This window comes from Mesorhizobium shangrilense (genome assembly GCF_028826155.1).
GTDB classification, from domain to species: Bacteria; Pseudomonadota; Alphaproteobacteria; order Rhizobiales; family Rhizobiaceae; genus Arvimicrobium; species Arvimicrobium flavum.
On the sequence record NZ_JAQGPN010000001.1, the window covers coordinates 336,235 to 391,890 of the forward strand.

53 protein-coding genes, 1 tRNA gene and 2 pseudogenes (1 of these 56 only partly in view) are annotated in these 55,656 nt (G+C 66.0%); 27 read left to right on the top strand and 29 right to left on the bottom strand.

Translation table 11 applies throughout. The annotated features are described in order from the left end of the window. Window positions 1-265 precede the first annotated feature (265 nt). A complete protein-coding gene (locus tag PD284_RS01680; RefSeq protein ID WP_274626499.1) occupies window positions 266-2,143 on the top strand; it encodes a cadherin-like domain-containing protein in 1,878 nt (625 codons plus the stop codon). A 283-nt stretch (window positions 2,144-2,426) separates the two neighbouring features. Here the strand turns inward: PD284_RS01680 and PD284_RS01685 are convergent, their stop codons facing one another. The 10 genes from PD284_RS01685 to PD284_RS01730 all read right to left on the bottom strand — a co-directional run bounded on the left by PD284_RS01685 (window position 2,427) and on the right by PD284_RS01730 (window position 13,004). Next, window positions 2,427-2,954 (bottom strand): hypothetical protein, encoded by a 528-nt coding sequence (locus tag PD284_RS01685; RefSeq protein WP_274626500.1) that lies wholly within the window; start codon window positions 2,952-2,954, stop codon window positions 2,427-2,429. Window positions 2,955-3,035: 81 nt separating this feature from the next. After that, window positions 3,036-3,719 (bottom strand): response regulator, encoded by a 684-nt coding sequence (locus PD284_RS01690; protein WP_274626501.1) that lies wholly within the window; start codon window positions 3,717-3,719, stop codon window positions 3,036-3,038. Next, complete coding sequence (locus tag PD284_RS01695; protein WP_274626502.1) at window positions 3,716-6,406, bottom strand: sensor histidine kinase; 2,691 nt, start codon at window positions 6,404-6,406, stop codon at window positions 3,716-3,718. The genes PD284_RS01690 and PD284_RS01695 overlap by 4 nt, the downstream gene beginning before the upstream one ends. Window positions 6,407-6,408: 2 nt before the next feature. Next, window positions 6,409-6,996: a potassium-transporting ATPase subunit KdpC gene (gene kdpC, locus PD284_RS01700; protein WP_274626503.1), complete on the bottom strand. Its 588-nt coding sequence runs from the start codon at window positions 6,994-6,996 to the stop codon at window positions 6,409-6,411. 9 nt (window positions 6,997-7,005) lie between these two features. Further along, complete coding sequence (gene kdpB / locus PD284_RS01705; RefSeq protein ID WP_274626504.1) at window positions 7,006-9,042, bottom strand: potassium-transporting ATPase subunit KdpB; 2,037 nt, start codon at window positions 9,040-9,042, stop codon at window positions 7,006-7,008. Between the two features lie 8 nt (window positions 9,043-9,050). After that, window positions 9,051-10,757, bottom strand: coding sequence for a potassium-transporting ATPase subunit KdpA (gene kdpA, locus PD284_RS01710; protein ID WP_274626505.1), 1,707 nt, complete (start codon window positions 10,755-10,757; stop codon window positions 9,051-9,053). Window positions 10,758-10,778: 21 nt separating this feature from the next. After that, complete coding sequence (gene kdpF, locus PD284_RS01715; RefSeq protein ID WP_274626506.1) at window positions 10,779-10,868, bottom strand: K(+)-transporting ATPase subunit F; 90 nt, start codon at window positions 10,866-10,868, stop codon at window positions 10,779-10,781. Window positions 10,869-11,278: 410 nt separating this feature from the next. After that, window positions 11,279-11,479, bottom strand: a complete 201-nt coding sequence (locus PD284_RS01720; protein ID WP_274626507.1) for a hypothetical protein — start codon at window positions 11,477-11,479, stop codon at window positions 11,279-11,281. 168 nt (window positions 11,480-11,647) lie between these two features. Further along, a tRNA-Arg gene (locus PD284_RS01725) sits at window positions 11,648-11,724 on the bottom strand. A 116-nt stretch (window positions 11,725-11,840) separates the two neighbouring features. Then, complete coding sequence (locus PD284_RS01730; protein WP_274626508.1) at window positions 11,841-13,004, bottom strand: M20 aminoacylase family protein; 1,164 nt, start codon at window positions 13,002-13,004, stop codon at window positions 11,841-11,843. 189 nt (window positions 13,005-13,193) lie between these two features. Here PD284_RS01730 and PD284_RS01735 point away from each other — a divergent pair, with 189 nt between their 5' ends. Both PD284_RS01735 and PD284_RS01740 read left to right on the top strand, forming a co-directional pair. Then, window positions 13,194-14,342, top strand: coding sequence for a D-alanyl-D-alanine carboxypeptidase family protein (locus tag PD284_RS01735; RefSeq protein WP_274630513.1), 1,149 nt, complete (start codon window positions 13,194-13,196; stop codon window positions 14,340-14,342). 13 nt (window positions 14,343-14,355) lie between these two features. Continuing rightward, window positions 14,356-15,489: a CobW family GTP-binding protein gene (locus PD284_RS01740; RefSeq protein ID WP_274626509.1), complete on the top strand. Its 1,134-nt coding sequence runs from the start codon at window positions 14,356-14,358 to the stop codon at window positions 15,487-15,489. A gap of 9 nt (window positions 15,490-15,498) precedes the next feature. On the opposite strand, the gene PD284_RS01745 is transcribed toward PD284_RS01740, so the two are convergent. The 5 genes from PD284_RS01745 to PD284_RS01765 form a co-directional block, all read right to left on the bottom strand. Further along, window positions 15,499-15,723 (bottom strand): sulfurtransferase TusA family protein, encoded by a 225-nt coding sequence (locus tag PD284_RS01745; RefSeq protein WP_274630514.1) that lies wholly within the window; start codon window positions 15,721-15,723, stop codon window positions 15,499-15,501. 11 nt (window positions 15,724-15,734) lie between these two features. Next, window positions 15,735-17,033: a L,D-transpeptidase family protein gene (locus tag PD284_RS01750; protein ID WP_274626510.1), complete on the bottom strand. Its 1,299-nt coding sequence runs from the start codon at window positions 17,031-17,033 to the stop codon at window positions 15,735-15,737. A 185-nt stretch (window positions 17,034-17,218) separates the two neighbouring features. Beyond that, complete coding sequence (locus tag PD284_RS01755) at window positions 17,219-18,169, bottom strand: acetyl-CoA carboxylase carboxyltransferase subunit alpha (protein ID WP_274626511.1); 951 nt, start codon at window positions 18,167-18,169, stop codon at window positions 17,219-17,221. Window positions 18,170-18,255: 86 nt separating this feature from the next. Further along, complete coding sequence (locus PD284_RS01760) at window positions 18,256-19,176, bottom strand: site-specific tyrosine recombinase XerD (RefSeq protein WP_274626512.1); 921 nt, start codon at window positions 19,174-19,176, stop codon at window positions 18,256-18,258. Next, window positions 19,173-19,325, bottom strand: coding sequence for a hypothetical protein (locus PD284_RS01765; RefSeq protein WP_274626513.1), 153 nt, complete (start codon window positions 19,323-19,325; stop codon window positions 19,173-19,175). The genes PD284_RS01760 and PD284_RS01765 overlap by 4 nt, the downstream gene beginning before the upstream one ends. A 133-nt stretch (window positions 19,326-19,458) precedes the next feature. Here PD284_RS01765 and PD284_RS01770 point away from each other — a divergent pair, with 133 nt between their 5' ends. From PD284_RS01770 to PD284_RS01780, 3 genes are read left to right on the top strand one after another with little or no spacing between them, the layout of a single operon-like run. Beyond that, window positions 19,459-20,064, top strand: a complete 606-nt coding sequence (locus tag PD284_RS01770) for a shikimate kinase (protein WP_274626514.1) — start codon at window positions 19,459-19,461, stop codon at window positions 20,062-20,064. Continuing rightward, the gene (gene aroB / locus PD284_RS01775) at window positions 20,061-21,185 is read left to right on the top strand and encodes a 3-dehydroquinate synthase (protein ID WP_274626515.1); all 1,125 of its coding nucleotides are present in this window, start codon (window positions 20,061-20,063) and stop codon (window positions 21,183-21,185) included. The genes PD284_RS01770 and aroB overlap by 4 nt, the downstream gene beginning before the upstream one ends. Then, window positions 21,182-22,138, top strand: coding sequence for an HlyC/CorC family transporter (locus PD284_RS01780; protein ID WP_274626516.1), 957 nt, complete (start codon window positions 21,182-21,184; stop codon window positions 22,136-22,138). Before aroB ends, PD284_RS01780 begins: the two co-directional genes overlap by 4 nt. Here PD284_RS01780 and PD284_RS01785 read toward each other — a convergent pair. After that, window positions 22,124-22,315, bottom strand: coding sequence for a DUF1192 domain-containing protein (locus tag PD284_RS01785; RefSeq protein WP_274630515.1), 192 nt, complete (start codon window positions 22,313-22,315; stop codon window positions 22,124-22,126). The two genes, PD284_RS01780 and PD284_RS01785, sit on opposite strands and share 15 nt — an antisense overlap. Window positions 22,316-22,416: 101 nt before the next feature. On the opposite strand from PD284_RS01785, the gene PD284_RS01790 reads away from it, so the two are divergent. After that, complete coding sequence (locus PD284_RS01790) at window positions 22,417-23,421, top strand: NAD(P)H-quinone oxidoreductase (RefSeq protein WP_274626517.1); 1,005 nt, start codon at window positions 22,417-22,419, stop codon at window positions 23,419-23,421. Between the two features lie 100 nt (window positions 23,422-23,521). On the opposite strand, the gene PD284_RS01795 is transcribed toward PD284_RS01790, so the two are convergent. The 4 genes from PD284_RS01795 to PD284_RS01810 all read right to left on the bottom strand — a co-directional run bounded on the left by PD284_RS01795 (window position 23,522) and on the right by PD284_RS01810 (window position 27,192). Further along, window positions 23,522-23,833, bottom strand: a complete 312-nt coding sequence (locus tag PD284_RS01795) for a hypothetical protein (RefSeq protein WP_274626518.1) — start codon at window positions 23,831-23,833, stop codon at window positions 23,522-23,524. Window positions 23,834-24,318: 485 nt separating this feature from the next. Then, window positions 24,319-25,317, bottom strand: a complete 999-nt coding sequence (locus PD284_RS01800; protein WP_274626519.1) for a peptidoglycan-binding protein — start codon at window positions 25,315-25,317, stop codon at window positions 24,319-24,321. Between the two features lie 582 nt (window positions 25,318-25,899). Continuing rightward, the gene (locus PD284_RS01805; RefSeq protein ID WP_274626520.1) at window positions 25,900-26,301 is read right to left on the bottom strand and encodes a hypothetical protein; all 402 of its coding nucleotides are present in this window, start codon (window positions 26,299-26,301) and stop codon (window positions 25,900-25,902) included. A gap of 27 nt (window positions 26,302-26,328) precedes the next feature. Continuing rightward, window positions 26,329-27,192: a hypothetical protein gene (locus PD284_RS01810; protein ID WP_274626521.1), complete on the bottom strand. Its 864-nt coding sequence runs from the start codon at window positions 27,190-27,192 to the stop codon at window positions 26,329-26,331. Window positions 27,193-28,287: 1,095 nt separating this feature from the next. On the opposite strand from PD284_RS01810, the gene PD284_RS01815 reads away from it, so the two are divergent. Beyond that, on the top strand, window positions 28,288-28,983 hold the full coding sequence (locus PD284_RS01815; protein ID WP_274626522.1) for a VOC family protein: 696 nt from the start codon (window positions 28,288-28,290) through the stop codon (window positions 28,981-28,983). Between the two features lie 114 nt (window positions 28,984-29,097). Here the strand turns inward: PD284_RS01815 and PD284_RS01820 are convergent, their stop codons facing one another. Continuing rightward, the gene (locus PD284_RS01820) at window positions 29,098-30,537 is read right to left on the bottom strand and encodes an FAD-binding oxidoreductase (protein ID WP_274626523.1); all 1,440 of its coding nucleotides are present in this window, start codon (window positions 30,535-30,537) and stop codon (window positions 29,098-29,100) included. 262 nt (window positions 30,538-30,799) lie between these two features. Here PD284_RS01820 and PD284_RS01825 point away from each other — a divergent pair, with 262 nt between their 5' ends. From PD284_RS01825 to PD284_RS01835, 3 genes are all read left to right on the top strand, one after another. Continuing rightward, window positions 30,800-31,492 (top strand): DUF1013 domain-containing protein, encoded by a 693-nt coding sequence (locus PD284_RS01825; RefSeq protein WP_274626524.1) that lies wholly within the window; start codon window positions 30,800-30,802, stop codon window positions 31,490-31,492. A gap of 100 nt (window positions 31,493-31,592) precedes the next feature. Further along, on the top strand, window positions 31,593-31,919 hold the full coding sequence (locus PD284_RS01830) for a hypothetical protein (RefSeq protein WP_274626525.1): 327 nt from the start codon (window positions 31,593-31,595) through the stop codon (window positions 31,917-31,919). Further along, window positions 31,843-33,345, top strand: a complete 1,503-nt coding sequence (locus PD284_RS01835; RefSeq protein ID WP_274626526.1) for a winged helix-turn-helix domain-containing tetratricopeptide repeat protein — start codon at window positions 31,843-31,845, stop codon at window positions 33,343-33,345. Before PD284_RS01830 ends, PD284_RS01835 begins: the two co-directional genes overlap by 77 nt. Window positions 33,346-33,348: 3 nt before the next feature. Here the strand turns inward: PD284_RS01835 and PD284_RS01840 are convergent. From PD284_RS01840 to PD284_RS01850, 3 genes and pseudogenes are all read right to left on the bottom strand, one after another. Continuing rightward, window positions 33,349-34,162: pseudogene (locus tag PD284_RS01840) on the bottom strand (MBL fold metallo-hydrolase). Window positions 34,163-34,284: 122 nt separating this feature from the next. Then, entirely contained in the window at window positions 34,285-34,656 is a 372-nt protein-coding gene (locus tag PD284_RS01845) for a type II toxin-antitoxin system VapC family toxin (RefSeq protein WP_274626527.1), read from the bottom strand. Next, the gene (locus PD284_RS01850; RefSeq protein WP_274626528.1) at window positions 34,650-34,904 is read right to left on the bottom strand and encodes a ribbon-helix-helix protein, CopG family; all 255 of its coding nucleotides are present in this window, start codon (window positions 34,902-34,904) and stop codon (window positions 34,650-34,652) included. The genes PD284_RS01845 and PD284_RS01850 overlap by 7 nt, the downstream gene beginning before the upstream one ends. 119 nt (window positions 34,905-35,023) lie before the next feature. Between PD284_RS01850 and PD284_RS01855 the strand changes: the two genes are divergently transcribed. Further along, the gene (locus tag PD284_RS01855; protein WP_274630516.1) at window positions 35,024-35,773 is read left to right on the top strand and encodes a YebC/PmpR family DNA-binding transcriptional regulator; all 750 of its coding nucleotides are present in this window, start codon (window positions 35,024-35,026) and stop codon (window positions 35,771-35,773) included. Beyond that, window positions 35,770-36,066 carry an Rdx family protein gene (locus tag PD284_RS01860; protein WP_274626529.1) on the top strand — a complete coding sequence of 99 codons (297 nt, stop codon included), beginning with the start codon at window positions 35,770-35,772 and terminating at the stop codon, window positions 36,064-36,066. The genes PD284_RS01855 and PD284_RS01860 overlap by 4 nt, the downstream gene beginning before the upstream one ends. Before the next feature lie 241 nt (window positions 36,067-36,307). On the opposite strand, the gene PD284_RS01865 is transcribed toward PD284_RS01860, so the two are convergent. Then, entirely contained in the window at window positions 36,308-37,564 is a 1,257-nt protein-coding gene (locus tag PD284_RS01865) for an MFS transporter (protein ID WP_274626530.1), read from the bottom strand. 374 nt (window positions 37,565-37,938) lie between these two features. Here PD284_RS01865 and PD284_RS01870 point away from each other — a divergent pair, with 374 nt between their 5' ends. Beyond that, the gene (locus PD284_RS01870; RefSeq protein ID WP_274626531.1) at window positions 37,939-39,597 is read left to right on the top strand and encodes an arylsulfatase; all 1,659 of its coding nucleotides are present in this window, start codon (window positions 37,939-37,941) and stop codon (window positions 39,595-39,597) included. Between the two features lie 114 nt (window positions 39,598-39,711). On the opposite strand, the gene PD284_RS01875 is transcribed toward PD284_RS01870, so the two are convergent. Then, window positions 39,712-40,422: a FadR/GntR family transcriptional regulator gene (locus tag PD284_RS01875; protein ID WP_274626532.1), complete on the bottom strand. Its 711-nt coding sequence runs from the start codon at window positions 40,420-40,422 to the stop codon at window positions 39,712-39,714. A 163-nt stretch (window positions 40,423-40,585) separates the two neighbouring features. Here PD284_RS01875 and PD284_RS01880 point away from each other — a divergent pair, with 163 nt between their 5' ends. The 4 genes from PD284_RS01880 to dgoD all read left to right on the top strand — a co-directional run bounded on the left by PD284_RS01880 (window position 40,586) and on the right by dgoD (window position 44,710). Then, entirely contained in the window at window positions 40,586-41,128 is a 543-nt protein-coding gene (locus tag PD284_RS01880) for a TRAP transporter small permease (protein ID WP_274626533.1), read from the top strand. Further along, on the top strand, window positions 41,125-42,411 hold the full coding sequence (locus PD284_RS01885) for a TRAP transporter large permease subunit (protein ID WP_274626534.1): 1,287 nt from the start codon (window positions 41,125-41,127) through the stop codon (window positions 42,409-42,411). The genes PD284_RS01880 and PD284_RS01885 overlap by 4 nt, the downstream gene beginning before the upstream one ends. Before the next feature lie 35 nt (window positions 42,412-42,446). Then, a complete protein-coding gene (locus PD284_RS01890; RefSeq protein ID WP_274626535.1) occupies window positions 42,447-43,454 on the top strand; it encodes a DctP family TRAP transporter solute-binding subunit in 1,008 nt (335 codons plus the stop codon). Window positions 43,455-43,537: 83 nt separating this feature from the next. Next, on the top strand, window positions 43,538-44,710 hold the full coding sequence (gene dgoD, locus PD284_RS01895; protein WP_274626536.1) for a galactonate dehydratase: 1,173 nt from the start codon (window positions 43,538-43,540) through the stop codon (window positions 44,708-44,710). A 114-nt stretch (window positions 44,711-44,824) separates the two neighbouring features. Here the strand turns inward: dgoD and PD284_RS01900 are convergent, their stop codons facing one another. After that, window positions 44,825-45,688: a MurR/RpiR family transcriptional regulator gene (locus tag PD284_RS01900; RefSeq protein WP_274626537.1), complete on the bottom strand. Its 864-nt coding sequence runs from the start codon at window positions 45,686-45,688 to the stop codon at window positions 44,825-44,827. Between the two features lie 313 nt (window positions 45,689-46,001). Here PD284_RS01900 and PD284_RS01905 point away from each other — a divergent pair, with 313 nt between their 5' ends. From PD284_RS01905 to PD284_RS01920, 4 genes are read left to right on the top strand one after another with little or no spacing between them, the layout of a single operon-like run. After that, window positions 46,002-47,519 (top strand): ABC transporter substrate-binding protein, encoded by a 1,518-nt coding sequence (locus PD284_RS01905; RefSeq protein ID WP_274626538.1) that lies wholly within the window; start codon window positions 46,002-46,004, stop codon window positions 47,517-47,519. Between the two features lie 11 nt (window positions 47,520-47,530). Next, entirely contained in the window at window positions 47,531-48,481 is a 951-nt protein-coding gene (locus tag PD284_RS01910; protein WP_274626539.1) for an ABC transporter permease, read from the top strand. 17 nt (window positions 48,482-48,498) lie between these two features. After that, window positions 48,499-49,338 carry an ABC transporter permease gene (locus tag PD284_RS01915; RefSeq protein ID WP_411956248.1) on the top strand — a complete coding sequence of 280 codons (840 nt, stop codon included), beginning with the start codon at window positions 48,499-48,501 and terminating at the stop codon, window positions 49,336-49,338. 4 nt (window positions 49,339-49,342) lie between these two features. Beyond that, window positions 49,343-51,154 carry an ABC transporter ATP-binding protein gene (locus tag PD284_RS01920; protein WP_274626541.1) on the top strand — a complete coding sequence of 604 codons (1,812 nt, stop codon included), beginning with the start codon at window positions 49,343-49,345 and terminating at the stop codon, window positions 51,152-51,154. Window positions 51,155-51,319: 165 nt separating this feature from the next. Here PD284_RS01920 and PD284_RS01925 read toward each other — a convergent pair. Continuing rightward, window positions 51,320-52,629, bottom strand: a pseudogene (locus PD284_RS01925) (YifB family Mg chelatase-like AAA ATPase); the annotation flags it as partial. A 172-nt stretch (window positions 52,630-52,801) separates the two neighbouring features. Between PD284_RS01925 and PD284_RS01930 the strand changes: the two are divergent. Continuing rightward, complete coding sequence (locus PD284_RS01930; protein ID WP_274626542.1) at window positions 52,802-54,082, top strand: tyrosine-type recombinase/integrase; 1,281 nt, start codon at window positions 52,802-52,804, stop codon at window positions 54,080-54,082. 2 nt (window positions 54,083-54,084) lie between these two features. Here PD284_RS01930 and PD284_RS01935 read toward each other — a convergent pair whose 3' ends face one another. After that, the gene (locus PD284_RS01935) at window positions 54,085-54,528 is read right to left on the bottom strand and encodes an Arc family DNA-binding protein (protein ID WP_274626543.1); all 444 of its coding nucleotides are present in this window, start codon (window positions 54,526-54,528) and stop codon (window positions 54,085-54,087) included. Between the two features lie 127 nt (window positions 54,529-54,655). Between PD284_RS01935 and PD284_RS01940 the strand changes: the two genes are divergently transcribed. The 4 genes from PD284_RS01940 to PD284_RS01955 form a co-directional block, all read left to right on the top strand. Continuing rightward, window positions 54,656-54,892 (top strand): hypothetical protein, encoded by a 237-nt coding sequence (locus PD284_RS01940; RefSeq protein ID WP_274626544.1) that lies wholly within the window; start codon window positions 54,656-54,658, stop codon window positions 54,890-54,892. Between the two features lie 86 nt (window positions 54,893-54,978). After that, a complete protein-coding gene (locus PD284_RS01945; RefSeq protein ID WP_274626545.1) occupies window positions 54,979-55,245 on the top strand; it encodes a twin-arginine translocation signal domain-containing protein in 267 nt (88 codons plus the stop codon). Window positions 55,246-55,250: 5 nt separating this feature from the next. Then, complete coding sequence (locus PD284_RS01950; RefSeq protein WP_274626546.1) at window positions 55,251-55,463, top strand: hypothetical protein; 213 nt, start codon at window positions 55,251-55,253, stop codon at window positions 55,461-55,463. Beyond that, window positions 55,460-55,656, top strand: the 5' portion of a protein-coding gene (locus PD284_RS01955) for a hypothetical protein (protein ID WP_274626547.1). The gene runs 85 nt beyond the window's last position; only the first 197 of its 282 coding nucleotides appear in the window; it begins with the start codon at window positions 55,460-55,462; its stop codon lies beyond the right edge, outside the window. Before PD284_RS01950 ends, PD284_RS01955 begins: the two co-directional genes overlap by 4 nt.

Sequence of the window (55,656 nt, forward strand, 5' to 3'; positions counted from 1 at the left end):
CTTTAATTCGATAATAGATTTAGATGGAGGAATATCCACATTAAGCGGCGTGACTATCGAGCTAGAATATTTTGGCGATTTCGATGTTGGTTTTTCTACCGAGTATCTCTCATTAAATATTGAAGGACACGAATTTGGACCTTATTCAGGCCCACAGTACGATGGAGCGTTTGGGCCGGCCGCTCCAACTACAGTTCATTTTTCAATAAGTGAAAATGAGTGGGCTGAGATTATCCGCGACGGGTATATAAATATCTCTTATAATTTGGGATCGGGAAATAACAATTTATCTGATGCTCCCGGCCTGGAAGAGTACATAAAACTTACCTTCTCTTGGGAGGCGCCCAGCCCGCCCATCGTTGCAAATCCGATTGCCGATCAGACCATAGACGAGGACACGGCGTGGAGCTTCACGGTTCCGTCCAACGCGTTCTCGGATGTCGAAGTCGACGCGCTGACCTTCACCGCAACGCTTGGCGATGACAGCGCCTTGCCGAGCTGGCTTTCCTTCGATGCCGGCACCGGCACCTTCTCCGGCACGCCTCCGCAGGAATTCCATGGCGTGATCGACATCAAGGTGACCGCCAATGACGGCGCTGCCTCCGCCTTCGATACGTTCACCCTGACGATCACCCCGGTCAACGACGCGCCGGCTGGCTTGCCGACGGCGGTGCTGCAGCCCGGCGTCGAGGATGCGCCCTATGTCGTCGACGCGGCCGACCTGCTGGCCGGCTTCAGCGATGCCGAGAACGACCTGCTGTCGGTGGTCGGCCTGTCGGCGTCGGGTGGCGGGGTCGTGGTCGACAATGGCGACGGCACCTACACGGTCACCATGCCGGCCGACTTCAACGGCACGGTGACGCTGTCCTACCAGGTCAGCGACGGCAATGGCGGAACGACCGCCGCCACGCAGAGCTTCGTGATGACGCCCGCGAACGATCCGGCCGCCGTCGGCGGAACGCTCACCGGGCAGGTCGTCGAGGCCGGCCTTGCCGGGCCTGGAACGCCGGCTGCCACCGGCGTTGCGAGCGCGTCCGATCCGGACGGGGGTGGGAGCAGCTTCGAGCCGATCAAGGCCGGGACCGCCTCGACGCGCGGCTATGGCAGCGTCGAGATGGCGCGCAACGGCAGCTGGACCTACACGCTCGACAATGCGAATGCGACCGTCAACGGCCTGAAGCATGGCGAGACGCTGAGGGACACCTTCACCATCACGACCGCCGACGGGACGACCAGCACGGTCACCATCACCATTGCCGGCGCCGACGATGCCCTCATAGGCACCCCCGACAACGACATCCTGCATGGCGGCTCCGGCAATGACGTGTTCCGGCCGCTCGAAGGCGACGACGACATCTTCGGCGGCGACGGCGACGACAGCGTCGTCCTGCCGGGCGATGCGGACGGCTATGTCTTCGTACAGCTCGCGAACGGCAGGATCGGCGTGCTCGACATCGACCCGTCCGACGGCGATCTGGGCGCAGATGTGCTCGACGGCATCGAGTTCATCCGCTTCGGGGCGGAGACCGCCGCCGACACGCCGCTCGCCGGCCTGATCGACATGGAGCAGCCGGACTGGACGCTGGACCGCTTCGAGACCGGGTTGGTGGCGGCGGTCTGGCAGCTCTTCATGCAGACGGTACCGTCGGAAGCCGGCTTCGAATACCTGATCCGCTCGGAGACCAACCCGCACGACCTGACCGACGCGTACTATTCGCCGTACAATGCGGAGAACAAGTATCTGAACTTCACCACCAACCTCGCCACCGGCAACCCGGACGGACAGGCGTGGTTCGACCTTGCGTTCGGGGCCCTGAGCTACGAGGCGGCGGTGGAGAAGGCCTTCGACCTGATCATCACCGCGGCCGCCCTCACGGCCGCCGGCGGCGATCCGGACGCGTCAAAACAGTTCTTCCTCGATGCGGAAAGCTACTTCGAGCAGGTCGCCGCCGACCGCATCGTGCCGTCGGTCGGCGTCAGCCTCGACGACGCCAAGAAGATCGCGCTGTTGAGCTCCGTGCTCTACGAGGCGGTGCGGGCCGACATAGGACCCTATGCGGATGCCGTCAACGATTTCGCCGATCAGGTGCAGCGGGTCGGAACCTCAGGCGACTTCCTCGCCGACCTGCTACAAAGCGCCTAGACGGCACGGCTACGGCACCCAAAAAGAGAACCGCCGGCCATAAGACCGGCGGCGGATGCTCGTTGAAAGTCCGGCAGCCTATGGCCGCAGGACGTATGCGATCCCAAGAATTGCAGCGGCGCCGACCACGAGCGCGGCCCAGCCAAGCATCGAGGACCGGATGCTGTCCTTCGAGTTCGGATCGTTGCTATCGTTCATATGTCTCATACCCAAGCGCCGATGGCGCAGCATCGATTGCAGCGGATCCCGCGAGATCCTCTGCGGTTGATGGTTTTCCTGGGTTTTAAGCGGGTGGTGCGCGCTGCCGATAAAGCGCAAACGCGCGAGAAAGCAATCCGGAAACATCCGGAGACGTTCCGATCAGGCCGATGGTGCGGGGCCTGTCGATCCGCGGTACCGAAGGCAGAACAGGGGGGCCATCCGCCCTTTCGACGATGACAGGTTCGTCCCCGCTTCGCAGGCCTGTGATCGCCGATGCCTTGGGAAGGACCACGTCGACCGAGGGCCGGTGACTTTGGGCCGCAAGTTCCAAAGCGGCCGGCAACGGCAGCGCCGGCAAAGCATGTGGCGCGAGGAGCGCCAACACCAAAAGGAGCACGGTGGCGCGAAGGCGCGAGAAAGAAGGCGCGGCGTCTATGTGCGGGCTCAGCTTCACTTCCATGTGAATAAGCTCCCCGGAGCGACCCGTCCAGGATTTCTGCCGGCAAAACAGAACCAGCCGGCCGGAGCCGGCGGGAAAGGCAAGCTCGTTACAACCCTTGAATCTCTTCATTCCAGACTGTGGCAGCTTGCCCGGAAGGAAATCGTTCACGGGCGCCAATCTCCCGCGGATGCCCGGAAACGTGGTGTCTCCCAGGAGAATCTCCTCCCACGGACAATCTCGACAGCGCCTTCAGTCCAGAAAGCGATAGCCCACGCCGGGTTCGTTCAGGATGAAGCGTGGGGCTGCAGGATCATCGCCAAGCTTGCCGCGGAGGCGGCCGATGAAGACCCGCAGATACTGAACGTCGTGCTCGTGCGCGGGTCCCCAGACATCGTTGAGAAGCTGGCGGTGGGTGACGATCCGACCGGCATTGCGGGCGAGCAGCGCCAGAAGCTCGAACTCCTTGCGCGTGAGCTTCAGGGCTTCGCCCGCGAGCGTGACTTCGTGGCGCGCGAGATCGATCCGCAACTCGCCCCGGACGATTTCCGGATTGGCGGCCGTGCCGCCGGAACTCGACCGCAGCAACGCCCGCACGCGCGCCATCATCTCGGCAATGCCGAAAGGTTTTACGACGTAGTCGTTCGCGCCCGAATCGAGGGCTTCAACCTTCTCGGCTTCGGCCTGCCGGACCGACAGGATCAGGATCGGAACCTGCGACCATTCGCGGATACGGGCGATGACCTGCTTGCCGTCCATGTCCGGCAGGCCGAGATCCAGCACCACGAGGTCGGGCTGCGCGGTGGCGGCCAGGGCGATGCCCGCCTTGCCGGAGGCCGCCTCCTCGAGCGAGAACCCGTGCGCCTCGAGCGCCACGCGCAGGAACTTGCGGATGCCGGGATCGTCCTCGACCAGAAGGATGCGGCCCGTGTTCACGCGGGACCCCCATGACCCGACGAGCCCATGGGCAGGGTCAGGACGATGCGCGTGCCTCGCCCCCCGGCGGTCGCGGCCTCGGCGCGGATCGACCCGCCATGGGCGTCGACGATACCCTTGGCGATGGCGAGCCCCAGCCCCGTGCCGCCGGGCAGGCCGTCGCCCGCATGCACGCGGAAGAACATGTCGAAAACGTGGGGGCGGTCGGCTTCCGCGATGCCGGGCCCCTGGTCGGAGATGGCCAGTGCGACGACGCCGTCATGTGGCGCAGCCGAGATCGTCACTTCCGATCCGGGCGGCGCGTATTTCGCGGCGTTGTCGAGGATGTTCGTCGCCACCTGCTCCAGAAGCACCGCATCGCCCATTACCTCCGGCAACGACGACGGAAGGTCGCGCACCACGCGATGGCGGGCAAGATCCCGCTCCAGCCGCCGGATCGCCCGTCCCACCACTTCCCGCAGGTCGACCGGCTCGCGCGCCACCTTCAGCGCACCGTAGCCCAGTCGTGTCATATCGAGTAGATTCTGGACATAACGATTGAGGCGTTCGCCTTCGTCGCGAATCGTTTCGGCCATCGCCTTGCGTCCGCTTCCGCCAAGCGCCCCGTCGGACTCGACCAGCGCCGTGGCAGCGCCGATGATCGAGACGAGCGGGGTCCGCAGGTCGTGGCTGACGGAGGACAGCAACGCCGCGCGAAGGCTCTCGGTTTCCGCCAGCAGGCGCGACTGCTCCATGTCGGCGGCAAGCTTGGTGCGCTCGATGGCGATGCCGACCTGGTCGACGAGGGAGTCCAGCAGCCGTCGTTCCTCGGTCGTGATGTATTCGCGCGCGCCGAACTGGACCGCCAGCAGCCCGTGGACCTTTTCGGCGCTTTTCATCGGCATGAACAGCCAGGTGGCCGAGGGCAGCGTCGCCGACGACCAGCCGGCCGGCTCCGCCTTCTCCCAGGCCCATGCGGCTGCGCCCCAATCCCTTGCCTGCAACTGGTCCTCCGGAGGCATGCCGCCGACAATGGCGAGCTTGCCCGATCGGTCGGGCATCAGGATCATGGAGGAGCATTGCATGGTCGAGGCGACATGGGTGACCGCCGCCCAGACGACGTCGTCGAGCGAGGCGACGCTCGCCACCCTTCGGGAAAAGTCGAAGAGCTTCGCGGTCCGCTTGGCGATGGCGCGCTGGGCGCGGGCCTGGTTGCGAAGCCGGGCCGCGAGATTCCCGGTGACGATCGCCACCAGAAGAAACAGGACCAGCGTCATCACCACCTTCTCGTGGGCGATCTCGAAGGTGTAGTAGGGCTCGACGAGAAAGAAATCATAGCCGAGGAAGGCGAGCACGCTGGCATAGATCGAGGGCCAGAGGCCGAAGCGGCTGGCGACGGCCAGCACGCCGACGAGAAAGAACAGCGACAGGCTCTCGACCGGGAACAGGCCGCTGACCAGCGTGGCCGCCGCGCCGGAGGCAATGATGGTTGCGGTCGCCCACAGGTAGGCCTTCGGGTCGCGCTCGAGCGCAGGCCGCGCCGCGCCGATGACGGACTTGCGGGCCTCCACCGGGTCGGCGGAGACAATCGTGACCTCGAAATCCTGCGCCTTGCGGATGATCTCCTCGGCGACAGTCTCGCGCGTGAACCAGGCGGAGAAGAGCCGGGGCCGCGGTCGCCCGATGACGATGCGCGAGACGTTGCGGCTTTGCGCGAAGGAGAGGATCTCGTCGGCGACGTGGCTTTCCGCGTTGATGGTCGCGATCTCGGCGCCGAGCGTCTCTGCCAGACGCAGGGTTTCGGCGATGGAATCCTTGGCCGCGTCCGGAAGGTGCTCGGACTGGGGCGTCGCGACGCTGGCCGCGATCCAGTCCGTCCGCGACCTCTCGGCCATCCGTTTGGCGGCGCGGACCAGCGCCTTGGAGACGGGGGCTTCGTTCACGCAGACGAGCACCCGATCCTGTGTCGGCCAGGGCCCGGCGATGGCGTGGCTCTTCATATGCGCGGTCATCTGGGCATCGACGCGGTCGGCGGCGACCCGCATGGCGAGTTCGCGCAGCGCGGTCAGGTTGCCCTTGGAGAAGAAGTTCTGGATCGCGCGGGCGATCTGGTCGTGGATGCAGACCTTGCCCTGGCGCAGCCGTTCGATCAGTTCCTCGGGCGGCAGGTCGATCAGCTCGATCTCGTCGGCCAGTTCCAGCACCTTGTCGGGAACGGTCTCGCGAACCTTCAGCCGGGCGATCCGGGCAACCACGTCGTTGAGACTTTCCAGGTGCTGGATGTTGAGCGTCGAGTAGACGTCGATGCCCGCATCCAGCAGCTCCTCGACATCCTGCCAGCGCTTGGCATGGCGGCTGCCGGGCACATTGGTGTGCGCGAGCTCGTCGACCAGCGCCAGCCGCGGCCGCCGCGCGAGCAGCCCGTCGAGATCCATCTCGGCAAGGATCCGGCCGCCATAGGGGACCTGCGCGCGCGGCAACAGCTCGAGCCCGGGGGTCAGTCGCTCCGTCTCGGCGCGGCCATGCGTTTCGACCACACCGACCACCACGTCGACGCCATCGGCGCGGCGTCGCTGCGCGGCCTCCAGCATGGCGTAGGTCTTGCCGACGCCGGGGGCGGCGCCGAGAAAGATCTTCAGCCGCCCGCGTCCCTCCTTCGCCGCTTCCGCGAGCAGGGCCTCGGGTTCCGGGCGGCTTTCCTTCTCCATCGTCACTCCGTTGACGGTCGGGCCGGGAAGCGCTCGTCGAGAGCGAGGTTGAGCAGGAGCACGTTGACGCGCGGCTGGCCGAGGACGCCCAGCGTAGGCTTCTCGACCTGTCCTGCGACCAGGTCGCGGACCGCTCCCCCATCGACGCCGCGGGCGTTGCCCACGCGCGCGGCCTGGAAGTAGGCCGCTTCCGGCGAGATATGCGAATCGAGGCCGCTGCCTGACGCGGTGACGAGGTCCACGGGAACCCGGCCGCCGCCGTTCTCGGCGCTGATGCGCCGTGCGTCGGCGGCGACCCGTTCGATCAGCGCCTTCGATGTGGGGCCAAGATTGCTGCCGCCGGTAGACGCGGCATCGTACCCGTCGCTGCCTGCCGCCGAAGGCCGCCCGTGGAAATAGGCATCCCCGGCGAAGGCCTGGCCGATCAGTTCGGAACCGACGATGCGGCCGTCGCGCTCGATCAGGCTGCCGTTGGCCTGAGCCGGAAACAGGACCTGCGCCGCGCCTGTCATCGCGAACGGATAGGCCACGCCCGTCAGCGCGGTGAACAGGACGAGCATGATGATGGCCGGTCTCAACTCGGAAATCATGGTGTCACCTCATACGATGCCGGCGGCGTTGACAATCAGGTCGATCGCCTTGATGCCGACAAATGGAACGATCAGGCCGCCAAGGCCGTAGACGAGCAGGTTGCGGCGCAGCAGGCTCGCCGCCGTCGCCGGCCGGTACTTCACGCCGCGCAGCGCCAGCGGGATCAGCGCGATGATGATCAGCGCATTGAAGATGACCGCCGAGAGGATGGCGCTGCCGGGGCTGCCCAGCCGCATGACGTTGAGCGCATCGAGCGCCGGATAGGCGGTGACGAACAGCGCCGGCAGGATGGCGAAATACTTCGCGACGTCGTTGGCGACCGAAAACGTGGTCAGCGAGCCCCGGCTGATCAGCAGCTGCTTGCCCACCAGCACGATTTCGATGAGCTTCGTGGGATCGGAATCGAGATCGATCAGGTTGCCCGCTTCCTTTGCCGCGGGCGTGCCCGTGTTCATGGCGACCCCGACATCGGCCTGGGCCAGCGCCGGCGCGTCGTTCGAACCGTCGCCGCACATGGCGACCAGCTTGCCCTCGGCCTGTTCCTTGCGGATCAGGTCCAGCTTGCGCTCGGGCGTGGCCTCGGCAAGGAAGTCGTCGACCCCGGCTTCCGCCGCGATCGCGGCCGCCGTCAGCGGGTTGTCGCCGGTGATCATCACCGTGCGGATGCCCATGTGGCGCAGTTCGGCGAAACGCTCGCGGATGCCGGGCTTGACGATGTCCTTCAGGTGGACGACGCCCAGCACCCGCTTGTCCTGCGCGACCAGCAGCGGGGTGCCGCCCGATCTGGCGATGCCTTCCACCAGCGCCTGCAGTTCCGGCGTCGCCGTCGTGCCGCACCAGGCCAGGATCGCGTCGGAGGCGCCCTTTCGCAATCGCGTACCGTCTCTCAAATCCGCTCCGGAGATGCGAGTGCTGGCCGAGAAGGGGATGGCATCGGTCACCTGATCCGTTCCGTCCAACGCCCGGCCCAGCTTCTTGCGCGCGAAATCGACGATCGAGCGGCCTTCGGGCGTCTCGTCGGCGAGCGAGGCCAGCAGTGCGGCCTCCGCCATCTCCCTTTGCGAGACCCCGGGCACCGTCTCGAAGGCATCCGCCATCCGCGCGCCGAAGGTGATGGTGCCGGTCTTGTCGAGGAGCAGCACGTCGACGTCGCCGGCTGCCTCGACGGCGCGGCCCGACCTGGCGATGACGTTCGCCTTCACCAGCCGGTCCATGCCGGCAATGCCGATGGCCGACAGCAGGCCCCCGATGGTGGTCGGGATCAGCGTCACCAGGAGCGCGATCAGGAACACGACGGGGATCAGCGCGCCCGAATAGATCGTGAAGGGCTCCAGCGTCACGACCACGATCAGGAAGATGATCGTCATGCCTGCGAGAAGGATGTTGAGGGCGATCTCGTTCGGCGTCTTGTGGCGCTCGGCGCCCTCCACCAAGGCGATCATCCGATCGAGAAAGCTCTCGCCGGGCCGGGACGTGATCCTCACCTTGATCCAGTCGGACACGACGCGCGTTCCGCCCGTCACTGCCGAGCGATCGCCGCCTGCCTCGCGAATCACCGGGGCGGATTCGCCGGTGATCGCGCTCTCGTCGACCGAGGCGATGCCTTCCACGATCTCGCCGTCGGCAGGGACGATGTCGTCGGCCTCGACAAGTACCAGATCGCCGGGCCTCAGCGAACGGCTGGAGACCATTTCATGCGTTGCCGCATCAAGCGCCGCCAGCTTGCGCGCCGGGGTCTCGGACTGGGTGGCGCGCAGCGTGTCGGCGCGGGCCTTGCCGCGGCCCTCCGCCATGGCTTCCGCGAAGTTGGCGAAATAGACGGTGAACCAGAGCCAGGCGGCAACCTGGCCGACCACAGCGACGTTCTCGCCGCCGGTGAAGAAGTCACGCACGAAAAGCAGCGTGGAGAGTGCGGCGACGACCTCGGTCACGAACATGACGGGGTTCTTCGCCATGACGCGCGGCGCGAGTTTTTGAAACGCAGCCCTGAGAGCCGGGCCTGTGACGCGCCGGTCGAAGAGCGAGATGTCTTGCTTCTTGCGCATGGAGTTCCTCAGAACGTCTGGCCGGCGAGCATCGAGACGTGCTCGGCGACCGGGCCCAGCGCCAGCGCCGGGAAGAAGGTGAGCCCGCTGAGGATCACGATCACGGCGACGAGCAGGGTGACGAAGAGCGGGCCGTGGGTGGGGAACGTGCCGCTCGATGCAGGCGCGGACTTCTTCGCCGCGAGCGAGCCCGCAACCGCCAGCATCGGGACAAGGTAGACGAAGCGGCCCAGAAGCATCGCGATGCCCTGCATGGTGTTGTGATAGGGCACGTTGGCGCCGAAGCCCGCGAATGCCGAGCCGTTGTTCCCGGTGGCGGACGAATAGGCGTAGAGGATCTCCGACAGACCGTGCGGACCCGTCTCCTGCAGCGAGGAGAGCGACACCGGCAGCACGGCGGCGAGCGCGCCGAGCCCCAGCACGCCCAGCGGCATCACCAGGAAGGCGATCACGGACAGCTTGACCTCCCGCGCCTCGATCTTCTTGCCCAGGTATTCCGGCGTGCGGCCGACCATGAGCCCCGCCAGGAAGACCGTCAGCACCACGAAAGACAGCATGCCGTAGAAGCCGGAGCCGACGCCGCCGAACACCACCTCGCCGACCTGCATCAAGAGCATCGGGGCGAGCGCGCCGAGCGGCATGAAGGAATCGTGCATGGCGTTGACGGAGCCGTTCGATGCGGCCGTCGTCACGGTCGCCCACAGCGTCGAATTCCCGACGCCGAAGCGAACCTCCTTGCCCTCCATGTTCCCGGCGGTCTGCTCGACGGGAAGCGAAGCGAAGGCCGGATTGCCGGGAACCTCGGACCCGTAGGTCAGCGCCAGCGCGCCGAGGAACAGGACCCCCATCGCCGCGAAGATGGCGACGCCCTGGCGCATGTGGCGCACCATCCTGCCGAACATGAAGCAGAAGGCCGCCGGGATGAGCAGGATGGAGACCATCTCGGCAAGGTTGGCGAGCGGCGTCGGGTTTTCGTAGGGAGCCGCCGAGTTGGCGTTGAAGAAGCCGCCGCCGTTGGTGCCCAACTGCTTGATGGCGATCTGCGAGGCCGCCGGACCCTGGGCGATCGTCTGCTGTGCGCCCTCGATCGTGGTCGCCGGCACATAGGCCATCAGGTTCTGCGGCACGCCCTGCCAGACGAGGAAGAGGGTCAGCACGATCGACAGCGGCAACAGCACGTAGAGGACCGAACGGGTCAGATCGACCCAGAAATTGCCGAGCAGCTTCTGCTCGCGGGCGATGAAGCCGCGGATGATGGCCGCGCAGACCGCCATGCCGACGCCGGCCGAGACGAAGTTCTGCACCGTCAGTCCCGCCATCTGGCTCAGATACGACAGCGTCGTCTCGCCGCCATAGGCCTGCCAGTTGGTGTTGGTCGTGAACGAGACCGCGGTGTTGAACGCCAGGTCCGGCGACAGCGGCCCAAAACCTTCCGGATTGAGCGGCAGCAGGTGCTGCAGGCGCAGCATCGCGTAGAGCAGCGCCCATGAGACGAGACTGAAGGCAAGCGCGCAGAGCGCGTAGCGCGTCCAGTGCTGGCCCTGGTCGGCCTTGACGCCGGCGAGCGCATAGAAGCCGCGTTCGACGGGCGACAGGACGGGCGAGAGCCATGTCCGCCCACCTTCGTAGAGGCGGGCAAGATAGAGACCGAGCGGCCAGGCCAGCGCCGCGACGAGCGCCGCATAGAGGATGAACTGAAGAATGTCGGGCGCCATGAGACGTGTCCTTGCCAGCAATCAGAACCGTTCGGGCCTGGCCAGCGCGTAGGCGAGATAGACGAGAAGGAGAGCGGCGACGGCGCCGCCGAGGAGGAGGTCGAACGTCATGACGCGCCTCACAGCCGTTCGAGCAGGCGCACGGAGGCCGCAGCGGCAACGAAGAAGCCTGCGGCAAGCGCGATGTAGAGAAGGTCGAGCATGGAACGCTCCCTGTTTTCGAGAGCCTCATGACTATGCCCGGCCGCAATCAACGCGCGATGTGCAATGCGCCGACTGCCCGTAAACGGTGCGTAAACGCGGGATTTTCAGGGGGCGCGTGGGGCGGGTCGCTTTCGCTACGGGCGTAGGGGCGCGGGCCGTCGAGACCGCGCAGCGCCTGCATAAGTTGACGCTGATCTCACCCGCTCCGCGGTGGATCAATTTCGGCCGCTACGTTCACCGCCGAATAGGGCTGTTCATTCCACGTCGTGCTCCCGTGCGCCGGCTTCCCCGGTTCGACGCCTGCCGCGGATGACCGATCAGGCAATCAGGCCAGCGCCGATGAGGGTCGATCCCCATACAACGAGTGACGGTCCCGTCGGCGTGCCGAAGCAACCGACCAACTTGATGTAGTCCATGTTGAAGCAGTGCTGCTCGGGATCTGCGTAACCGTATCTTCGCGCCGTCATGCCATTGAAGAACAGAAACACGCCGGCAATCAGGATGAGCCATTTCGCCATGTGGATGCGCTCTCTCCAGTCCCTTGGCGGGGGTGACGCAACCTGAACGCGAACGCAAGCGGGTCGCGCTGACCAGCCGCGGACCGATGAAACCGTTGGAGATCGGAGGGACCAAGTTGTCGCGCGACGCAGCATGATGGCGCTGCCAAACATCATCCAGCGCTTCAATGGTGATCCCGACAGGAATCGAACCTGTGACCTACAGATTAGGAATCTGCCGCTCTATCCTACTGAGCTACGGGACCACTCGGCGGCACTCATACAGGCTTTGCGCCGCTTCGCCAACCGTTTGCGCGCACGCGCCGGACAGTTTTCCGGCGCGCGCAGAATCGATCTGCGCCCCCTTTCGGGGGCGCGGGCTTCATGCCGCCAGCGCGGTCTCGGTGAGCTTGATCCAGTAGCTCATCCCGTGCGCGATCGCCTCGTCGTTGAAGTCGTAGGCAGGGTGGTGGAGCGAGGCCGAATCGCCGTTGCCGATGAAGATGAAGGCGCCGGGCCGCGCCTCGAGCATGTAGGAAAAATCCTCGCCGCCCATGACCGGCGGCATCGCCCGGTGCACGTTGGGCTCGCCGGCCACGACGGCAGCTACGTCGCCGGCAAAGACAGCCTGCTCGGCATCGTTGACGGTCACCGGATAGTTGGCGTCGTAGGCGACGGTGATCTCGGTTCCATGCGCGGCTGCGAGCCCTGCGGAGATCTCCCGCATGCGCCGTTCGGCCAGCGCGGCGACCTCCTTCTTCAGGGTGCGCACCGTGCCGGCGATCTCGGCATGGTCGGGGATGACGTTGTAGGCGTCGCCGGCGTGGAACTTGGTGACCGTGACCACCAGCGCCTCGACCGGGTCGGCGCTGCGCGACACGATGGTCTGGAGCGCCGCGACGAGCTGGCTGCCGATCATGATGGGGTCGATCGTGGTGTGCGGCATCGCCGCATGACCGCCCCGCCCCTTGATGCCGATCGTGAACTCCGCGGTCGCGGCCATGATCGGACCCGGCCTCAGCGCAAACTGGCCAACCGGCAGGCTCGGCATGTTGTGCATGCCGAACACACGCTCGATGCCGAAACGCTCCATCATGCCGTCCTTGACCATCTCGTTGCCGCCGCCGCCGCCTTCTTCGGCGGGCTGGAAGATGACGGCGACGCTGCCGGCGAAATTGCGGGTCTCGGCCAGATATTTCGCCGCCCCCAGAAGCATCGCCGTGTGGCCGTCATGGCCGCAGGCATGCATGACGCCGGGCGTCTGCGACTGATAGGGCTTGCCGGTGACCTCGTGGATCGGCAGGGCGTCCATGTCGGCGCGCAGGCCGATGGTGCGGCCCTCGCCGTGCCTGCCCTTGATGACCCCGACCACGCCGGTGCGGCCGAGCCCGGTGACGACCTCGTCGACGCCGAACTCGCGCAACCTCGCGGTGACGAAGTCAGCGGTCTTGAAGACGTCGAAATTGAGTTCCGGCTGCTGGTGGAGCTGCCGTCGCCACCCGGCCACTTCGTCCTGCATTTCGGCTGCGCGGTTCAAGATCGGCATGCAATGTCTCACGTCTGGTGCGCCCTGCCCAACGAAGGCAGATTTGCGGTTTTGCCTTGGTGGCGTCACATAGGCTAGATAGCTGGTGACGGGCGCCGGATTGAGGGCTGGCCAACCGGAACATAGACGATGCCGCCATCAAACCTCAAGATGGCGACGACGCTGGACGACACAAGACCGGATTTTTGCATGCGGCGGAATTTTAGACCCCTGTTTCTCGCACTGGGCGCACTGGCTTGCGCATGGGGCGCTACGCCCGCGCTCGCCACGCCCTCGTTGCTCTTCGACCTCAACGATGGACGCATCATCTCGCATGAGGATGCGTTCCAGCGGTGGTATCCGGCGTCGCTCACCAAGCTGATGACAGCCTATGTGACGTTCCGGGCGATCCAGGCGGGCGAATTGCAGCTCGATTCGCCGATCACGATCTCCAAGAAGGCCGCCAGGGAGCAGCCCAGCAAGATGGGCTATCCTGCAGGCACCGTGGTCACCGCCGACAATGCGCTGAAGATGATGCTGGTGCGTTCCAACAACGACATCGCCATGGCGATCGGCGAGAATGTGGGCGGCTCGCAGCAGGCGTTCGCCGACCGCATGAATGCCGAAGCCGCCCGCCTCGGCATGAAGGGCAGCCATTTCGTCAACCCCAACGGCCTGCACGCCGCCGAACAATACACCACGGCGCGCGACCTTGGCTTGCTGGTCATGGCGATCCGCCGCGAATTCCCGCAGCATCTCCAGTACTTCTCGATCGAGGGACTGCTCGCGGGCAAGAAGAAGCTGACCAACTTCAACCTGCTGGTGGGCCGGTACAAGGGGGTGGACGGCATGAAGACCGGCTTCATCTGCCCGTCCGGCTTCAACATGATCGGCACGGCAACCCGCGACGGGCGCACGCTGGTCGCCATCGTGCTCGGCGAGGCCTCGGCGACCAAGCGTGCCGAAACCGTCGCCGCAATGCTCGACGACGGATTTGCAAACCCGCACATCGGCGCGGACACCGTGGCGGCGCTGCCCAGCTACGGCGAGGGTGTGGACGTCGCCCGCGACATGCGCGAGGTCATCTGCCCCAAGCCGGTGAAGACGGCGAAGGGTGACAAGGCCAAGCCCCAGCCGAGCGAGCAGGCACAGACGAAGAAATCGCCGTTCGCCGAACCCTACGATCATCCACTGAAGCTGGTCGCGGTGGGATCCGGCGGCGCAGACGGACCGGTGCCGCGGGCCTACGCGGAGATGCTGGCGAAAAACTACGCAGACGTGCCGATCCCGACGCCCCGCCCCGAATATCCCGTGGCGGCCGATGCCAGGGCGTCGTCCGGCGTCGGCGACGTGAACTAGGCGCAGGGACCCGATGTTCCCGATTCCAGTCTCGGTCCTGACCGGCTTCCTGGGCGCCGGCAAGACGACCTTGCTCAACCGCCTGCTCAAGGACCCGGCGCTGACGGACGCCGCCGTCATCATCAACGAGTTCGGCGACGTCGCCATCGACCATCTCCTGGTCGAGAAGGCCTCCGACGGCATCATCGAACTGTCGGACGGCTGCCTGTGCTGCACGGTGCGCGGCGAGCTGGTCGATACGCTGGCCGATCTGGTGGATCGACTCCAGGACGGCCGCATCAAGCGCCTGTCGCGCGTCATCATCGAGACGACGGGTCTGGCCGATCCGGCGCCCGTCCTGCAGTCGATCATGGGCCACCCGGTCCTCGTGCAGGCGTTTCGGCTCGACGGCGTCATCACGCTGGTCGACGCGGTGAACGGCGGTGCGACGCTCGACAACCATGTCGAGGCGGTGAAGCAGGTAGCGGTCGCCGACCGCATCCTGATGGGCAAGCTCGACCTGCAGGATGACGCCGCTGCGCTCGAAGCGTTGCAGGCACGCATCCGGCGCATCAACCCCAACGCCATGATAATCGATACGGCTGCGCCCCGCGCGAGCGTGGCCTCGCTCCTCGAATGCGGGCTCTACGACCCCGTGACCAAGACCGCCGACGTGCGTCGCTGGCTGGGCGAGGCGTCGGATCATGGGGACGACGGACACGACCACGATCACGCTGGCCACGATCATCAGCATGACCACCACGACGACCATGACCACAGCCACCACCGCCACGACGACCGTGTGCGCTCGTTCAGCCTCGTCCACGACGGTCCGGTGCCGTTTTCCGCAATATCGACCTTCCTCGACCTGCTGCAGTCGACCCAGGGCGACAAGCTGCTGCGCATGAAGGGCATCATCGAGCTTGCGGAGGACCCGGCTCGCCCCCTGGTCATCCACGGCGTCCAGAAGATCCTGCATCCGCCGGCGCGGCTGCCCTCCTGGCCCGACGCTCGGCGCGGAACGAGGCTGGTGTTGATCACGTCGGATATGCCCGAAGACTATGCGCGCCGCCTGTTCGCGGCAATCACGAACCAGGCGGCCGTCGACACGCCCGACCGCGCTGCGGTCGCGGACAATCCGCTGGCGATCGCCGGATTTCGGAGCTGACGCGCTCGGTCAGCCGCCCCGCTCGATGAGAAAGCGGTGACCGCCCGCGACGGCCTCGCTCTCGACGAGCCTGTGGCCGTCCTCGCTCACGAATGCGGGGATGTCGATCACCGCGAGCGGGTCCGTGGTCTCCACCCATAGCCGGCTGCCGGGCGTCATCGCCTGGAGGCGCTTGCGCGTCTTCAGCACGGGAAGGGGGCAGTTCAGGCCCCTCAGGTCATAGATCTCGGAAATTACGGGCGGTCCTAGCTGCCGAAGATGTTGGTCAGGCGCTTGCGCATGCCGCCAAGAATGCCGGTCTTCTCCTCCGGCTGCTGGGCAGGGGCCGCCTGCGCCGTGGCAGGGGACGCTGCGGCTGGTGCGGGCTCTGCAGAAGGAACCTGTGCGGCCTGCTCGGCCGCCGCCTTCTCTTCCGCCGCACGGGAGGCGGCGAGCTGCTTTGCCTCTTCCTCGCGCTGCTTGGCCAGGCGCTTCTGTTCCGCCGCCCTTTCCTTCGCCGCCTTTTCGGCGTCGACAGCGGCCATCCTGCGGCCGGCGGGCGAGTCGATCCGCCCCATGCGGGATGTCACGGAGACTGTCCCGTCATGCGCCATCGAAGGCGGCTGCATCGAAACGCGTTCGCCACGTGCGCGCCGTGTGGTCCAGTCGGAAACCAGCTTGGCCTCCGTGAGGCCGGTGATCGATGCCTTCGTCGCGACGCTGGAGCTGCTCACGGCCTTCGAGAAAGCCGCGTCATAGGTCGAGCGGTACGTCTGATAGGCGGTCGCAAGCTGATCCGGCATCGTGCTTGCCGGGCAGGCTCCGGCCGGCGAGAAGGCCGCGCCGGGCGCGATGCGGTTGAAGACGTAGCGCTTCTCGCACACGTCCACCTTGGGCGGCACCTTGCTGATCTCGAAGTGGTCGTAGCCTTCCTTCAGCATCTCCCAGAACTTGTAGTTCGGGTCGTTGCGGTAGCGCGCCATGTTGGCGGCCGTCATGCGGAAGGGGAATGACTGCACCTGGAACTCGGTCTGCCCGCCCCTGAACGAGTCGCGTGCGAACGCGTAGATCTCGGTGATCTGCGCATCGTTCATCGAGAAGCATCCCGACGACGAGCAGGCGCCGTGCACCATCAGGTTGGAGCCGGTGCGGCCATGGGCGCGATCATAGGCGTTCGGATAGCCGATGTTGAAGGCGAGATGAAACTGGGAGTTCGGGTTCATTTGCCCCGGACGCACGGTATAGAAGCCTTCCGGAGACTGGCGGTCGCCTTCGATGAATTTCGGGCCGAGCTTCCCGGACATCTTGCAGATGTCGTAGGACGCGATCATGTCGTAGCGCCCGTTCGTCTTCTGCTTCCAGATCTCGAGCTTGTTCTCTTCCTTGAAGACGCGCGCCAGGATGGGCGAGCTGCGGCTCATGCCCTTCGCCCGCATCTCCTTCACGATCCGCTGGGGGAGTTGCGCGTTGGCGCCGCCACCCGCGACGTTCAGCGTGGATTCCGTGCAGCCCGCGACTCCCAGGGCGGCGATCAACAGTCCGGCGCGTAGAGTTCTGGCGATCATGCGTTCGACGTCTTCACCTGCCACAACGGCAGCGTTGCGATGGAATCTGTTTAGGCCGATTAACCTTGAGGAATCCTTACCGCAAGCGTCCCCCGCGGCAAGAACCCGGTAGGTCATGCGAGCAAGCCAACGGCATTTTTGTGGCAAAAATGGGCGCGCCGGGCAAGCCGGCGCTGCTTTTTCAACTAGAGGCTGCGGCCGACAGCGAGAAACTTGTCGCGGCGGTGCTCGCGGAAGTCCATGTTCATCGCGCCGAACTCGGCGAGCGTCTTGTCGATCTGGTCGCCGGCCGACTTCATAACGGCATCCCGGCCGCGATGCGCGCCGCCGAGCGGCTCGGGAATGATCGAGTCGATCACCTTCAGGTCGAGCAGGTCCTGCGCGGTGATCTTCATGTTCGTCGCCGCATCCCTGGCCCGGGTGGAGTCGTGCCAGAGAATCGAAGCCGCGCCCTCCGGCGAGATCACCGAATAGATCGCGTGTTCCAGCATGTAGACGCGGTTTGCGGTGGCGATCGCGATCGCCCCGCCAGAACCGCCCTCGCCGATGATGACCGAGAGCGACGGCACCTTCAGCCCCAGGCAGGCGGAGGTCGAGCGGGCGATGGCCTCGGCCTGTCCGCGTTCCTCCGCGCCGATGCCCGGATAGGCGCCGGCGGTGTCGACAAGCGTGACGACGGGAACATTGAAACGGTCGGCGAGCTCCATGATGCGCACCGCCTTGCGGTAGCCTTCCGGCTTCGCCATGCCGAAATTGTGCTTGAGCCGGGTCTGGGTGTCGGAACCCTTCTCCTGGCCGATCACGGCCACGGACTGGCCCCGGAAGCGCGCGAAGCCGCCGATGATGGCGTAATCCTCACCAAAGGCGCGGTCGCCGGCGAGCGGCGTGAAGTCGGTGAACAGCGTCTTCACGTAGTCGAGGCAGTGCGGACGATCGGGGTGGCGGGCGACCTGCGCCTTCTGCCACGGGGTCAGCGCCCGGTAGATGTCGCGCAACGCATCCTTGGAGCGCTTCTCGAGCCTCGCGATCTCATCGCCGACGTCGACTGCTTCGCCGTTGTCGGCGAGCCGCTTCAGTTCGAGGATCTTGCCATCAAGATCCTGCACCGGCTTTTCGAAGTCGAGATAGTTATACATGCGTGAGGGGAACGCCTAATCCAAATAGCCCTGCGCCAAGGGGGTGAAATCGCGCCAAATCTCGACGTGACATAGCGACCCGATGCCTAATCGGCAAGCGGATGGTGCTCATTGACCAGCTGAAGCAGTCGTTCTTCCAGCACGTGTGTGTATATCTGGGTGGTTGAAATGTCCGAATGCCCGAGCAGCTGCTGGACCGTGCGCAGGTCCGCGCCGTTCTGCAGCAAATGGCTGGCGAAGGCGTGTCGCAGCACGTGCGGCGACACCTTGGCCGCAGGCACGCCGGCGCGGGCGGCGAGTCCCTTGAGTTCGCGGGCGAACACCTGCCGCGGCAGGTGGCCGGTTTCCGAGGCGGCCGGGAAGAGCCAGGGGCTTTCGCAAAGCGCCGGCGTCTCGCTGCGCGCGGCCAGCCAGATCCGCATCGCCTGCCGCGCCTTTTCGGAGAGCGGCACCATGCGCTCCTTGCCACCCTTGCCGCGGACCATGAAGAAGCGCTCGTCGCGCGCAGCGACGCCCAGCGGCAGACTGACCAGCTCAGTCACCCGCAGCCCGGTCGCATAGAGCGCTTCGACCAGTGCGTGAAGGCGGATCGCAGCGAGCGGATCGCCGTGCGGAGGGTCGAGCGCCTCGGCGGCGGCGCGATCGAGCAGACGCCCGGCGGTGTCCTCACTCATCGTCTTCGGCAGCGGGCGGCCCTTGCGGGGACTGTCCAGCGTGCCGGTAGGATCGTCGCCCCGAAGCCCTTCGGCGTAGAGAAACTTGAAGAACTGGCGCAGCGACGACAGTTTTCTTGCCTGGGACGACGCAGCGAAGCCCTGCGTGGCGATTTCATTCAGATACCCGCGCAGGTCGCCGGCGTAGGCTGTTGCGAGATCGCAGCCTTCGCGGGACAGCCGTTCCGCGGCATCTTCCAGGTCACGCCGGTAGGACGCGAGCGTGTTGTCGCTTGCCCCGCGCTCGGCCGCCATCATCTCCAGGAAGGCCTCGATGCGCACCTGGGCCCTCATGGGGTCACACCGTCATTGCCGGGCACCTCGACGGGAACCGTCAATTCGGCCTGGTTGGGCTCCACCAGGACCACCAGCGCGTACATGGCCGCATAGACCAGCGCCGCAACGACGCAAATGATCATGAAGAACCGGAAAAGGGTTGGCATTCAGGCCCGCATCTCCTTGCCGTGAGCCCTTATGGGACGGCGGACCGGCCGAGGCAAGACGCTTGGGCGCGTCGGGCAAACGGCTTGACGCAAAGGGTCTTTTCATGTCGTTACGCGGAACAACGAGGGCGATATGACGACGGCAACGCTGGCGGCCAGCGAAGAGACGGTGGCAGAAATCCTGACGCGGCTCGGCAGACGTTCGGTCGTCTTTGTCGGACTGATGGGTGCGGGCAAGACGGCGATCGGCCGCAGGGTGGCGGCGACGCTCGGCCTGCCCTTTCTCGACAGCGACCAGGAGATCGAGGCGGTCTCGCGGATGACCATCCCGGAGCTTTTCGACCGCTACGGCGAGCCTGAATTCCGTTCGCTCGAGCAGCGCGTGATTGCGCGCGTCCTCGACCACGGACCGCAGATCCTGTCGACCGGCGGCGGCGCCTTCATGAACCCGCAGACCCGGGAGGTCATCGCGGCGAAGGGCGTGTCGGTATGGCTGAAGGCCGATCTCGACGTGCTGATGGACCGCGTCTCCAAGAAGCAGAACCGCCCACTGCTCAAGGATCCCAATCCCCGCGGCGTGATGGAGCGCCTGATGTCGGCGCGCTATCCCGTCTATTCGACGGCGGACGTGACCGTGAACACGCGCGAGGAGCGCAAGGAGGTCATTTCGGCGGAGGTGATCAACAGCCTGCTGTCGCATCTCTCCGCTCCGGCGAAACCAAGGAGGATCCCTTCGTGAAGGAAACGCTTGCCGCAACGAAGGTCGTCGTCGGGCTGGGCGAACGCTCGTACGACATATTGATCGGCCCCGGGCTGATCGAGCGGGCGGGCGCGGAGATCGCCCTCCGGCTGCCGAAGGTGCGGGCAGCCATCGTCACCGACGAGAATGTGGCGAGCGCCCACCTGGCGAAACTGATCGACAGCCTGAAAGCCGCCGGTATCGCCTCCAACGCGATCGTCGTACCGGCGGGCGAGAAGACGAAGTGTTTTGACGCGCTTGAGGAGGTCGTCGACGGCGTGATCGGCGCGCGGCTCGAGCGCGGCGACGCGGTCATCGCACTCGGCGGCGGCGTGATCGGCGATCTGTCCGGCTTCGCCGCCGGCATCGTGCGCCGTGGCATGAACTTCGTGCAGATACCGACGTCGCTGCTTGCGCAGGTCGATTCCTCCGTCGGCGGCAAGACCGGCATCAACAGCCCGCGCGGCAAGAACCTGATCGGCGTCTTCCACCAGCCGCGGCTGGTGCTGGCCGATACCGGCGCGCTCGATACGCTGCCGGCGCGGGAGTTTCGCGCCGGATATGCCGAGGTCGCCAAATATGGGCTGATCGACAGGCCGGACTTCTTCGCCTGGCTCGAGAAGAGCTGGCGCGAGGTGTTCTCCGGCGGACCCGCGCGCACGGAAGCGATCGCCGAAGCCTGCCGCGCCAAGGCCGAGATCGTGGCGCGGGACGAGTTCGAGACGGGCGACCGGGCGCTACTCAACCTCGGCCACACCTTCGGCCACGCGCTGGAGGCGGCGACCGAGTATGACGGGACCCGGCTGGTGCACGGCGAGGGCGTCGCCATCGGCATGGCGCTGGCCCATCGTTTTTCGGCTCGTATGAACCTGGCGAGCCCCGACGACGCGGCGCGCGTCGAGGCGCACCTGAAGGCTGTCGGGCTGCCATGGCGCATGGCCGACATCCCAGGCCGCTTGCCCGACGCCGAGGCGCTGCTCGGCTTCATCCAACAAGACAAGAAGGTGTCGCGCGGCGCGCTGACCTTCATCCTGACGCGCGGCGTCGGCCAGTCCTTCATCGCCAGGGACGTTCCGGCGTCGGAGGTGCTGTCCTTCCTCTCGGAAAACCATCCGGGATGACCATCGACGCCTGGGCCATAGCGACAGTCGCGCTGGTCGTCCTCATCTTCGCGGGCCTGCTCTTCCATGCCCAGATCTTGGGACTCCTCGGATATGAACTGTGGCCGATAGAGCCGCAGCGCACCGCGCATGAGGAACTGCGCAGCTCGGTCGACGAGCTGCATCGCGAAGGCCAGGTGGTGAAGCAGGACCGCGACCGTGTCGGCGGCGTGCTCGACCTGCACGAGCTGGAAGTCTCCGACGTCATGGTCCACCGCACGAAGATGCGGTCGATCAACGCCGACATGCCGCCGGACGCCCTGCTGCGGGAAGTCTTGCAGAGCCCACATACCAGGATGCCGCTCTGGCGCGGCTCGATCGACAACATCGTCGGCGTTCTGCACGCCAAGGATCTGCTGCGCGAGCTGAACGAGGCGGGCAACGACTTTTCGCGCATCGACGTCGCCAAGATCGCGTCAAAGCCGTGGTTCGTGCCCGACACGACGACCCTGCAGGATCAGCTCAACGCCTTCCTGCGCCGCAAGGCGCATTTTGCCATCGTCGTCGACGAATACGGCGAGATGGAAGGACTGGTGACGCTGGAGGACATCATCGAGGAGATCGTCGGCGACATCTCCGACGAGCACGACATCGACATGCAGGGCGTCAAGCAGGAGGCCGACGGATCCGTGGTGGTGGACGGCGCCGTGCCGATCCGCGACCTCAACCGCGCCCTCGACTGGAGCCTGCCGGACGACTGGGCGACGACGATCGCCGGGCTGGTGATCCATGAGACGCAGTCGATCCCCGAGGAGAAGCAGGCCTTCACCTTCCACGGCAAGCGCTTCATCGTGCTGAAGCGGGAAAAGAACCGCATCACGCGCCTGCGCATCAAGCCGGCGCTGACCGGCGCCGAGACGCCTAAGCCCGCCGATACGCCGGCGGCGGCGGCGACCGACCTACCGGCGGAATAGCGCCTCCGCGGCGGACTTGCTGGCGCCCTTGGCGGCGAGCTCGGCTTCCAGCCGGTCGATCTCGCCCTGCAGCAGCCCGATTCGCTCGCGCAGCTCGGCGACGGAGAGCAGAGCCAGGTCCTGTCCGATCTCGTGCGCCCTGGCGGGTTTTTTCGGTTCGTCGTCGAACAGCGCCATCATCTCGCCTCCGGTTTGCAGGATCGGATCGGGAGAATACATAAGTCCGCTAGATTCGCGCAAATGCCGGGACGACCCGGAAACCGAAAAAGGGACGAGACATGGCCGAAACGCTTCCATCGCGCATGAAGGCGGTGGCCATCGCTGAACCAGGCGGACCGCGCGTGCTGAAGGTCGAGAAGCGGCCGCTGCCGCAGCCCGGCCAAGGCGAGATCCTGATCAAGGTGCGCGCCGCCGGCGTCAACCGGCCGGACGTGCTGCAGCGCAAGGGGGCCTACCCGCCGCCGCCGGGCGCCTCCGACCTGCCGGGCCTCGAAGTGTCGGGCATCGTCGCGGCGGTGGGCGAAGGCGTGCAGCGCTGGCGCATCGGCGCCGAGGTCTGCGCGCTGACACCGGGCGGCGGCTATGCCGAATATGTCGCCGTCCACGAATCGCAGGCGCTGCCCATCCCGCACGGTTTTACCTTCACCGAGGCGGCCGCCCTGCCCGAGACCTTCTTCACCGTGTGGCACAACGTGTTCGAGCGCGGCGGGCTAAAACCCGGGGAGACGCTGCTTGTCCACGGCGGCAGCTCCGGTATCGGCACCACCGCCATCCAGCTCGCCACCGTGCTCGGCTCGAAGGTGATCGCGACGGCCGGTTCGGCGGAGAAATGCGCGGCCTGCACAAAGCTCGGCGCGGTGCGCGCGGTGAACTACAGGACCGAGGATTTCGTCGCCGCCGTGAAGGAGGAGACCGGCGGCAAGGGCGTCGAGGTGATCCTCGACATGGTCGGCGGCGACTATGTCGGCCGCAACTACCAGGCCGCCGCGGTCGACGGCCGCATCGTGCAGATCGCCACCCAGGCGGGGGCGGTGGCCAGCGCCGATTTCGCCAGGCTGATGGTGAAGCGGCTCACCCATACCGGCTCGACGCTCAGACCGCGCACGATCGAAATCAAGGCGGCCATCGCCGCCGCGCTGGAGGCAAACGCCTGGCCGCTGCTCGCCGAGCGCCGCATCGCCCCGGTGATGGACATGATCTTCCCGCTCAAGGACGCCTGGCGGGCGCACGAGCGGATGGAAGAGGGCGAGCATATCGGCAAGATCGTGCTCGACGTGGAGTGAGGGGCGGCGGCTGGTCGACCCCCACTCCGCTTCGCTTCGCTCAGCACCTCTCCCCCGATCGACGGGGGAGAGGAAGGCGCGCGCGCCAGCCGCCTCGCGCTCAGAACGAGCCTTCCCGTCCCGGCAGCAGGGCGATGAGCTCGCGGGCGCGGAAGGCGGCGATCGCCTCGGCCCGCATCATGGTGATGGGGCGGAAGGGCGCCACGCAGGCGTCCTCGCCGTCGTCGGCGGCCATGCAGCGCCCGGCGCGGCGGCAGCGGCGGCGCTTGCAGCCGCGATGGGCGCCGTCCAGATCCGCGGCCACCGTCAGCGCCCGCACGACGAGCTGCCGGATCGCGCCCGATTCGGCCAGCATGCGCCGCGCCTTCTCGTAGTTCGCCCGCCCCTCGGCGGGGTCCAGCTTGTCTTGCATGGTCCATCCTTCTTGCATGGGGGATCGTCCCGGCGCGCGGTTCGCGGCAGGGGTGGGACACGGACGCATGGCAAGCGTCGATGCTTGTTATTTGAGACGCTCGCCATGCGCCCGCACGATGGTCTTGCCCCACCACGTCCCGTCCGGCCCATCGGGTCGCGAACGGCGGTCAGGGCCCGGGCCTGGGGGCTCATCACCCAGGCGAACCACCGATCGCGCCGACCCCGCCTACAGCCAACGGCTTCGGGCGTTCGCCATGCGAAACGCCATCGCTGGCCTTTCGCCGACGGGTCGGACACGGGTTCACCCGGCCCGGCATCGACGCCTGCCCGAATGTTCGGTGCGCATCCGTTCCCGGTGCAGGCGCGGGAAGGATTATGCGGGCCAGGACAAGGGTGGGGAGAAAAACGGGAGCATCTTTTTCACAAGCCGTTGAATCGACTGCGAATTATTTTTTGGCCTGCCCTTTTTTGTCCCCGCCCCCCTCAGCGCCGTCCGCCCAGCCCGCCGGGCGAGCTTTTCACGAAAGGCGGCCTGCTCGGATTGCCCTGCCGGCATTCGAGCGCGAAGGTGGCGTAGCTGTCGGCATTGGTCAGCCGCTTGGCCGCCGGCAGCGGCTTGATGAACGGATCGTCGAACCAGCCCCGCCCGTGGTCCTCGATGTCCACCCGGTCGGAGCGGTTCACGAAATGGGTGACCTCGTGAAGCATGACGTAGGCGGCGAACTCCGGCGTCACCGAAGGCGACATGAAGCCGAGCCCGAGATGCATGCGGTCGACGCGCGCCCCGTCCTTCGTCTCCAGCGGATGAAAAAATCCGTCGCCGGTGGTCAGCGCGATCAGCGGGTCCGACCCGTCGAAGTCGAACTGGTCGAAAACCTTCTCGCCGAAGGATTCCGGGTTGGTGACGACCGTTTGCCACCTGAGATAGGAGCGGAACATGTCGACGCGCGCCAGCGACGCCTGCTCCGCCGGCAGCGTGTCGATCCTGAAATGGCGGTTCAGCCGGTCGGTGGCGAGCGCCGCGAGGGCGGAGGGATTGCCGCTGATCGCCGCCTCGACATTGGCGATCGCGGCCTGAAGCGCAGCGGCGGCGATCGGCAGGACGACGCTGATCTTGGCGTCGACATCGACCTGCGCCACCGGCTTGATGATCTCGTTCAGGCGGATGATCGTCTTCCGCTTCGGCTCCACCAGCCCGTCGAAGATCTTTAGCTGCACCTGCTGGAAGCGGCTGATGGCGGCGTTGGTCTTCGGCCCGCAGACGCCGTCGACCTTCAAGAAAGGCATCGGCCCGCCGGGCTCGCCCTCCACCGTCACCCGGTTGAGCGCCTCCTGGATGACCCGCACGTCATCCCCCTTGTTGCGCGCCTTGGACCCGACGCCAACCGGCTCCTTGATCTCGATGGGAACGGCGGTGAGCCCCGGCGGCAGCGTGGGGGTGGAAATGCACGACCCGATCGTGGGCATGATGAGCCACGCCATGCGACACCCTCCTTGCCGCAGCGGGACCCTCCGCCGCACCGGATTTTTATCAGGGGGCACGTCAGGCCGCAGTATGCGGGGTTGGAGGGGAGGAGTCTATTGGGGGAGCGAGGTGTACTCGCCGGAGCGCTCTTTAAGTGTCGTACTTGGGGCCGATTGCGGACTGGCGACTTTTGAGTACCTCAGTAGAAAGCCGCCGATGCCTGTCGCCAGTAATGGCAATTGGTGAGGCATCGGCTATGTGCGTGTGTTCGCGAAACGTGCGGGCATAGACGACCTGCCTGCGTCATATTTCCAAGATTTGATCAGCCCAACAAGCGCGTCACGCACCTTGGGATGTTGTCCGATCGAAGGTTCGTCACCCTCAGAAAGGGATCCCTCCATGTCGCGTCGCGGCGAGTATACCAAAGAGAAAGCAGGTGGGGGCGATGCCGTATTCCGGCGCACCTTCCGCCACAGCAATGTCGTCGGATGGTGTCTGTGAAGTGAGCAAAGTCGCCCAAACGACGCGTCGGATGACCGATCACGGTGGCGACTTTGTCTTTGTCGAGGTGTTCCGTAGCCGACAAGGACGCACCAGCGTTACTCGCCGCCGCCCCCTCCGATTTTTCGCAATAGCCATGGGGCTCCGTAGAGATAGGCAAGGCCCAACACTGCGATAAGTCCAAAATGAGCAACGCAGAATAGAAAGAACTCAAGCCACTCAGTGACCTTTGAAGGGGTGGTATTCTGGGCATCGTGGAGAAGCTGCATGTAATATGCTGCGGAGCCCAATCCGACGATAAGAAACAGAATCAGAGCAATCGCTGTCACTCTGGCCGAAGCCCACTTGCGGAAAATGGCGGCAAGGACGAACCCCGCGATTCCCGAAAATGTTCCACCCAACCAAAACGGCAGATCCAGGTTCTGGGGGGCAGTAAGACCCGACAACACGATCGACAGCAGAAAGCCTGTGAGCCAGCCGATGACTTGCAGCGGTTTCATATTGACGTTTGCCCCCTCGACTCGTGGTCATGGAGAATATGTCGTGATCGGCACGTCAAAGATCATTTCATTCGTCTCCGTATTGATGACCGTCAATTGGACATTGGAGACGCCCCCCGTTTCACCTTTTACCGTAAAGTCAAAAACTGCCTCTGCGTCAGCGTCGGCTCCGCGACGAAGGAAGAGCACTTCAGCGTTTGCGCGGTCGCCGCCCAATTCATCCAGTTCTGAATCTTGCAGATATTCGCGCAGGCTGCCGCGTTCCACCGACAATCCGCTGGCGACGGCTGCTTGTCTCGCTTGGTCCGCATCGCTCCCCGAAAAAACAGTGCTTGAGACGGCGATGACAACCTTCGGCGGACGCCAGCTGATCTGGTAGCGCACCTCGCCATCTTGACGAGTTTCTGAATATGTCAGATCCGCCATGGTTGGGCTGGCGGAAGTCGGTGCATAAAAGATGCGAACGAGATGCGTCAAGCGTGCCGGCAGTAAGGTGACGGGTAGAGGCAAAGCGGGTACATGGGCGGGGGCTGCATGAATCCGTTTGGCCTGCGTATACAACATCCTTGCGTTGAGGTCGTGGTCGATGGCGATGGCGGGACGTTTATAGATGAAGCACTTTTCCCGCGGAAGCTTGCCGCCTTTGCCAACACTGATGTTTGGCTCTGCCCAGGTGAAATTCAGAGCTGTCGCAGCGTAGTTGCACACCGCGTATTCGGCCTCGAGACCATCGTCACCTCTGTCGAGGACGCTTGACCAGAATGAAAAATGAGCGAACTCGTTGTTCACTCCTCCTTCAAAATATCGAGGATTTAGAGAACTGTCGCCGACGGCGCGGGGCGGACACAGCAAGACAAGAAAACTGATAGCTCCCAACAATACCGGTTTCATCGACCCCTCTCTCAACGACTTGCAGTAGCTGCTGCTTATGTGGCCCTTCAGATGAACAAAATTCGCTTCGGAACTACAGCGCGCGGACGTTACTAAGAAACTCAGACCCTCGGATAGCATACCGCGTCCCGCCCGCGTCGTCGATGCGTTATCCGCCGAGTTCCTACCAACTCACCTCGCCAGCCCTCGTGAACTTGAGTCTTGTGGCGAAGCCGCCCTCAAATCCCTGAACCGGATGCCGCTCCTCAGCGCGATAGCGCCCCGATCGAGTACTTGCTGCGGCGACGTTGATGAACGAAGGTCTGGTTTCGGTATCTGCGATTGGCGCGCGGAATGACAACGGTGAGGGCGCAACGCGGTCACTCACACCACGGCTGACTTCGATCCACCCGCTTTCGGCGCAAGCGATCCGCGAGATGGACTATGCCTGGGGTTTTGGCGTTAACGTCGCCTGCTGCCCGTTGAAGGATGTGGGAAATACACCGCTACTCCGCCCAGGCAACGGCGGGAGCATTCCTCCCCCTCCGTCGTCCAGGCCGGCGCTCCAAAAATGTCCCGGCCCGTGAAGGCCGGGACGGCAGGGTTCAGGCTGCCCGCAGGCCCTCCTCGGGGCGCGATGTGATATGAGCTGAGTGTCCCTACCGCCTGGAGGTAGCAAGCTGGCCGATTTTGAATGGACGGTGCTGATCCCGGTTGGCGCGGGCCTGCTCGGTACATTGATAGGCAGCGGCATCAGCTACTTTGCGCAGATCCGGACCCGAGAGGCGATGTCTCCGAGCGACGAAGGTCCTTGGCTCAAGCGCTGGCTGCCGAAATCGAGGTCTTCCAGAGGATCATCGCCAGGCTGGACATCCCCGGCCGGTGTCAAGCGGCGGCAGACTCCGCGGGGGCGGGGAACGAAAACGCGGTTCGGGAGTGGCTGAGCGAACAGGACGGGAAGATGGAAATCCTCCCGCGGTAAAGCTCGGCCGGCCTCGCTCTCGACAAAAGGAGATGCTCGGGTGCTCGTGGATCGAAGTCCAGGTCGAGAACCGCCATTCACACGCCTGGACATCGATTGCCATTCTGAAGCCACTCAAACCCGAGGAGATTGACATGAGCAGTGCTCCGTTGGAACGCAGCGAGGCTTCGAGCGAGACCCCGAAGGCCGGGGCGGTCGACATGAAGTTCGAGATCGTCATCATCCCTGTCTCGGACGTCGATCGCGCCAAGCGCTTCTATGGCGACTTGGGATGGAGGCTCGACGCCGAATTCGTCGCCGGTGACGACTACCGCGTGATGCAGTTCACGCCGCCTGGCTCGGGATGCTCGGTCATCTTCGGCAAGAACGTCACCGCGGCGGCCCCCGGGTCCGCCCAGGGACTGTACTTGATCGTCTCCGACGTCGAGGCCGCGCGCAACGAACTGCTTGGTCGCGGCGTCGAGATCAGCGAGGTGTTTCACGACGCCGGCGGCGTGTATGACGGCACTGACGAGCCTTATCTGTTCGGGCGGGTCCGGGTCGGCGGTCTGGATCCCGAGCGTCGCAGCTACCGCTCGTTCGCCTCGTTCAGCGATCCGGACGGCAACGGCTGGCTGCTCCAGGAAGTCACTGCCCGATTGCCCGGGCGCGTGGACACTGACGTGACGACATTCACTTCGTCGACCGAGCTTGCCGCCGCGCTCCGACGAGCGGCCACCGCGCACGGCGAGCACGAGGCGAGGACAGGCGGCCAGCGTGACGAGAACTGGCCGGATTGGTACGCCGCGTACGTGGTTGCGGAGCAGGGCGGCAAGCCGCTGCCGCAGTGAGCGGCAACGGCGACGCTGCCTTCATCGGCAGCATGAGCCCCAAGGGCTAGGCCGGTAGCTACGCGGGCCTTGCCCTGGACATAGCCGGAGTACGCAGCACCGGGACGGCAGGCTTTACGCTGCCCGCAGGCCCTCCTTCGGGCGTACGTTCTGGTTCATGCGGAACAGGTTGTTCGGATCGTAGCGGCGCTTTATCTCGACGAGACGCCGGTAGTTTCCGCCATAGGCCGCCTCGACGCGGTCGGACTCGTCTTCCGGCATGAAGTTGACATAGGCCGTGCCCGCCGAATGGGGCTTTGCGGCCTCATAGAGACCACGCGCCCAGTCGATGCAGGCGCGGTCCATGGCCGGCTCGCGCCAGCGGGCGTGGACGTTCATGACGAAATGCGAGCTGCGCTGCGGGAAGGCGGTCGCCTCCGCCGCCACGCGGCCCGCGGCGCCGCCGACATGGCCGACGAATATCTCGCATTCGGGGCCGGGCAGCTTGCGCACCGCTTCGACGACGACGTCGAGGGCCGCGTCGGTGAGCGCGGTGAAATCGTGGCTCTTCCAGTAGTTGCGGGCGCCGGGCGTGAGCAGCGGGTCGAAGGCCTGCTGCCAGCCGGTGAAGGGGTTCGGGCCGACGACGTCGGCGATCGGCTTGCCGATCGAGCGCAGCCGGCGCGTCGCCGCCTCTCCCGCCTGGAGGTCTCCGCAGTAGCACATGGCCAGCACCAGGATCTCCTTGCCGTGCCATTCGGCCGGCAGGAACGGCAGGGGCGGCGCCTGCCGCATGACGGTCCAGCAGGTGAGCTCGTCGGGCGCCTCCTCGAGCGCCGCCCGGTATTCGCGCAGGACCTGCGGAGCGTCGGCGAAGGGATGGACGACGAGGCCGGACAGGACCTCGGTCTTCATCGGGTGCAGCTTGAACTCGAAGGCGGTGACGACGCCGAAATTACCGCCGCCGCCGCGCAGCGCCCAGAACAGGTCCGGGTTCTCGCCGGAGCTCGCCCGCACCAGCTGGCCGTCGGCGGTGACCACGTCCGCCGACAAGAGGCTGTCGATCGTCAGCCCGAACTTTCGCGTGATCCAGCCGAAGCCGCCGCCGAGCGTCAGCCCGGCGATGCCGGTGGTCGAGTTGATGCCCGTCGGCACCACCAGCTCGAAGGCCTGCGTCTCCCTGTCCAGTTCGGCAAGCGTGACGCCGGGCTCGACCCATGCGCGCCGCCCGACGGCGTCGACGCGCACCGACTTCATCGGCGACAGGTCGATCATCAGGCCGCCGTCGCAGACGGCGCTGCCGGCGATGTTGTGGCCGCCGCCGCGCACCGAGACGAGCAGCCCGTTGTCGCGCGCGAAGCGGACCGCGTCGATGACGTCAGCGGCGCCGGCGCAGCGCACGATCAGTCCCGGCCGCCGGTCGATCATGGCGTTCCAGATGGTGCGCGCCTCGTCATAGGATGGATCGCTCTCGCGCAGCGTGGCGCCGCGCAGCCGCGCCGCCAGGCCCTCTAGGGCAGCGGCGTCGACGGTCTTCTTGCCTGGTTCAAGCGTGCTGAGGCTCAGGTCGTCCATGGGATCCTCCCGATCTCGTGACGGGCGCCCTCCGCGCCGCGATTGTGCGCCTCTCTCCGCTCCCGCACAAGCTGAACGAGGGTGCGGCGGGCTGCCGCGCAGCGCCACGCGCCGCAGCCTGACGGCGCGCGCCACGGCGGCATTCCTGCATTTTCGTTGCGACGAGGCGGTTTCCCCGCTATATACCCACTCGATTTCCCAAATTGGTGGCTCTGCCCACCGCCCGCGACAGGGACGCGGGCGAACGAGAGGACTTTACGCAATGGCCAACACGCTGCTCATGCCCAAGGCGACCGCCGTCTGGCTGGTCGACAACACCGCGCTCTCCTTCGAGCAGATCGCGCAGTTCTGCACGCTGCATCCGCTCGAGGTGAAGGCGATCGCCGACGGCGAGTCGGCGCAGGGCATCAAGGGCATGGACCCGGTGATGACCGGCCAGCTCACCCGCGAGGAGATCGCCCGCGGCGAGGCCGACATCAACCACAAGCTCAAGCTCTCCGAGCCGAAGGTCCGCGTGCCCGAGACCAAGCGCAAGGGCCCGCGCTACACCCCCCTGTCCAAGCGCCAGGACCGCCCCAACGCCATCCTGTGGCTGGTGCGCAACCATCCGGAGCTGAAGGACGCGCAGATCTCGCGGCTCGTCGGCACCACCAAGGCGACGATCGAGCAGATCCGCGAGCGCCGCCACTGGAACGCCGCCAACCTCGTGCCGATGGACCCGGTGACGCTCGGGCTCTGCTCGCAGATCGACCTCGACATCGAGGTGCAGCGCGCCTCCAAGGGCCGCGAGCCGGCGGCCCCCGTCGGCGAGACGCTGCTGCCGGCGGCGCTGACCGAGCGGCTGACGCCTGCCGACGAACGTCGCGACGACGAGGAGAAGGAACTCGACGCCAACGCCGTGTTCGCAAAGCTCTCGGCGCTGAAGAAGGCCGACGCGGACGAAGACGAGGAGTGATCCGGGGCTTCGTCCCGGTTTCAGCGAAACTTCAGAACTTCGGCGGTACGCGCCGGGCCTGATCGGGCATCATGGCGGCCATCCTGAAAGGGAGGCCGACATGCTCATGCTCGAGGAGAAATCACGCCGCGAGGCAAGGCAGGACCTGCTCGAGGCAATCGCATCCGCCGGCTGCTGCGCCCCGTGCTTCGCGCCGACCCCCGGCGTCCTCCTCGAACTGTTCGAGATCGCGGCCATGGAGCGCCACGCGCCCGCACTTGGGCCGGAGCGCGCGCCGGACGGCTTGACCTCCGCCGCGAACAGGCGCGAAATGGATCCCGCAACGTTGGGTATCGGCAAGCAGCTCATCGATGGCGCGAGAAGCTTCGCACGCCTTGCCGCTCGGCGCCTGTTCGTTCGACCTGGCGCGCGGCCTGTTGCTCCGTGACGGCGCAGCCGTCCCGCTGCGCCCGAAAGCCTTTGCGCTGCTCTCCCATCTCGCCCGGAACGCGGGCCGGGTCGTCGGCAAGTCCGAGTTGATCGAGGCGGTCTGGCCCGGCGTCTTCGTCACCGAGGATTCGCTGACTCAGGCGGTGCGCGAGGTGCGCAAGGCGCTGGCCGACGACGCACAGAAGATCGTCCGGACCATCGCCCGCCGCGGCTACCTGCTCATCACGCCGGCGACGGCGGCGGGCCCGCATCCCGATCCGCAGCCGACCGTCGCCGTGCTGCGCTTCGCCAATACGAGGCGCGCCGAGGACGCGCCGCTGGTCGACGGCTTCGCCGAGGACATCGCCGGGGGTCTGGCGCGGTTCCGGCGCGTGGCGGTGGTGGCGCATAACACCAGCTTCGCGATCGCGGACGGGGCGGCCGACTGGCGCGAGGCCGTCCGGCGGCTGGCGTGCGACTACCTGGTGCGGGGGCGCGCGGCCTTTGCCTCGGGCACGCTGACGGCGTCGGTCAGCCTGCTCGATGCGGCGAGCGGCGCTATGCTGTGGAGCGCGGACTACGAGGCCTCCGGCGAGCGCGTCTTCGACGTCCAGCAGGAGATCATGCTCAAGATCATCAACCGGCTGGCGGCGCGCATCGACGACGCGACGCTGGCGCGGGCGATGGCCAAGCCGACAGCGAGCCTTGAGGCCTACGAACTCCTGCTGCACGGGCTTGCTCGCTTCCGCGGCTACGGCAGCGAGGACAATGACGTTGCACGGGAGCTGTTTACGCGGGCGCTCGAGACCGATCCGGGCTACGGGCTCGCCCACGCCTATCTCGCGCTGGTCGATCTCGCCATCGGCGGCTATGGCGAGGCGCCGGCGGAGCTGGTGGCGGCAACGGTCGACCGGGCGAGCCATGCGGTGACGCTGGCGCCCGAGGAGCCGCGCTGCCACCGCGTGCTGGCGATGACGCGGCTGCACGCGCGCGAGCACGAGGCGGCCGAATACCACATGCGCCGCGCCCTCGACCTCAATCCCTGCGACGCCGACACGATGGCCCAGATGGGCTACCTGATGACCATGCGCGGCAGGCCCTTCGAGGCGCTGGCCTGGCTCGACAGGGCGGTGGCGGTCAACCCCGTCCATCCCGACTGGTACCTCTACGACCGCGCCACGGCGCTCTACGCCGCGGGCGACTACCAGGGCGCGGTCGACGCGCTATCGAAGCTGCTGATCCGCACGCCCTGGCGGCTGACGCGGCTTGCCGCCTGCCACGCGCAGCTCGGCGACGGCGGGGCCGCGCGACGCCTCATGGCGGAAATCGCGCGGAACTGGCCGGACTACGAGCCGCTGAGCTTCGGCCGCTGCGGCATCGCCTTCGAGCACGCCGCGGAGGTGGAGCACATGCTGGAGGGGATCGGCAAGGCGCTCGAGGCCTGAGCCTCACACCCCGTCGAGCACCACGATGGTCGGGCGGTCGGGCAGCGTCTTCAGGCTCACCTCCAGGGTGCGGCCGCTGCGGAAGTCGACCGCGAAGCCCTCGCCCATCATGCTCAGGAACTCGCGCATCGGCGTCGAATGACGGTGCATGGGCAGGATCATCGACGAATAGAGCCGGGTGGTGATCTCGGTCATGTTGCCGAGCGATTGGGTCATGCCGCCGTCGATCGGCACCATGACGACGTCGAGCCGGCCGATGGCGCCGTAGTGGGCGTCCTCCAGGCGGTGGTGGAGGTGGCCGAGATGGCCGATGCACAGACCCGCCACCTCGAAGATGAAGATCGAGTTGCCGTCGCGCTCCAAGCCGCCGTCCCAACCGCGGATGTCGGTCGGCACGTTGCGGATGTAGACGTCGTCGACGACCAGCCGGTGTTTTGCCGGCCCGCCCTCCGGGTTCCAGCCGCGCAGCACGTATTCGACGCGGGCATCCGGCACATCCGTGAAATGGGTGCGGTGCGCCTTGTTCATGGTGATGACGCGCGGCAGCGGATCGCCGCCATAGACGCCGCTGAAATCGGTGGCGATGCGCACGCCGGCCGGCGTCTCGATGACATAGGTGGAGTGGCCGGCATAGGTGATCCTCACCGCGCCTTCGGTCGTAGCCTGCGCGGGCGTAATTCGCATAGGTGACGCCGGGCAGCGCGTTGGCGATCGCGACGCACTTGCTGGGGACGGGGTCGTCGTCCTGCGCGAGTGCTGCCGGCATGAACCAGAACAGGACGCAGAAAAGGAACGCGGCGATGCGGCAGGCGGGCATGGGCGTCTCCACGGCGAAAACCATGCATGCGATCGTCGAGAGGCGCACTATGCACGCAGGCCTGCCGCGGCGCGGTCACGTTTGCGAGAGGAGGGTCAGCGCGATTGGAGCCGGTGTCTTCCCTACTGCAGCAGGCGGTAGGGGACGCGAACGCCGCGCATGTCCGCAGGAAAATCCTTCTCGTTCCGCGTCACCAGCAGCAACGAGTGCGCTTGCGCCGTCGCCCAGATCACGGCGTCGGGAAGCTTGGCCCTGCGCTCACGCCGGAACGAGATGGCCCGCTCGGCGATGTCCTCGTCCAGTTCGATGATGTCGAAACCGCCGAGGAAGCGTCGTGTCGTCGGCTCCGCGGCCGCGTTGGCGCCGACGAGCACCTCCATCCAGGTGACGATGCTGATGGCCTTTTCGGCATAAGCTTCGAGCTCGACCCGAGCCTGGGGAACGTTGTTGAGGAAGTCGACCAGGATGTTGGTGTCGAAGAGCGCTCTCACCACTCGCTCCGGATCTTCTCCTGATACTCCAGCCCGTCGACCTTGCGGTCCCCCCACAGTCCGAACGCTTCGTCCAGCGACGCCGGCGTCCGTTTCTCCAGGTACTCGGCGACGGCCTGCCTAATGATGGAGGCGCGTGATTTCTTCTTCTTCTTCGCGAGCCGGTCCAGTTCGCGCAGGTGAGCTTCTTCAATGTCGACCAGAGTGCGCATCATCGTGCCCCGATATCTGATATCGTCAACGTATATCATCACGGGTCGTCCCACAAGGAACGCAGCTGACCGAGTTCAGCGCCCTTCTGGACGTATGGCGGCAATTTATCTATAAGCGCGCACATTCCAGAACACAGCGACGGATGAACAGGGGCGTCATGGCCGGCCATTCACAATTCAAGAACATCATGCACCGCAAGGGCCGCCAGGATGCGGTCCGGTCGAAGGTCTTCTCGAAGCTTGCGCGCGAGATCACCGTGGCCGCCAAGACCGGCCTGCCCGACCCGGCCATGAACCCGCGCCTCAGGCTGGCGATCCAGAACGCCAAGGCCGAATCTATGCCGAAGGACAACATCCAGCGCGCCATCAACAAGGCGTCGGGCGGCGATGCCGAGAACTACGAGGAAGTGCGCTACGAGGGCTACGGCCCGGGCGGCGTCGCGCTGATCATCGAGGCGCTGACCGACAACCGCAACCGCTCCGCCTCCAACGTCCGCGCGGCCTTCACCAAGGCCGGCGGGGCGCTCGGCGAGACCGGCTCGGTGTCGTTCATGTGGAACCGCGTCGGCGAGATCTACTACCCGGCCTCGGCCGGCGACGCCGACAAGGTGATGGAAGCGGCGATCGAAGCCGGCGCCGACGACGTGGAATCGGACGAGGAAGGCCATACGATCTACTGCGCCTTCGAGAGCGTGAACGACGTGTCGAAGGCGCTCGAGGCGGCGCTCGGCGAGGCTGAGAGCGTCAAGATCATCTGGCAGCCGCAGAACCGCGTGCCGGTCGACGAGGACCGCGCGCAGTCGCTGATGAAGCTGGTCGCGACCCTCGAGGACGACGACGACGTGCAGCACGTCTACGCCAATTTCGAGGTCGACGACGCGACGCTGGCCAAGCTCAGCGCGGCATGAGCGAAACGCCACTCCCGATCATTCGCATCATCTACTGCACGCAGTGCATGTGGCTGCTGCGGGCCGGGTGGATGGCGCAGGAACTGCTCTCGACCTTCGGCCAGGAGCTGGGCGAGGTCACGCTGGTCCCCGGCGCGGGCGGGATTTTTACGGTCACGTGCAACGGTGAACTCATCTGGGACCGCAAGCGCGACGGCGGTTTTCCGGACGCGGCGAAGCTGAAACAGCTGGTGCGCGACGTGATCGATCCCGAGCGGGATCTCGGTCACGCGGACAGGAAGACAGAGGCTTAGGCGGCGGGGACGGTTTGCCGTCCTCGAACTCGCACCCTCAGTCAGGTTGCCCCTCATCCGCCTGCCGGCGCCTTCTCCCCGCACGGACGGGGAGAAGGACGAAGTCGCGACCGTGTTCGTCAATCGCAGGCGCTTGAGAATGGCGAACTCCCCGCAGCGGGCAGTGAGCGGCAGCGCTGGCGCGCGGCTAAAGCAAACCGGTCCCGTGGTCCCTGCCCGCTCCCGCTGATCCCGGCGCTCGCTAAACGGTTCGATCCTCCTCCACCACCGGCGTGCGCGGGTCCAGGCGCGTCGATTCCGGCGTGACGGCGCGCTCGGCCGGCAGGGTCTTGAACGCCTCGCGCTCGTCGACCGGCACCGGGGCGCGGCGGCTGATGCGGAGCAGCGCGTAGGCCGCCAGAAGGAAATGGGCGAGCGCGGTGGCCAGGAACAGGCTTTCGGGCCGCATGGCCGTCATCAGCGCCGAGCCGATCACCGGGCCGATCATGGTGCCGAAGCCGTAGAGCAGCAGCAGGCCGCCCGACACTTTCACGAAATCCTCCGGCGCGGCGTGGTCGTTGGCGTGGGCGACGGCCAGCGAGTAGAGCGTGTAGGCGAACGCCCCGTAGGCTGCGGTCATGACGATGACGAAGGAACCGAAGCGCGGCGTGAACAGGAAGATCGCCAGCGCGGCGAGCGTCGAGGCGGCGGCAGCGCCGATCAACACGTAGCGTCGGTCGGTGCGGTCGGAGATGCGCCCGATGGGCATCTGCAGCACGCCGCCGGCGACCACCACGAGACTCATCATCAGCGCGATCTGGGGCGTCGAGATGCCGATGCGCGCGCCGTAGACGGCCCCAAGCGTGCCCCAGGCGCCGTTGGCGACGCCGATCAGGATGCAGGCGAAGAAGGACACCGGCGAGTTTGCATAGAGCCCGCGCAGGTCGAGCGAGACGTCCCGCAGCGGCTCGGGGCTGGCCTGCGTGGAGACCGCGGTCGGGATCAGCGCCAGGCAGAAGAAGATGCCGGCGACCATGAACAGCGATTCCTGATTGACGTCGCCCGCCGCCACGATCATCTGGCCGGCCATGATGGAGGCGTAGGTGACCATCATGTACAGGCCGAAGACCGTGCCTCGGTTCTCGTTGGTCGCCTTCTCGTTCAGCCAGCTCTCGATGATCATGAAGCACCCGGCCATGGCGAAGCCGGTGAAGGCGCGCAGCACGATCCATTGGATCTCGCCGATGAGCAGCCCGGTGAGCAGCGCAATGATGGCGCCCGACGCCGCGAAGGCGCCGAAGGCGCGCACATGGCCGGCTTGGCGCACCAGGCGCGGCGCAAACACGCAGCCGGCGACGAAGCCGCCGGCCCAGGCCGTACCCATCAGGCCGAGCGCGTAGGTGGAAAAACCCTCCGCCTGGCCCCGCAGCGGCAGCAGCAGTCCATGCAGGCCGGACGCCGCCAGGAGAAACGCGGTTCCGCGCAGCAGCGAGAAGATTGGGCGGTAGGCAGCGAGCATTGATCGGTCCCATGCGAATCAGGGATCAGTCTTACCAGCAAGACCTTATCGATTTTGGGGCGAGCGCTTCCCACACAAAGGCGACATGCAAATGCGGGACAGATCGCAAGCCGCGAAATTTCCAAGGCGCGGCCGGCACCACGCTGCCCGGAACAGCTTGGCCAGAAGCTCCCCGAACGCCCTATGCCCGTAACTGTTACGTGCTTGCCGTGGGAGCAAGCTGGGCAGAGGTTGACCGACGCTTCGACGGCGCCGGCGTGCCCGCTGCCGCGCCTCATTATCCGTCTTGGCCTGTGCGGCGGCGGCAAGGACAGGCGCGCAGATTTCCGATGCGCAGCATTCGATCATCGCAGCTACGACCGCAGGAGTAGAAGATGAGCGAGTTTCGAAACGACGTTTCCCCCGACGGTGTTGAAATCGCCGCAGTCAGCCGCCGCAGCCTGCTTCTGGGCAGCACGGTGCTGGCTGCCGCAGGCATTGTGGGGTCCACCACCGTTGTAGACAGGGCACGGTCTCAGGAGCAGCCCGCGGCAGCAGGCGGAAAGCCGCCGAACATCCTCGTCATCTTTGGCGACGACATCGGCATTCCCCAGATCAGCGCCTACACGATGGGGCTGATGGGCTACCGCACCCCCAACATCGACCGCATCGCCAGCGAAGGCGCGATCTTCACCGACAGCTACGGCCAGAACAGCTGCACCGCTGGCCGCGCCTCCTTCATCCTCGGGCAGGAGCCGTTCCGCACCGGCCTTCTGACGATCGGCATGCCAGGCGATCCGCATGGGATCCAGGACTGGATGCCCACCATCGCCGACGTGATGAAGACCAAGGGCTATGCCACCGGCCAGTTCGGCAAGAACCACCTCGGCGACCGCGACGAACATCTGCCTACCAGGCACGGCTTCGACGAGTTCTTCGGCAATCTCTACCACCTCAATGCCGAGGAGGAGCCGGAAGGCTACTTCTACCCGAAGGATCCTGATTTCCGGAAGCAATTCGGTCCGCGCGGCGTGATCAAGTCGACCGCCGACGGCAAGATCGAAGACACCGGGCCGCTCAACACCAAGCGCATGCCGACGGTCGACGAAGAGTTCCTGGCGGCGGCCAAGGACTTCATCGACAGGCAGGCCAAGGCCGACAAACCCTTCTTCTGCTGGTTCAACTCGACGCGCATGCACGTCTTTACCCACCTCAAGCCGGAATCGCTCGGCAAGACCGGCAAGGGCATCCACGCCGACGGCATGGTCGAGCATGACGGCCATGTCGGCCAGCTGCTGCAACAGCTCGACGATCTCGGCATCGCCGACAACACCATCGTGCTCTACACGACCGACAACGGGGCCGAGCTCGCCCTTTGGCCCGATGGTGCACAGACAATGTTCCATGGCGAGAAAGGAACGACCTGGGAGGGCGGCTTCCGCATCCCGATGATGGTGCGGTGGCCGGGCGTCGTGAAGCCCGGCACGCATGTGAACGAGCCGGTGACGCTGATGGACTGGATGCCCACATTCGCGGCGGCCGCCGGCATCGGCGATGTGAAGGAGGAGATGAAGAAGGGCTTCCAGGCCAGTGGCAAGACCTTCAAGGTACACCTCGACGGGTACGACCTGACGGAACTGCTGAAGGGCGAAGCCAAGACGCCGCCGCGGGACGTCGTCTACTACTTCGACCAGGGCGGCAACCTCAACGCCATACGCTGGAACGATTGGAAGCTGAGTTTCGCACAGGCGAGCCACGGCAACATCGCCACTGCGACCCGCGAGGTGCCGAGTTGGGCGGTCATCGCAAACCTGCGCATGGACCCCTACGAGCGGGGTATGGAAGACGGCGGAGGAGCCATCGAGTTCCTAGCCCGGAACATGTGGCTGCTGGTGCCCATCCAGGGCAAGATCAAGGAGTTCTTCCAGGACTTCGACCAGTATCCGTTCCAGACGGGAAGCACCCTGAACGCCAGCGGCATCAACTATGGCTGGCTGCAGCAGCAGGCAGCCCTCAAGCGGCTGGGCGAGCTCGAACGGCTCATGCCCCAATAGCAACCCTATGCGGCGTGGAGGTTTCGCCTCCCCGCTTCCTGCTGCGCCAGTGAAGACGGCGACCCGGCCCGTCACGTCTACCCCCGACGCATGATGTCTGGCCGGCGACTGGCCTCAGGACTTTTCCGGCGCGCCTTCCTTCTCGAAGCGGTCGAGCGTCTCGTTCATGTGGTCGACCATCGCCTTGTGCGCCGCGTCGGCGTTGCCCGCTTCGATGAAGCCGAAGATCTCCTCGTGGCGATGCTGCCTGGTCCGCAGGATTTCCGCGTCCTTCTTGTCCGCCTCGCGGAGATAGCCGATCGCGTCCTGCAACGCAGGCGTCCAGAAGTGGATGATCTTCATGAGCAGCGGATTCCGGCCGATGCTCGCGATGGTGAGATGAAAGTGCAGGTCCTCCCTGACGCCGTCGCGGCCCTCCCTCTCGGCCGCGGCCATCCCCTCCAGCGCAGCCCGCAGCTTGTCGACATCCTCGGGCGTGCGCCTCTGTGCCGCCAGGCGGGCCGTCTCGCTTTCCAGCGCGCGCCGCATCTCCAGCAGGTCAAGCAGGCCCGCGCGATCCGGACGCAGGTCGTCGGCGCGGATGCGCAGCACCGCCTGCTCGGTGACGAAGAGGCCCTGCCCGTGCCGGCTCTCGACCAGTCCGTCGGCGCGAAGGAACGCAAGCGCCTCCCGGACGACCGGGCGGCTGACGCCCAATTGCCGCGAGATCTCTGCTTCCGAAGGAAGGCGCGTGCCTGCCGCCGTTCCCTCCCGGATGGAGGTTTCGATGAGGCGGATCGCGTCATCGACCAGGCTCGACCTCGGGGGGACCGTCGAGAGCTTCAAGCTTACCTCCACCTAGTGTGTTGACAACAAGATGTCATGTCGTAAGTTGTCTTACAAGTCAGGTTCGGAACAACGGGCGGGGATCGGCTGAGGAGGCCGCGCCCATCTTTCACGGGAGGAGGAATCCGTCCTGCGCTCATTCGAGCGCTTGCGGTCCCATGCGATGGCGCGGATAAACGACGCACTCTACCGAATTCTGGAAATGCTCCTCGTCGGCCTGCTGGCCGGCATGGTTGCGCTCGTGTTCGCCAACGCGGTGGCTCGATACGCATTCGACTACAGCATCCACATTGCCGACGAATTGCCCCGCTTCCTGTTCGTCTGGCTGACCTTCATCGGCGCGGCCATCGCCCATCGCCATTCGCTGCACCTGGGCATGAAGTTCGTCATCACGTCCATGCCAAGGTCCAGCTGGCGCTATCTCATGGCGGCGTCCGAGGCGCTCGTCCTAGCCTGCGCGCTGCTCCTGATGTGGGGCAGCCTAGGCACATGGCGCATCAACGCAACAGTGGTTTCGCCGATCCTCGGGGTCCCTCTCATCTACGTTCAGGGCGTCGCGCTGCTTTCCGCCGTGCTGATGGCGACGACCTCCCTTGACCGGCTGGCACGTGCGCTGACCGGGCGGGTATCGGCAGACGAGCTCGCCGCGTTCTCGGAAACCGAGGACGACAAGGTGATCGCCGAGACGAGAGGGAGGCTCGATTGACGATTGCCGTCTTTCTGGTGGCGCTGTGCGCGGCGCTTGCCATCGGCGTGCCGGTGGCGTTCGCGCTGATCGTCTGCAGCGTCGCGCTGATGCTGCACATGAACCTGTTCAGCGCCGAGATCATCGCGCAGAACATGGTCACCGGAGCGGACAATTTTCAGCTTCTGGCGATCCCGTTCTTCCTGCTGGCGGGCGAACTCATGAACGCCGGCGGCCTGTCGAAGCGCATCGTGCATTTCGCGATGACCTTCGTGGGCCACTATCACGGCGGATTGGGCTACGTCGTCATCTTCGCCGCGATCATTCTCGCCGCGCTTTCCGGTTCGGCGGCAGCCGACACCGCCGCCCTCGCCGCGTTCCTCCTCCCGATGATGCGCTCGTCCGGATACGATGCGGGGCAGTCCGCCGGACTGATCGCGGCTGGCGGCATCGTCGCGCCCGTCATCCCGCCGTCCGTCGGCTTCATCATCTTCGGCGTCGCCGCCAACGTCTCGATCACCCAGCTGTTCCTGGGCGGCATCGTACCGGGGCTGATGATGGCGGCGTCGCTGATCGTCGCGTGGGCCTTCGTCGTCCGCAACAACCACAACATAAAGGTCCTGCCCAAGGCGAGCTGGCGCGAGCGCGGCAAGGCGACCGTGGACGGCGCGTTCGCCCTGGTGATGCCGGCGATCGTGCTGGGCGGCATCCGCTTCGGCATCGTCACGCCGACCGAGGCCGCGGTGGTCGCCGCGGTCTATGCGCTCGTCGTCGGCCTGCTGGTCTACAGGGAGCTCTCCTTCAGCCAGCTCTACGGCTTGTTCCTGGCTGCCGGGAAGATGTCGGCGATCGTGATGTTCCTCATCGCCGCGGCGGGCGTCTCCGCGTGGCTGATTGCGCAGGCCAATATCCCGGCGCAGTTCGGCGCGCTCCTGGAACCGTTCAAGGACAATCCTACCCTCTTCCTCATCGTCCTGATGGCGCTGGTGTTCGCGGTAGGGACTGCGCTCGACTTCGGTCCGACGGTGCTGATCCTCACGCCGATCCTGATGCCCCTCGTCCGCGAGGTGGGCATCAACCCCGTCTATTTCGGCGTCCTCTTCATCATGGTCAACGCCATCGGACTGATCACGCCGCCGGTCGGCATCGTGCTCAACGTGGTGTGCGGCGTCGGCAAGGTTTCCATGGACAAGGTGCTCAAGGGCATCTGGCCATTCCTTCTCGCACAGAGCCTCGTCGTCGTCCTCTTGATCCTCTTCCCCAGCCTCGTCATCGAGCCGCTTCAATGGCTGAGGGGCAGGTAGAAGCCGTCACAACAACTGAAAACCGGGAGCAGAACATGAACAAGATTGGCATTGCAGGACTGGTCGGGGGCGCGATCCTTGCCGCAATGGCGGGCGTGGCCAACGCCGAGATATCGGAGCGGACGATCCGCGTGGGCAGCACGCTGACGCCAGAGCACCCGAACGGCATCGCCGTCGAGGCGATGGCGAAGTGCGCCGCCGACCGCACCGGCGGCAAGATGACCATCCAGGGCATCCACAATGCCGCTCTGGGCGGCGACCAGGAGATGAGCCAGGCCGCCCGCGCCGGCACGCTCGACATGTTCATGACGACGACCTCGCCGCTGGCGGGGCTGGAGCCGAAGCTCGGCGTCTTCGACCTTCCCTTCCTGTTCAACAACCCCGAGGAGGCCCTTGCCGTCCTCGACGGCGAGTTCGGCGAGTACCTCAGCGGACTCATGCCCCAGCACGGCCTGGTGAACCTCGGCTACTGGGACTACGGCGTCCGCCAGATCACCAACTCGAAGCGGCCGATCAAGGCCGTCGAGGACCTTTCGGGTCTGCGGATGCGGGTGATGCAGAACAACGTCTTCATCGATTCCTTCTCCGCGCTCGGCGCCAACCCGATCCCGATGAGCTGGGGCGAGGTGTTCCCCGCGCTGGAGACGGGCGCGATCGACGGCCAGGAGAACCCGATCCTCACCATCGCCGACGCGCAGCTCGCCGACGTGCAGGACTACGTGTCGAAGACCAACCACGTCTATAGCGCGGTCATGCTCATGTATTCCGGCCCGCTCTGGGAGAAGCTTTCGGCCGAAGAGCAGGCCGTCGTGACGGAGTGCGCGGCAGAGGCGACGAAGGTGCAGAGGTCGGAAATGGCCGGCCGGGTCGACGCGGCCTACAAGAAGGTGATCGAAGCGGGGATGGAGGTCAACGAGGTCGAACCTGCCGTGATCGACGCCATGCGTGCAAAGCTCGCCAGCGTCTACGAGAAGCACTCGCAGTCCGTCGGCGCGGACGTCGTGGAGCGTCTCAACGCCGCCATCGCGAAGGTCCGCAAGTAACAACGGGCGCCGCTCGCGCGCAATCATGAGGACGGCGGGCCGCCTGTGCCCGCCGTCGGTTTGTCCCCCTGGAGAACGTCGCAGTGAAGATCACAAGGATACGCACCACGGTCGTCAACGCCGAGATGCGGAACTGGGTATTCGTGAAGGTCGAAACGGATACTCCCGGGCTCTATGGCTGGGGCGAGGCGACGCTCGAGTGGAAGACGCGGGCCGTGGTCGGCGCCGTCGAGGACCTGGAGCCGCTGCTGCTCGGACAGGATCCGAGGGACATCGAGCAGTGCGTGCGCATCATGCACAAGCACGGCTTCTGGCGCATGGGCTCCATCGGCGCGTCGGCGATCTCCGGCATCGAGGTCGCGCTCTGGGACATCCTGGGCAAGGACCTGAACGCGCCGGTCTGGCGTCTGCTCGGCGGCAAGACGCGCGACAAGGTGCCCGTCTACACTCATCTCGGGCTGGGCGACATGAAGTCCGTCTACGAGACGATGCAGGTCGGCCCGCTGGTCGACAGCGCGCTGAAAGTCGTCGAGGCCGGATACAAGGCGCTCAAGGTCGTGTTCGTCCCCTACACCCACTACACGACCACCATCCGCAACGTCGACCATGTCGGCAAGCTGATGATGGGCCTCAGGGAGGCGGTGGGCGACGACATCGAGATCATGGTCGACTTCCACGGACGTCCGGCGTCCGTCTCGGCCGCGATGGACTACATCAACGTGCTCGCACCCGGGCGGCCGCTGTTCGTCGAGGAGCCGGTGCCGCCGGGCGATCCGCTGCTGATGGCGCAGGTCACCGAGCGCTCGCCGGTTCCCATCGCCACGGGCGAACGGCTGATCGGCCGGGCCGAGTTCGATCCCCTGTTCGCCAGGCGGGCCATTCACATCGCACAGCCCGACATCGCCCATACGGGCGGGCTCTCGGAGGCCCGCAAGATCGCGGCCGCGGCAGAAACGGCGGGAATCGGCATTGCGCCGCACAACCCGCTCGGCCCGATCGCCGGCATCACCGCCCTGCACTTCGACATCGCCACGCCGAACTTCGTCATCCAGGAAGAAATGACCGGCTCGGTGCCATGGTACGGCGAGGTCGTCGAGGGGCCGATCAACAGGGTCGACGGCGCCTGGCAGATCCCGGACAAGCCGGGCCTCGGCCTCGAGGTCAACGAAGCGGCATGCGCAAAGCATCCGTTCGCCGCCGAGATCTACCACGCGAGGAACGCAGTGCTCGACGACGGAACCGTCGTCGACTGGTGACGTCAGCGTCGCCGCGCCGTCGCGTGGTTTCCAGGTTCCGCGGCGCCGATACGTTCGGCGCCGCCGGCACCGGGACGCCCCCGCACCTGCCGGGGACGGGCGGCGGCGGCGGGCTCAGTCGCCCAGCAGTTGACGGTCGTCGCCGTCGCGGCGGCGCACCAGTTCTTCCTTGATGTTGCGCAGCGTCTTGGCCGAGCGGTTGCGGTCGGCATAGGCCACCAGGTTGGCGAGGATGTCGATCACCGCCAGATAGGCGTATCGCGTCGAGGTCGGGCGGAAAATGTTCTTGCCTTCCGGCATCTCGATCGCGATGACCAGGTCGGCTGCCTCGGCCACGGGCGAGTTGCCCTGCGTGATGACGATGGTCGGAACGTCGCGTCGCCGCAGCAATTCGAGGCAGTCCAGGAGGCCGCGGTCGCGGCCGGTGATGGACGAGCCGAACACCACCGCCCCCGGCTGGATGGCGGCCGAAATCATCAGATTCATGTTGTGGTCGTTCGACGCGCTGATGCGGCAGCCCAGCCGGAACAGCCGGTTGTGCAGCTCGTTGACGATCATCGCCGAGTTGCCGCTCGCCCCGAAGGCCTGGATGAACTCGGCCCCGCGCAACATGTGCGCGGCCTTGTCCATCACGTCGATGTCGAGCTGCCGGTGCATCGTGAACAGAGCGTTCTGCGCCTTGGTCACGATATCCTCGGCGACCTCGGCCGGCGTGGCGCTCGGCGCTTCGGGCTTCAGGTAGCGCAGTCCGACATAGGTCGACTTCGCCAGTCGCACCTTGAAGTCCGAATAGCCATCACAGCCCAGCCGGCGGCACAGGCGCGTCACCGTCGGGGGCGAGACGCCCGCCCGCTCCGCCAGATCCACGATGGACGAATTGACGACGAAATCGACGTCCTCGAGCACGCAGTCCGCCAGCCGCCTTTCCTGCCCGGAGAGCCTGCCGTCCTCATCGGTGAGGGCGTGAAAGAGTTCCATGTCGGTGCGCTCCTGCTGAGCCGGGTTTCGTAAATTAATTACATGATTGCGCTCGAACGGCAACGCAGCCGTTGACAAGCTAGGGAAGAATTGCACAATGGAGAAAATAAATTACAAATCTGTGCAGTGCGTGAGGTCACCGCGGGCTGAGAGTTCTCCAGATTTCATGAGGTCATGCCGGTATCGGGCGCGCCTTCGACGGTGACGCCTGCGGCGTACGGCGGCCACGCCGCCGGCCTGGGACCGACGCCCGCCCAGGTGGCCACGCGGCTCCGCCGCTTCTCATCGTTGAACACAACCGGGAGGTTTGGGAATGAAACGTGCACTATTTCTGACGACGCTGGCCGCTGCGCTGGCGACGACCAGCGGACTGGCGATGGCCCAGGCGACTGACGGCGTGCTGACCGTCGCCACCATCGGCGAGCCGCCGACGCTCGACGCCATGCAGACGCCGACCGACATCGTGCTGACCATCGACCAGCACATCTTCGAGACGCTCTACACCTACGACGCACAGTGGAAGTCCGTGCCGCTGCTGGCGGCGGCCATGCCCGAGATTTCCGAGGACGGCCTGACCTACCGCATCGCGCTGCGCGAGGGCGTAAAATTCCATGACGGCAGCGATTTCGACTCCAAGGACGTCGTCGCCTCGCTGCAGCGCTGGATGGCCATCAACTCGAAGGGCAAGCAGGTCGCCGCCATCGTCGACAGCATCGCGGAGGACGGCGCCAACGCCGTCGTCATCAAGCTGAAGTCGCGTTACGCGCCGTTGCTGGCGACGCTCTCCCAGGCCTCCATCATCATCCCGTCGGAGACGATCGCGGACACGCTGACCCAGTTCGTCGGCACCGGTCCCTATGCGCTGAAGGAGCGCAAGCCCGACCAGTACACGCAGCTCATCCGCTTCGACGGCTACAAGTCGCCGGAAGGCGAGCCGAGCAATTTTGCCGGCAAGCGCGAGGCCATTGCCAAGGAAATCCGCTTCGTCCCGGTGCCGGACGCCAATACCCGCGTCGAGGGACTGATCTCGGGCCAGTTCGACTTCGCCGACTCCCTGCCGGTCAGCGCCTATGATCGCGTCGAGGCGAGCGGCACCGCCAAGCCCGTCATCTTCGAGAACACCGGCTGGCTGTCGCTCAACATGAACATGAAGGAGGGCCTGCTCACCAACAAGGCGCTCCGCCAGGCCGTGCAGGCGGCGCTCAATCCGTCCGACATGATGCTGGCGGCGTTCTCCGACGAGCGCTTCTTCAGCGTCGACGGCTCGCTGTTCCCCAAAGGCTCGTTCTGGAACACCGAGGATGGCGTGGCCCGCTACGGCGGCGAGGACGCGGAGCAGGCGGCAGAACTCGTCAAGCAGGCCGGCTATGACGGCACGCCGTTGCGCATCCTGACCAGCCGCCAGTACGAGTTCCACTACAAGATCGGCGAGGTGGCCAAGGCCTATCTCGAGGCCGCCGGCTTCAAGGTCGACATGCAGGTTGTGGACTGGGCGACGCTGACCACCCGCCGCGCCGACCCGGGGCAGTGGGACATCTTCATCACCCACTCCAACTTCCCCGGCGATCCGACGACGATCAACACCATCACGGATACCTATCCGGGCTGGTACGTGTCGGATGCGAAGGCCAAGGCGGTGGCCGCCTACATGGACGCCACCACCGACGACGCCAAGCTCGAAGCCTGGAAGGGCATCCAGACGGTCATCTACGACGACGCGCCGCTCTACAAGGTCGGCAACTTCAATGCGCTCTCGGGCCTGTCCGCGGCGGTCACCGGCTACACGCCGACCTACTGGCCGCATTTCTGGAACGTGACGCCGAAGCAGTGAGGCGCTGAACAATGTCGAGGGTCGCTCGGGCGCTGTTGGAACGACTGGTGGGCATGTTGATCGTGCTCGCCCTCGTGGTGACGGTCGTCTTCATCATCGTGCGGGTGACCCCCGGCGATCCGGCCGCCGTGATGCTCGGCTCGGACGCCACGCCGGAAGACATCGCTGATCTGCGCACCAGGCTGGGCCTCGATGCGCCGCTGCTCGTCCAGTACGGCCAGTTCGTGCTGGGCATCCTCAAGGGCGACCTCGGCCAGTCGATCTTCCTCGGCCAGCCGGTCACCCAGGCGCTGGCGAGCCGCGCCGAGCCGACCTTCTTCCTCACTTTGTTCTCGATCCTCATTGCGGTGACCATCGCGCTGCCGGTCGGCATCCTGTCGGCGGTGCGGCGCGGCACCCTGTTCGACCAGATCGTCGTCACCCTGACCATGGTGGCGGCCAGCATCCCGAGTTTTTGGCTGGGGCTGATCCTGATCCAGGTCTTCGCCGTCGGCCAGGGCTGGTTCCCGGCCTCCGGCTATGGCGGGCCCGACACCGGCTTCCTCGAGCGGCTGCACCACCTGGTGCTGCCGGCGATCGCGCTCGGCGTCGTCAACTCGGCGCTGATCACCCGCTTCACCCGCGCCGCCATGCTCGACGTGCTCAGCGACGACTATGTGCGCACGGCGCGCGCCAAGGGCGCCGGCGAGCTGCGGGTCATCCTAAAACATGCGCTGAAGAACGCGCTGGTGCCGATCATCACCGTGATCGGCCTGTCGATCGCCATGCTGGTCGCCGGCGCGGTGGTCACCGAGACGGTGTTCGGGCTGCCCGGCATCGGCAACCTGGTGGTGTCGGCGGTGCTGCGGCGCGACTATCCCGTCATCCAGGGGGCGCTGCTGGTCGTCGCCGCCATCTACGTGCTGATCAATTTCGGCGTCGACATGCTCTATATCCTCGTCGATCCGCGGGTGCGGCTGTGACGCTCGGCTCCCTCACCTTGCCGCTCGCGTCGGGCCTGCGCCAGCTGTTCCGGAACCGCGCCATCGCCTGCGGCGCCATCATCCTGCTGATCGTGGTGCTCGCCGCCCTCCTGGCGCCGTGGATCGCGCCCTACGCGCCCAACAAGCTGTCGATCGTCAACAAGCTCAAGGCGCCGTCGCTGACCCATTTCTTCGGCACCGACGAGTTCGGCCGCGACATCTTCTCGCGCGCCATCTATGCCGGCCGCATCTCGCTGCTGGTCAGCCTCGGCGTCGTCTGCATCTCGACCCTGCTCGGCGTCTTCCTCGGCGTCGCCGCCGGCTTCTTCCGCAAGCTCGACGCGCCGATCTCGCGGCTGCTCGACGCCATGATGTCGTTCCCCGACATCCTGCTCGCCATCGCCCTGGTGGCCGCGCTCGGGCCGTCGCTGACGACGGTGATCCTGGCGCTCGGCATCACCTATGCGCCGCGCCTCGCCCGCATCGTGCGCGGCTCGACGCTGGTGCTGCGCGAACTGCCCTATATCGAGGCGGCGGTGGCGCTCGGGCTGCCCACCTGGCAGGTGCTGCTGCGCCACGTGCTGCTCAACCTCGCCTCGCCGATCCTCGTCCAGGCGACCTTCGTCTTCGCCTCGGCGATGCTGGCGGAGGCGAGCCTGTCGTTCCTCGGCGTCGGCGTCTCCACCGACATGCCGACCTGGGGCACGATGCTGGCCTCGGGCCGCGAGTTCATGAACAACGCGCCCTGGCTGATGGTGTTTCCGGGGCTGGCCATCGTCTTCTCGGTGCTGTCGCTGCAGCTCCTGGGCGACGGCCTGCGCGACCTCGTCGACCCGCGCCTGTCGAAAGAGCGCTGACAAGATGACGCTATCCAGCCCCAAAACCCCGCCGGTGCTGTCGGTGGAGAAGCTGACCACCTCGTTCCGCACGGCCGAGGGCTGGCGGGCGGTGATCCGCGACATCAGCTTCGAGGTCGCGGCCGGCGAGACGGTGGCCATCGTCGGCGAATCCGGCTCCGGCAAGAGCGTCACGGCGCTGTCGGCGATGCGCCTGCTGCCGCCGGGCAAGTCGCGCTGCGAAGGCCGCATCCTGCTCGACGGCCGCGACCTGCTGAAGGCGTCGGAGGCGGAGATGCGCGCCGTGCGCGGCGGCGCGATCGGCATGATCTTCCAGGAGCCGATGACCTCGCTCAACCCGGTCTTCACCATCGGCAACCAGCTGGCCGAGGCGCTGGTGCTGCACCAGGCCATGGGCTGGACGGCGGCCGAGGCGGAAGCCGTCAGGCTGATGGAGCGCGTCCGCATCCCGGCGGCCAGGACCCGGCTGCACGAATATCCGCACAAATTCTCCGGCGGCATGCGCCAGCGCGTGATGATCGCCATGGCGCTCGCCTGCCGGCCAAAGCTGCTCATCGCCGACGAGCCGACGACGGCGCTCGACGTCACCATCCAGGCCGAGATCCTGCACCTGATCCGCGAGCTGCAGGCCGAGGAGAACATGGCCGTGCTGTTCATCACGCACGACATGGGCGTGGTGGCCGAGGTGGCCGACCGCACCGTCGTCATGCTGCGCGGCGACCTCGTCGAGACCGGCCCCACCCAGGCGATCTTCGACGCGCCGCAGCAGGTCTACACCAAGGCGCTGCTCGCCTCGATCCCGCGGCTCGGCGCAATGAGCGGCAGCGAGGTCCCGCGGCGCTTTCCCGAGGTCGACCCAGCCACCGGCGAGGCGGTCGACGGCCGCGCCATGGACGCCGCGGCCAAGGACGCCGCTCCCATCCTGACGGTCTCCGACCTGGCGGTGCGCTTCGACCTGCCCAACGGCCGCATCCACGCGGTCGAGGACGTCTCCTTCGACCTGCGGCCGGGCGAGACGCTGGCGCTGGTCGGCGAATCCGGCTGCGGCAAGTCGACCACCGGCCGCGCCATCCTCAGGCTGGTGCAGCCGACGGCCGGCGCGATCGTCGTCGACGGCCACGACATGAAGACGGCCGGGGCGCGCGAGCTGCGCGCCATGCGGCGCACCTCGCAGATGATCTTCCAGGACCCGTTCGCCTCGCTCAATCCGCGCATCACCGTCGGCTCGGCCATCGCCGAACCGATCCTGGCGCACGGCCTGATGGGCAAGGCGGCGGCCAAGGCGCGCGTCGCCGAGCTGCTCGAGCAGGTCGGCCTGGCGGCGGCGATGGCGGAGCGCTATCCGCACGAATTCTCCGGCGGCCAGCGTCAGCGCATCTCGATCGCCCGCGCCCTGGCGCTCGACCCGAAGCTGATCGTCGCCGACGAGGCGGTGTCGGCGCTCGACGTCTCGGTCAAGGCGCAGGTCTCCAACCTGCTGCTCGACATCCAGCAGCAGCGCGGCCTGGCCTACCTGTTCATCTCGCACGACATGGCCGTCGTCGAGCGCATCAGCCACCGCGTCGCCGTCATGTATCTCGGCGAGATCGTCGAGATCGGGCCGCGCGCCGCGATCTTCGACAATCCGCAGCATCCCTACACCCGGCGCCTCATCGCCGCGGTCCCGGTCCCCGACCCGTCGCGCCGCGGCGCGCTCACCCGCCCGGCCCTCGGCGAGGAGATCAAGAGCCCGCTCCGCCCCTACGACTACACCCCGCCCAAACGCACCTACCGCGAGGTCTCGCCAGGCCACTTCGTCCAGGACCAGGACGGCTGACCCATGGTCGCGAACCAAGGCCGCCGGCACGATCCGGCCGCCCTGCATTCGCGTCCTCGACGACTAGACCTGCGGGCATTCTGACGAATGCCAGTTCGCCGCTCTCTCTGTTTCGAGCCGCATTTGTGCGACGCCAGACGATTCCGCTTGGCTGCAAGAAATGCTCTACGCCGCCTGCGCCAGCCTCTCGCCCGCCATCCGGTAGGAGATCGACTCGGCCAGATGGATGCGCCCGACCGTCGTAACGCCGTCGAGATCGGCCAGCGTTCGGGCGACCTTGAGCACCCGATGATAGGCGCGGGCCGACAGCCCGAATTTTTCGCTGGCGTCGCGCAGCAGGGCGAGGCCGCCCGCATCGGGCGCGGCCATCTCCTCGACCAGCGCGGTTGGACATTGGGCGTTGGTTGCAGCCGCAGCACCAAACCGCTCGAAACGCTCCAGCTGGATCGCCCGCGCGCGGGCGACGCGTCCGGCAACGGCGGCGCTCGGCTCTGACTTCGCCGGCCGGATCAGATCGCCCGCGGAGACAGCCGGCACGTCGATCTTGAGGTCGATGCGGTCGAGAAACGGACCGGAGATGCGCGCCTGGTAGTCGGTGCGGCAGCGGTCGCCACGCGCACAGCGGTAGCCCGGCTCGCCGGCCATGCCACAGCGGCACGGGTTCATGGCGGCGACGAGCTGGATGCGCGCCGGATAGGTGACCCGGCTGTTCGCCCGCGCGATCACGCAGTCCCCGGTCTCCAGCGGCTGGCGCAGCGCATCGATCACCTGAGGCACGAATTCCGGCAGTTCGTCGAGGAAGAGCACGCCATGGTGCGCCAGCGAGGCCTCGCCCGGCCGCACGCGCAGGCCGCCGCCGACCATCGCCGCCATCGAAGCGGAATGGTGCGGCGCGCGAAACGGCCGCCGATCGGTCAGCCTCCCCCCGGCGAGCTCGCCCCCATCGAGGCGACCATGGAGACTTCGAGCAGTTCCCTTGGCTGCAGCGGCGGCAAGATGGAGGGAAGGCGCTGCGCCAGCATCGACTTGCCGGCGCCCGGGGGGCCGATCATCAGAAGATTGTGGCCGCCGGCAGCCGCCACTTCCAGCGCGCGCTTGGCGGTCTCCTGGCCCTTGATGTCGGCGAGGTCGGGAAGGTCGCGTGCCGGCGGCTGGACGCTGGCGACCGGGCGTGAAAGCACCTGCGTGCCGCGAAAATGGTTGGCCATGGCGATCAGGCTGCGCGGCGCGAGGATGTCGATGTCGGCGCCAGCCCAGGCCGCCTCCGGACCCGAAGCATGCGGGCAGATGAGGCCCTTGCCGAGGGCCCCGGCGCCGATGGCGGCGGGCAGCGCGCCGGCCACCGGAGCGATCATGCCGTCCAGCGAGAGCTCGCCCAGCACCACGTAGTCCGCCAGCGCGTCGCCCGGAATGGCGCCGAGCGCCGCCATCAGGCCGAGCGCGATGGGCAGGTCGTAATGGCTCCCCTCCTTCGGCGGTGACAGGCGGCTTCCGGAAGTTGCCGTAACCTTTCCCAATATGGCGGATGCCTTGAATTTCAGGGCGTCCGCCTTTTCGCATGTTTGCCAGCAACACCCGCAGGTTGCCCTTGTTTCCCGTCCCGTGGTGAGCATACTGTGAGTTGTCGCCTCTCAGGATGCTTCCCGAATGCCAAAACTCACCAAAGGTGTCGTCGACAGCGCTGAACTGCGTGACAAGCAGTATACAATCTGGTGCTCGGATCTGAAGGGGTTCGGAGCCTACATCCACCCCACCGGACGCCGCACCTACTTCGTCGATTATCGGACCGGCGATGGCGCTCGGCGCCGGATGACGATCGGCAAGCATGGCGTGCTGACGACGGAGCAGGCCCGGAAGGTTGCGATCGAAACGCTTGGTGGCATCGTCCTTCAGAAAGCGGATCCGCTGCTCGAGCGAAAGACTCGGCGGGCATCGCTCACCGTGGCGGAGCTCTGCGACCAGTACATGAAGGCTGCTGAAAAGGGCCTGATCCTGGGTCGACGTCGCAACCGACCGAAGAAGGCTTCCACGATTGAGATCGACCGCGGCCGGATCGCGCGTCACATCAAGCCGTTGCTCGGCAACAAGCTGGTGATCGACGTCACCCGCGCCGACATCACCAAGTTCGTGAGGGATGTGTCGGCGGGGAAAACAGCCGTGAAGAATCGGTCAGGCAAGAACGGCGCGCGTGTGGAGGTGAAGGGCGGCATAGGCACTGCAGCGCGCACCACAGGCTTCTTAGGCGGCATCCTGACCTATGCCGTCGACGAGGGGATTATCCCCGCCAATCCAGCGCAGGGCGTCAAGCTGCCTGCCGATGGTGTTCGGACCCGCCGTCTTGTGGTGGGAGAGTACAAGGCGCTGGGGAAGGCGCTGAGCGGCGATGAAGCAGAGTACGACACTCCGCAGGCGGTGACCGGAGCGTGGCTCCTGGCGCTCACGGGCTGCCGTCTCGGCGAAATTGAAGCGCTTCGTTGGACGGAAGTCGACGAGGACGGACAATGCTTCCGACTTGCCGACAGCAAAAGCGGGCCGTCAGTGCGCCCGGTAGGGCGTGAGGCGTTCGATGTGCTGCGCGGCGCTCTACGCGTTCCCGGTAGTCCCTACGTGCTCCCTGCCCTGCGCAAGGACGGCGGCCACTACAACGGTCTTGCTGGGGCGTGGGTGCGGTTCATGAAACGGGCTGGGCTCGAGGGGGTCACGCCCCACACCATGCGCCACAGCTACGCCTCTGTCGCTGGCGACCTGGGCTTCGCTGAAAGCTCGATTGCAGCGCTGATCGGCCATGCCGGGGATACCGTGACCAGCAGGTACGTCCACCGGCTCGACGCGGTGTTGGTGGCAGCTGCGAACAAGGTGTGCGGTGAAGTCTACCGGCAGATGACGGGCGCCAGCGGCAAGGTGCTTGAGATGCCGAGGAGAGCTTAATCCTACTTCCGCTTTGTTGCGAAGGGATCGCTCGGCTCTTGTGGCCGGATGGCGTCAGCAAAGGGATATTCTTGAAGATACCTAGCGCGCTCGGCCTCCTCTTCATTCCAGCGCTCGTATCGATCGGCCACCATGTTTCTAAAGTTCGGCTGTGCTTTCACCCTATAGTTTGCTACGCTCTCAAGGGTCTTATGGATTTCATCTACGAGCCTGTCGACCATATGATAACTGTCATCGCCCTTTAGCGCGGAGACCAGGTCGACCAGTTCTCCGAGCTTTTCTTCGATCGTTACAGGTGCTGGAAAAGCGCGCTCAAGCGCCCACACGATTGCTTCATTCATCGACACTCCTGCCCGATCGGCTTTCGACTTGATACGCTCGCGCATGCCGTCCGGCAGACGGACAATGAACTTGTCCTGATCTTTCGCGAGTTGTTTCTTCGCCATCGTTTTCCCCAACTGGCGCGGCCGATATGGCATGGGTGCCATAGAATTCGCTTGACTTAACCACCACTCCCTCGAATATGCCAGATATGGCAGACGTGCCATACGTTATTTGAAAGGAGATGGAGACTTGGTAAACGAAGGACGACCCCGCCTGCGCCGAACAGAGGTACCGGACTACCTGATGGGCAAGCACGGCATTCCGATTGCCGTGGCCACGCTCAACAAGCTCGCTTCGACTGGCGGCGGCCCCGCCATGCAGTACGCGGGACGCATCCCGCTCTATCGACCGGAAGATCTCGACGCCTGGGCAGCCGAGCGGCTGTCAAAGCCCGTGCGCTCCACAGCGGAGAGGGACGCGGCTTGAACACCTCTCAGAACGCAAAAGGCCCGGCGAGCGCGCCAACGCTCCCGAGCCATGGTTCTCAACTTCCCCCGAAAGGAAATCTGAACATGCAGACCATTACACCCCCGCGCCCTGATGGGCAAGTTTCGGCAAAGCCTGACGTCACCCGCAGGTCGTTCCTTGGTGCCCTCGCCGCGGCTCCGGCCCTTGTCGCCCTGCCCGCCGCGACGGCGGCCTCTGAGGCCTCTCCGCTCGACCGGGCGACCTATCACCTGGAGCAGTTCCGGCTGGCGATGCAGGAGCACACCGGCACGCCCTGGGTAACAAGGATGAGCGTCAAGATCGGCGCTGCCTTTGCGACCGAAGTGGGGTGAGCACCATGACCAGCATCACCAAGTTCGCCGGAAGCATCACTTCGCCTTTCGACCAGTTACTGCATGCCGCGGCAGAGGGCGAACGCGCCACCGCCGATGTCGAGGCGGCCGCAGCAGCACTCGCGGCCGCGATGCAGGCCCTCCACGGCGGGCGATTTCGGATCCAGATCGATCACCTGAACGCATTCGCACTGATCGTGAAAGGGAGCCCGGCATGACCACGACCGATCTCAAGGAACGACTGAACAGTTTTGAAGACCTGGAGATGTACGTTCGCGGTGTTGCCTGCATGGCTCGAATTCTCGGCGACCTGCTGGACGAAAATCTCGTCGACTACGAGGGCGGCACACTCCGCGAGGCAGGTGCCAACGTCCGCATCGTCTTGAACTCAGGTCAGATGGATATGCTCCG

Coding starts and splice junctions, on each gene's coding strand:
- PD284_RS01905 (WP_274626538.1), top strand. CDS start 46,002: ATGAAACGTGCACTATTTCTGACGACGCTGGCCGCTGCGCTGGCGACG.
- kdpC (WP_274626503.1), bottom strand. CDS start 6,996: ATGATTTCCGAGTTGAGACCGGCCATCATCATGCTCGTCCTGTTCACC.
- PD284_RS01760 (WP_274626512.1), bottom strand. CDS start 19,176: ATGAGGGCCCAGGTGCGCATCGAGGCCTTCCTGGAGATGATGGCGGCC.
- PD284_RS01945 (WP_274626545.1), top strand. CDS start 54,979: ATGCAGACCATTACACCCCCGCGCCCTGATGGGCAAGTTTCGGCAAAG.
- PD284_RS01720 (WP_274626507.1), bottom strand. CDS start 11,479: ATGGCGAAATGGCTCATCCTGATTGCCGGCGTGTTTCTGTTCTTCAAT.
- PD284_RS01870 (WP_274626531.1), top strand. CDS start 37,939: ATGAGCGAGTTTCGAAACGACGTTTCCCCCGACGGTGTTGAAATCGCC.
- kdpA (WP_274626505.1), bottom strand. CDS start 10,757: ATGGCGCCCGACATTCTTCAGTTCATCCTCTATGCGGCGCTCGTCGCG.
- PD284_RS01830 (WP_274626525.1), top strand. CDS start 31,593: ATGCTCATGCTCGAGGAGAAATCACGCCGCGAGGCAAGGCAGGACCTG.
- PD284_RS01935 (WP_274626543.1), bottom strand. CDS start 54,528: ATGGCGAAGAAACAACTCGCGAAAGATCAGGACAAGTTCATTGTCCGT.
- PD284_RS01820 (WP_274626523.1), bottom strand. CDS start 30,537: ATGGACGACCTGAGCCTCAGCACGCTTGAACCAGGCAAGAAGACCGTC.
- PD284_RS01880 (WP_274626533.1), top strand. CDS start 40,586: ATGGCGCGGATAAACGACGCACTCTACCGAATTCTGGAAATGCTCCTC.
- PD284_RS01755 (WP_274626511.1), bottom strand. CDS start 18,169: ATGTATAACTATCTCGACTTCGAAAAGCCGGTGCAGGATCTTGATGGC.
- PD284_RS01835 (WP_274626526.1), top strand. CDS start 31,843: ATGGCGCGAGAAGCTTCGCACGCCTTGCCGCTCGGCGCCTGTTCGTTC.
- PD284_RS01930 (WP_274626542.1), top strand. CDS start 52,802: ATGCCAAAACTCACCAAAGGTGTCGTCGACAGCGCTGAACTGCGTGAC.
- PD284_RS01910 (WP_274626539.1), top strand. CDS start 47,531: ATGTCGAGGGTCGCTCGGGCGCTGTTGGAACGACTGGTGGGCATGTTG.
- PD284_RS01730 (WP_274626508.1), bottom strand. CDS start 13,004: ATGCCGATCTTGAACCGCGCAGCCGAAATGCAGGACGAAGTGGCCGGG.
- PD284_RS01825 (WP_274626524.1), top strand. CDS start 30,800: ATGGCCAACACGCTGCTCATGCCCAAGGCGACCGCCGTCTGGCTGGTC.
- PD284_RS01855 (WP_274630516.1), top strand. CDS start 35,024: ATGGCCGGCCATTCACAATTCAAGAACATCATGCACCGCAAGGGCCGC.
- PD284_RS01795 (WP_274626518.1), bottom strand. CDS start 23,833: ATGCAAGACAAGCTGGACCCCGCCGAGGGGCGGGCGAACTACGAGAAG.
- PD284_RS01920 (WP_274626541.1), top strand. CDS start 49,343: ATGACGCTATCCAGCCCCAAAACCCCGCCGGTGCTGTCGGTGGAGAAG.
- PD284_RS01810 (WP_274626521.1), bottom strand. CDS start 27,192: ATGAAACCGGTATTGTTGGGAGCTATCAGTTTTCTTGTCTTGCTGTGT.
- PD284_RS01950 (WP_274626546.1), top strand. CDS start 55,251: ATGACCAGCATCACCAAGTTCGCCGGAAGCATCACTTCGCCTTTCGAC.
- PD284_RS01785 (WP_274630515.1), bottom strand. CDS start 22,315: ATGGCGCTGTTCGACGACGAACCGAAAAAACCCGCCAGGGCGCACGAG.
- PD284_RS01850 (WP_274626528.1), bottom strand. CDS start 34,904: ATGATATACGTTGACGATATCAGATATCGGGGCACGATGATGCGCACT.
- PD284_RS01900 (WP_274626537.1), bottom strand. CDS start 45,688: ATGGAACTCTTTCACGCCCTCACCGATGAGGACGGCAGGCTCTCCGGG.
- kdpF (WP_274626506.1), bottom strand. CDS start 10,868: ATGACGTTCGACCTCCTCCTCGGCGGCGCCGTCGCCGCTCTCCTTCTC.
- PD284_RS01765 (WP_274626513.1), bottom strand. CDS start 19,325: ATGCCAACCCTTTTCCGGTTCTTCATGATCATTTGCGTCGTTGCGGCG.
- kdpB (WP_274626504.1), bottom strand. CDS start 9,042: ATGCGCAAGAAGCAAGACATCTCGCTCTTCGACCGGCGCGTCACAGGC.
- PD284_RS01750 (WP_274626510.1), bottom strand. CDS start 17,033: ATGATCGCCAGAACTCTACGCGCCGGACTGTTGATCGCCGCCCTGGGA.
- PD284_RS01805 (WP_274626520.1), bottom strand. CDS start 26,301: ATGAAACCGCTGCAAGTCATCGGCTGGCTCACAGGCTTTCTGCTGTCG.
- PD284_RS01790 (WP_274626517.1), top strand. CDS start 22,417: ATGGCCGAAACGCTTCCATCGCGCATGAAGGCGGTGGCCATCGCTGAA.
- PD284_RS01800 (WP_274626519.1), bottom strand. CDS start 25,317: ATGGCGTGGCTCATCATGCCCACGATCGGGTCGTGCATTTCCACCCCC.
- PD284_RS01890 (WP_274626535.1), top strand. CDS start 42,447: ATGAACAAGATTGGCATTGCAGGACTGGTCGGGGGCGCGATCCTTGCC.
- PD284_RS01860 (WP_274626529.1), top strand. CDS start 35,770: ATGAGCGAAACGCCACTCCCGATCATTCGCATCATCTACTGCACGCAG.
- PD284_RS01780 (WP_274626516.1), top strand. CDS start 21,182: ATGACCATCGACGCCTGGGCCATAGCGACAGTCGCGCTGGTCGTCCTC.
- PD284_RS01735 (WP_274630513.1), top strand. CDS start 13,194: ATGCGGCGGAATTTTAGACCCCTGTTTCTCGCACTGGGCGCACTGGCT.
- PD284_RS01770 (WP_274626514.1), top strand. CDS start 19,459: ATGACGACGGCAACGCTGGCGGCCAGCGAAGAGACGGTGGCAGAAATC.
- PD284_RS01815 (WP_274626522.1), top strand. CDS start 28,288: ATGAGCAGTGCTCCGTTGGAACGCAGCGAGGCTTCGAGCGAGACCCCG.
- PD284_RS01740 (WP_274626509.1), top strand. CDS start 14,356: ATGTTCCCGATTCCAGTCTCGGTCCTGACCGGCTTCCTGGGCGCCGGC.
- PD284_RS01865 (WP_274626530.1), bottom strand. CDS start 37,564: ATGCTCGCTGCCTACCGCCCAATCTTCTCGCTGCTGCGCGGAACCGCG.
- PD284_RS01695 (WP_274626502.1), bottom strand. CDS start 6,406: ATGGAGAAGGAAAGCCGCCCGGAACCCGAGGCCCTGCTCGCGGAAGCG.